The following is a 57,671-nucleotide window of genomic DNA, read 5'->3' on the forward strand; positions in this document are numbered from 1 at the left end:
CTGCTAATTGGAACGAGGCTTTGCCTTTGGGCAATGGGCACCTGGGTGCAATGGTGTTCGGCGGGGTGGCGGAAGAACGGTTGCAACTAAACGAAAGCACCATATGGGCAGGTGGGCCCAACAATACGGTTGATTCTTTAGCGGCGAAATACATCACCCAGGTACGCACTTTATTGAAAGAAAAGAAATACAAAGAAGCACAGCAACTGGCTAATCAGCATCTGGGGCCGAAAGGCAATAGCGGGATGCCTTACCAGATAGCGGGTAACCTGAAAATTGCTTTTCCGGGACAGGATGAGGTAAGCGACTACTACCGCGATCTGGATATCAGTAATGCGACAGCAACTGTAAGCTATTCTTCTGGCGGAGTCAATTACAAGCGAGAATACTTTACATCCTTCACCAATAACGTACTGATGGTACGGCTTTCAGCCGATAAGCCCGGCAAAATATCGTGTCGTATCAGTCTCGAAAGCCCCTTGAAGCAGTCGCTCAAAGTCAGTAAAAATCAGATTGAGCTTTCCGGGAAAGGCAGCGATCATGAAAATCAGCATGGACAGGTGAAGTTCAGCGTGATCAGTCGGGTGAAAAATACCGGCGGTAACCTGAGTGCAGATTCTACAGGTATCCGGATCAGCGATGCGGACACCGCTGTTTTGTATCTGGCGATTGGGAGCAACTTTGTAAATTATAAAGACCTTTCTGCCGATGGACAAAAACGTGCCATCGCTTCCCTTGATGCTGCGGAAAAGCAAAACTTCAGTCAATTGCAAGCAATGCATAAGGGTTTTTATAAACGCTTTTTCGACCGGGTTTCGCTTCAACTTGGCGATACAAAATCAACTGAACTACCTACAGATGCCCGGATAAAAAACTTCCAGAACGGTGATGACCCGCAGCTTGCTGAATTGTATTTCCAGTTTGGCAGGTACCTGCTCATTAGCTCCTCACAACCGGGTTCGCAACCGGCAAACTTACAAGGCATATGGAACGGCGATCTGAAAGGTGCCTGGGATAGCAAATACACCGTGAACATCAACACGGAAATGAACTACTGGCCCAGCGAGGTAACACAACTTACCGAACTTGGAACGCCATTATTTCAAATGATAAAAGATCTATCGGTTACTGGGCGCGAGTCAGCTACTAAAATGTACGGGGCCAGAGGGTGGATGCTGCATCATAATACAGACATCTGGCGGATTACCGGCATTGTTGATGGCGCTTTCTGGGGATTATGGCCTACAGCAAATGCCTGGCTTTGCCAGCACTTATGGGAGCATTACCTGTTTACCGGCAACGAGAAGTTTTTAAGAGATTATTATCCGCTAATGAGAGACGCTGCCCGATACTTTACTGATGTGTTGCAGGAAGAGCCGGATCATCATTGGTTAGTGGTATCGCCTTCGGTATCGCCGGAGCATGAATATCAGAACACCGGCGGGGAAGCGGTTTCGGTAACTGCCGGGGCGACGATGGATAACCAGTTGGTTTTCGGCCTGTTCTCCTCAGTAATTGAGGCTGCTAAAGTTTTACATACAGACCAGGCGTTTGCCGATACATTGATCAAATTCCGTTCAAGGCTGCCGCCCATGCAAATCGGTAGATATGGGCAGTTGCAGGAATGGCTGGAGGACTGGGATTCCACCACTGATCACCACCGCCACGTTTCGCACCTATATGGCTTGTTCCCTGCTAATCAAATCTCGCCATTCGCGCAGCCAGAGTTATTTGCAGCGGCTAAGCAGTCACTCATCTACCGCGGTGATGTTTCTACAGGGTGGTCAATGGCCTGGAAAATTAATTTATGGGCGCGTCTGCTGGATGGTGAACATGCTTATAAGCTGATCAAAGATCAGATCAGCCCCGCGGAAAATAATCCAATGAAAGCAGGTGGGACGTATCCCAACATGTTTGATGCCCATCCGCCCTTTCAGATCGATGGTAATTTTGGTTGTACATCCGGTATTTCAGAAATGCTGCTGCAAAGCCATGACGGTGATATTTACCTGCTTCCGGCGCTACCCGCAGCCTGGGGGAAAGCAGGAAGCGTAAGCGGGTTAATGGCACGTGGTGGCTTCAGGATAAATATGAAGTGGCAGAACCAAAAGATCACCCAGCTTCAGGTCTATTCTACCCTGGGCGGTAATTGTCGTCTGCGCGTTAATCAAAAACTATTTAGTAAGCTGGTTAAAACGGCAAAAGACGAAAATGCCAACCCATTTTATAAAGTCGCTGCCGTTCCGCGTGCGCTAAACCATACCCAGCAATCGGTTTCAACATTACACCTTCCCGAAACCTGGTTATATGACCTTTCTACTCAAAAAGGAAAGCTTTACACTGTAATTCCCTGACCAGTAAAAGTTACTTTCTGTAACGAACTATTTATTAAATGTACTTTAAACATTTAATAAATAGTTTTTATATTGTATCAGTATAAACCTGCGGAACTAACTGCTGCTCCAATCCGTATTCTTTTGTGCCTGGTCGCAGAGGGGGTTAGGGAATTTCCTTTTGGGGTATATCACAATGTTTCTTTTAAGTTTATATTTGTAATAACCAATTTAACGGTCGGTTTTAGTCCTTGCTTTCCATCTGATTAAACTATAGAAGCGGGAAAAAATGCCGAGCTGCGCCTAATGTATTTTTAATGTTTAATAATAGCCGTCCTTACAGATATATCTACCTAACAGCGTTGTTGCTAATGCTGTCGAACATTATGTTGGGGCAGCATATCAATTTTACCACGCTAACTACAAAAAGCGGCCTGTCATCCAATACCATTAACGGGATATTGAAAGATAGATACGGTTTAATGTGGTTTGCCACGGCAGACGGGCTTAACCGTTATGACGGCAGTACGTTCACGGTTTACCGGCATCATGAGAATGACCCATCGAGCTTCCCCGCTAATGAGATTATGTGCCTGTTCGAGGACAAGGAGGGGCGTCTTTGGATCGGCAGTGCAGAAGGGGCGTTAATTCTGTATGATCGCCTTCACGATAAATTTAAGGCCTTTACCGGCTGCGGTTTCGGTAAAAGTGTAAAAAGTGAAACGATAAGAGCAATCGCAGAAGATCATCGGGGCAGGTTATGGGTTTCCAGTTATACAGGCCTTTGGGTGATCGATTTTAAGGCGAACAAAACCTCTTTGTTTACCTTAAACTCTATCTATCCTAATTCAGAAACGTTTGTAACTGCGCTTTCGCTTTATGAGGATAGTAAGCAAACCATGTGGGTGGGGACGTCTGCAGGTTTACTGCGTTACGATGAGAAAAGAAATCAGTTTGAGCGGTACCTTCATGACGAACGCAACCCTTCGTCCCTCTCTTCGAATGTTATTAAAGCAATTAAACAAGACCCTTCGGGTACGCTTTGGCTGGGTACAACAAACGGGTTAAATCAGTTAAATAAAGATGGCAGGTCTTTTTCGCGAGTTGCCCTTTCTTCCGAAAAATCAGTCGCGACCGGGAATATCATTTATTCACTTGCTGCAGATGGTAACGAACTATGGATAGGAACAGAAGATGGGCTGGCTATTTTAAATACGCGCACACTAAAGTCTACCCTTATTTCTCCGCAACAACGGGAAATGTTTAGCATTTCAGATAAATCCATCCGGAGTATTTTTATTGATAAAAAAGGAATTTATTGGTTAGGGACGTACCAGGGAGGGGTGGACAAATTCGACAAGAACCTGACGTTGTTTAATCACAAGGTATCTAACCCTTTTGATGCCCAGGGCTTACAATCGCCCATGGTTACCTCATTTGCACAATACGACGGAAAAAACGTTTTTGTAGGTACGGATAATGGTGGCGTACAACTGTTCAACACTGCAAGTGGTTTATTTAGGTCTTTTACTATCCGGCCTGCTAATAGTTCAAGCGACCGCATTTCGGTATTGGCATTAAAATACGCGCGGGATGGAAAGCTTTGGATAGGTACCTATCGGCAGGGCGTGTTTATTCTTGATCCGCGTACCGGCAACTACCAGCAGGTTGTTGCGGGTGAAGGGAAGAACCACATTTCGCAAAATGACATATTTTGTATCGAAGAAGACCCCGCGGGGAGAATCTGGATTGGTACTAATGGCGGTGGTATTGATATTTATGACCCTGTAAAAAAAGGGTTCGCCAACTACGAGAATATATTTGTTAGTGCCAGAAAATTAGGGTTGAATAACTTTATCCGTGCTATTGCAGTTGGCAATAATAACGAGATGTGGGTGGGCACCAGCGGTGCCGGTGTTACCGTTTTTAATCTCACGACGGGTAAGGTTACCCAGTATAATGAGTGGAACAGTAAGCTAAACAGCAACGTGGTAAATTGTATTTTGCGCGATACCAAAGGGCAGATGTGGTTAGGCACCGCCGCAGGGGCAGCCGTTTTCAGCCCGGATAAAAAGCATGTTTCTACTTATTCAGAAAAAGACGGACTGACGAATAACGTAGTGCATAAGATTTTGGAGGATAACCAAGGTCTGTTCTGGATGACTACCAACGCGGGCATCAGTAATTTTAATCCCGCGACAAAAAAATTCAATACTTTTTCTCGTCAAAACGGGGTGCAGGATAGTCCGTTCAATACAGGCTCGGGCATCAGGACTGCTGACGGGCACCTGTTTTTTGGTGGTAACGACGGATTTAATTATTTCGACCCTGCCGACCTGCGCAGTGTAAAGGACGTGCCGCCGGTGATGTTTACAGAATTGCGCGTAGCGAACAATAAGGTTTATGCAGGCGAAAACAGCCCTATCAGTAAGCAGATCAGCCTGGCAAAAGAAATAAAACTGGCCTACGGGCAAAACTTTTCTATTAGCTATGTGGCGGTTAATTATACCAATGCACACCAGGATCAATATGCGTACATGCTGAAAGGGTTTGACCGCGACTGGAATAACGTGGGAAAAGCAACAACTGCGTATTATACCAATATAGACCCCGGTACCTATACCTTTATGGTACGCGCAAGTAACAGCGCAGGGGTTTGGAGCCAGACCCCTACCGAGGTAACGGTGAGAATTCTACCGCCCTGGTGGCGAACAATTTATGCTTACCTGGCTTACTTCGCATTTGGTCTTGCTTTGTTGTTATATATCCGGCACCGGGGTATCAAAAAAATTAAACAGGAACTGGCGCTTGAGGAAGAGAAACGCGAGGCCAACCGCATGCACGAACTGGACATGGCTAAAATCAACTTCCTGACAAATCTGAGCCATGAATTCCGTACGCCAATCTCGCTGATAATGGCGCCTGCCGATAAGCTACTGGCCATGCAAACAGATAAATCGGTTTCGCGCGAGGTAACCATGATCAACAGGAATGCCAGGCGATTGCTCAACCTGGTGAACCAACTGCTGGATTTCAGGAAAATGGAGGAACACGAACTTCGGCTGAATTTAAGTGAGGGCGATGTAGTTGAGTTTATTAGAGAAGCTGTTAATTCTTTCCAGGATTTATCCGAAAGAAAGAAGATCGCGCTGAAGTTCAGTAGCGAAATTAATGGCTATTTTGCCAATTTTGATCATGATAAAATAGAGCGTATTATCTTCAACTTATTGTCGAACGCGTTTAAGTTTACGCCTTCAGAAGGCAGTATAGCTGTTCAACTGTCGGCTGCCAAAACTACAGATGATCGGGATGCGCTAAAAGTAATCATATCAGATACCGGGATTGGTATACCGGCAGATCAGCAGCAGCATATTTTCAAACGGTTTTACCAGCACGATACTTCTGAGGTGATCCTAAATCAGGGAACGGGTATCGGGTTGTCTATCACAAAAGAGTTTGTTGAATTGCAGGGTGGCACTATTGCTTTAGAAAGCGAACCGGGCAAGGGAACAACTTTTACACTTGTTTTTCCATTCGAGAATATTGCAGCGACTGCGCCTGGCATTAATGAACCTGCTGAAGCGGTAGGTGAGAAGCAAACTGAATCCATCGATGCAGGAGATTTGAACCCGGTAGCAGCCCAGGAACAAGAGTCTGTTTTGCTGGTGGAAGATAACGACGATTTCAGGTTTTATTTGAAGGAAAGCCTGAAAGGGCAGTATCGCATTTACGAGGCCTCAAACGGGAAAGAAGGTTGGCAGAAAGCATTATCCTGCCATCCGGACCTGATTGTTACCGATATCAGTATGCCGCACATGAATGGTATTGATCTGTGCCGCAAGTTGAAAAGCGATAAGCGTACCAGCTTTATCCCGGTGATTGTGCTCACGGCGCTTACCGGCGAACAGGATCAGTTAAGAGGGTTGGAAACCGGGGCGAGCGATTATTTGAACAAGCCGTTCAACTTCAGTGTGTTGAGCGCGAAAGTAGCGAACCTGATCAAGATCAACAGGAATTTAAGGACGACGTTTTCTAAACAGATCCAGATCATTCAGCCCGAAGTGCAGATTGATTCCCCGGATGAAAAGCTATTGAGCAAGGTGGCGCAGTTTGTAGATGAGAAGCTGAACGATCCGGAATTTTCGATCGAGGAGTTGAGTAAATACCTGGCGATGAGTCGCAGTTCGCTGTATAACAAGATATTTGAACTTACCGGGTTAGCACCTGTAGAATATGTGCGCTCTATCAAATTGCAAAAGGCCGCTGTTTTACTGGCTAAGAGCCAGTACACCATCCGTGAGATTGCGTTTATGACAGGTTTCGGTACGCCGGGCTATTTCTCAAAACTGTTTAAGGCAAAATATAACATGTCGCCTTCTGAATACTTAAACTCCAAAAGGAATGGCGCAAAGGCGAAGACTGAAGTGATTGACGATTGATTTTATTGGGTGAGTAGATGAATATTAACCTGTGGGCAGTTTTCTCTTAGGATCAAATGTTTTCTAATTGATGCTTCAGGTAGGGCACCGCATCAAGGTTATTTTATTCCGCTGTTGGGTAAAAAACAAGCGGCGACTCGCTCGCCGCTTGACACCAATTAAATCTAAGAATAAAACCCATCTTGAGATGGCAGATCAAGGCTGATCTGATTTGAGAGAATATTAACTTTATTGTAAAACTTACTTTTGTTTTCTGGCGATGGCATTTTTAGCAGCGATGACGATGTGCTTGCTGTCGAGGCCATACTTGGTCATGAGCTGCTCAGGGGTACCGGACTCGCCGAAAGAATCATTCACGGCGATGTACTCCTGCGGTGCAGGATAATGTTTGGCCAGTACCTGCGCTACGCTGTCACCCAGGCCGCCGAGGCGGTTATGCTCTTCAGCCGTGACCACACAACCCGTTTTACGTACCGAAGCTAAAATGGCTTCCTCGTCCAAAGGTTTGATGGTGTGGATGTTGATAATCTCGGCATCGATGCCTTCTTCGGCTAACTGTTCCCCCGCTAAAATGGCTTCCCAAACCAGGTGCCCGGTTGCAAAAATGGATACAGCTTTCCCTTCATTGACCATCCAAGCCTTGCCGATCTCGAACTTCTGATCAGGATCGGTAAAGATGGGTACAACCGGACGGCCGAACCGCAGGTATACCGGGCCATGATGCTTGGCAATAGCAATGGTAGCAGCTTTGGTCTGGTTGTAATCACAAGGATTAATAACGGTCATGCCCGGCAGCATCTTCATCATGCCCAGGTCTTCCAGGATCTGGTGGGTCGCACCATCCTCGCCCAGGGTTAAACCCGCGTGCGAAGCGCAGATCTTCACGTTCTTGTCCGAATATGCGATGGACTGACGGATCTGGTCATAAACGCGCCCGGTAGAGAAGTTGGCAAAGGTACCGGTAAAAGGGATCTTACCGCCGATGGTTAACCCGGCAGCAATACCCATCATGTTGGCTTCGGCAATACCGACCTGGAAGAAACGCTCAGGGAAGGCATTGATAAAGTCCTGCATTTTAAGCGAGCCTACCAGGTCGGCACAAAGGGCCACCACCTGGTCGTTTTGCTTACCCGCTTCGAGTAAGCCCGCCCCAAAACCGGAACGGGTATCTTTTTTATCTGTGTAAGTGTATTTTTTCATTATTCAGTTTTCAGGTTCGGGTATTCAGTTGCGTGTTAAGGGTGTGCACATACTGTCATTGATCTCCTTCCACCCGCTCCCCGCACCTCGCTACTCGTAACTATCTTGTTTCTTAGCCTCTTTTTAAATCCTCCTCGGTAGGGAGAACTTTAGATTGAGTTTTATTTGTTGTGTTAAGTCTTGACTCTTAGCCCCTTCTTAAATCCTCCCCGGTAGGGAGGACTTTAAAAGGCTTTATGGTTAATGTCTTGACTCTTGATTCTTGTTTCTTGGCTCTGCCGAAGGCCGTTAATAATCTCCCAGTGTTTCTTCCAGTTGCGCTAAAGCCTGTGCTAACTGCGCATCGTTCGGTGCAACACCATGCCATTTGTGGCTGCCCATCATAAAGTCGACGCCATAGCCCATTTCGGTATGCATCAGGATCACGACAGGTTTACCCTGGCCGGTACGGCTTTTCGCTTCTGTAAGAGTAGCCAGTAAAGCTTCCATAACATTGCCTTGGGTTTCCAGTACATCCCAGCCGAAAGCTGCCCACTTGGCATGCAGGTCGCCTAAAGATAACACCTTACTGGTCGGCCCGTCAATCTGCTGGCCGTTGTAATCTACGGTAGCAATTAAGTTGTCTACTTTGTTGTGTGCGGCAAACATCATGGCTTCCCAGATCTGGCCTTCCTGTAATTCGCCGTCGCCATGCAGGGTATACACTAAAGCGTCGTCCCCGTTCAGCTTTTTAGCTAAAGCGGCGCCGATACCTACAGATAAACCCTGGCCCAAAGAACCCGAAGCGATGCGTACACCTGGTAAGCCTTCGTGGGTAGTCGGGTGGCCCTGTAGCCTGGAATTCAGCTTACGGAAAGTACCCAGCTCTGCTTTATCGAAATAACCGGAATGGGCTAAAACGGAATAGAAAACCGGGGAGATGTGCCCGTTGGACAGGAAGAAGAGATCCTGGCCTTTGCCGTCCATATCAAAAGGGACAGGCTGGTGCTTCATCACAGAAAAATAAAGGGCAACCAGGAAATCGGTACAACCGAGTGAACCACCCGGGTGACCGGACTGGCAGCCGTGCACCATGCGTACAATGTCGCGCCTCACCTGCGAGGATACGCGCTTTAATTCAGTAATATCGTTCGTCATTAATTATAAAAGTCAATATTTAAACTTTAGCCGCTTGTTCTGCCTTGGCATGGTCTGCCAGGAATTGCGCTAAGCCATTGTCTGTTAACGGGTGCTTCAGCAGGGCAGTAATGGCACTCAGCGGACCGGTGATTACATCTGCACCCACTTTTGCGCAATTTACAATGTGCATGGCGTGGCGAACAGAAGCAGCCAGAATCTGGGTTTCGTAACCATAGTTGTCATAGATCAGACGGATGTCTTCGATCAGTTGCATCCCGTCGGTAGAAACATCATCCAGACGGCCGATGAAAGGAGATACATAAGTTGCACCTGCTTTAGCCGCTAGCAAAGCCTGCCCAGCAGAGAATACCAGTGTACAGTTGGTACGTATACCCTGATCGGTAAAGTAACGGATAGCTTTTACACCGTCTTTAATCATCGGTACTTTTACCACAATCTTTTCGTGCAGTTTGGCTAAAGCTTCGCCTTCGGCAACCATTTCGTCAAAAGTGGTCGAGATTACTTCAGCGCTTACATCGCCATCCACAATTTCGCAAATGGCCTTATAATGGTTGATCACGTTATCATGACCAGAGATACCTTCTTTAGCCATCAAAGATGGGTTAGTGGTTACCCCGTCAAGAATACCTAAATCGTATGCTTCTTTGATCTGTGCCAGGTTAGCTGTATCAATAAAAAATTTCATATCTGCTTATCATGCTTTCGCCCAAATGGGGCAGTCGGCCGGTTTAATTTTAGTTACAGCAGTAAAGTTGTAAAATAAAATTGAAATATCAACAATCGATTGCATATAAAAAATCATTTTTGATTTTTTATAGATTTCGAGACTGTTCTCATTAGATTCACTGTTGCTTATTAATCTATTGTTTTACTTGATATTATATGGTGTATAGTTGGCTATCATGATTTCTTAATAAATGAAATCGGTTGCATAATTAAAACGCTTTTGAAGAAAAGTATTTGCTTTTCTTTGAATAAAAAATGCGAGGTGTTAATTTTGAATTAACAGAAACCGGTCATGAAAAAGAAAGTTCTCCTGATAGAAGATAACCAGGATATAAGGGAAAGTGCAGCCGAACTGTTAGCGCTTTGTGGCTTCGAGGTATTTGTTGCAGAAAGCGGTGAAGAAGGCTTGTTACTTATCCGGAACCAACCTGACGTGGTGATATCTGATGTGGTGATGCAAAACATGAGCGGCTATGAAGTATTTAACCGATTGCAAGCCGATGAAAGCACCCGTAACATCCCTTTTATTTTCACAACCGCGCTTTCTGAAAAGAAAGATCAGCTGAAAGCTTTTGAATTGGGTGTGCAAAATTATCTGATTAAACCCTATGACGAGCGGGAGCTTTTAAGCTGTATAAAAAAATGTCTTCAGATCGAATAGCCGGTATGCAATTCTTGCCCCGTGTTTGATAAATCTCCGTATTTGCTATGTTTCAGATCATTTTTTTAATGCCTGAAACACGACAGTTTTGTACTTTATTACTGTAGGCTTGCAGTAATAATAAGGTATAATAAGCATGTCTGTAAGTTTTTTTGAAACGCTAACTGCCCAGATCCGGAAAAACCTGTCTGTACTTTGTGTAGTTTCTTTCGGGGCGGTTATCGCTGCGGGGATGGTTTCGCTTTATTATTTCCATGCGCAAGACCGTAAAGAACTGGCTGTAGAAAGTATGCATATATTGCTGAACAAAGCCACTGTTGCCGAACAGCATTTGAGCGAAGCTTTCATATCCAGGTCACTCTATAGCGACCAGAATAAAACCGTTTTTAATCGCCTGGCGCTTGCCGGGGTAGACAAGGCGCTATTGGTTCTGGATACGTTGGAACAAACAAAAAGTACGGGCACGTACCCAACCATTCAATCTACGCTAAAGTTACTGAGGGCATTACAGGCAGCCTGGCAGCCAACAGGAACCGCTGAAAATAGTTTGAGCGTTGCTGATCAGCAAAAGGCGATGAGGCAAATATTGTTTAATCTGGAAAGTGTGCGCCAGCGCGAAAGCAAAATGCTGCAAACCTTAACCGGCGATAACCAGCGCTTACGCCGGCGTACAGAAACGGTGATCATTTCGGGTACGGTTTTGATCCTGATCATGACCACGCTGCTTATTCTTTTTTCTATTGCAGAATATCGTAACAGAAGGAAAGTTCAGGAAAAAGAGGCCGAACTGGATCTGTTGAAAGAGAACTTTATTACGCTGGCTTCGCACGAGTTCAGAACACCGTTGAGCGCTATTCAGCTGTCGGCATCTCTTCTGGCAAAGTACGCTGTTAAAAGCGAGATGCAGCAGGTGGATAAGCACGCCGCCAAAATAAGGGAGAATGTTTATCACCTGAAGTGTATGCTGGAAGACTTCCTTTCGGTAGAGCAATTGCACAAAGGTGATATACAGCCCGTATTAGAATGGTTTGATGTAGACTTGCTGGCCGAGGAAATTTTCAGGGAGAGCAGGGGCTTGTTTCAGCAGGGGCAGGAATTTTCTTATGCCTGTAATACCCGCGGATTGCAGGCTTTTTTAGATAGAAGGCTGCTTAAGGCAACAGTTATTACTTTATTATCAAATGCAGCGAAATATTCTGGCGAACATACTGCAATTACACTGCATATCCAGGTAAGCGGAAACATGCTCGAACTGGTGGTGAAAGATAACGGCAAAGGGATTTCCGGCGAACAGCAGCGCAAGTTGTTCGATCCCTTTTATCGCGTTCAGCAAAATGGAAATATCCCCGGCACGGGGCTGGGTTTGTACGTAGCCCGCAAATATGTAGAACTGATGAATGGTCGCCTTGGTGTGTTCAGTATTCCTAACCGGGAAACCTCTTTTCGTATTGTATTTCCATCCGCTGCTGGTTATGCAAGTGCAGAAGGGGGCTTGGATATAGCGGTATCCATATAAAGGTTGTCACCCATCTCTCTCAAAGGTAATATATCTTCCCAGCCAGTTAATGATTCCAAGTTTTGAAGATATTTTCTAAAATATAGAAAATGCTTTTTTATAAGGTGTTGATTTTCAGTGGTTATTTGTTTTGGCATAAGCTTGGTAAAGCCGTTTGTCAATCTAAAGACAATAACCAATGGCACCACTTATCCTTTATAATTCAGAACTAAATTTCCGTTCTTCGGGTAATCATAACCCTGGGAGCGCAATTGGCGAAAGTCTCTTTAAGAGATACGCTTCAAGGATGAACATCATCCGGTTTTGTGCGATGCTGTCAATTGTTTGGGGGCACAGCCTTTACGGCTGGGAGAAAGGGGTTTTCAGCGATGCGCAGTTCAGGCTAATGCAGCCCCTGATGCTGGAAGCGGGAAGATTAGGCACCATATGCTTTTTCATTATTTCCGGGTTCTTTGTGCACGATAAAGTGCTGGACGGAAGCATTGCGGTTTATTTAAAAAACACGTTTCATAAGCAATTGCTGCCTTGGCTGGCCTGCCTGTCGTTATTTGTTTCGATTGAAACCTTCCATCAGCCCTACCATGGGGTTTCAGATACCATGAAACTGATTTGTACTCTTTACAAAGCTTATGTATTTCACGCGGCATTCTGGTTTATACCCGTTTCAATTATTTCTTCGCTTATATTGTTATTACTAAGAAGATGGGTGTTCAAGATGCATTTTGGGGGGATACTGCTTCTTGTTTCACTGTTTTATGCCGTGAACCTGTATTTCGGCTGGATATCAGCTAACCACACCAAAGCGTTTGCCGGTTATATCTTTTATATGTGGCTGGGGCTACAGTTGCGCTCCCGGCTGGTTACGTTTCATAACTATATCTCGCGCCTGTCAGATCGCACCGTTTTAATACTATTGGTAAGCGCCTTTTTGTTAGCCTGTTTAGAAGGCAGGTTATTGACAAGCGTTGGTTCTGAAGATCCATACGCTTCGCTGCGCGTTACCAATGGTTTTGCCTCGGTTATCTTTTTTACAGCCTTATTAAAGTCGTCACATTTTCGTTTTATCAGCCATCTTAATCCAAGGAAATACATTTACGGGGTTTACCTTATTCATTGCATTATTATTACCGAAATGATGCCGCTGATGAGCGGTGTCGCTTCTGCAACACATGTATCCAGTCATCTGGCTTTGTACATCGTACTGCAAGTCTTGTTCTTTTCGCTGGCAATGGCAATATCCTACGTTTCTGTATGCTTATTTTACCATTTTAAAGTAGTGTTCAGAGGAACAGAAGTGTGCAGCGAAAAAATGATTCTTGCCACAAATTAATTCATATTAAATTCGTAAATATGTATGACGTAACTTAATAACGTTATTGGCGTAAAAACGTCAAACCCCTGATTAATTATTCCTAAGATGCTGATTTTCATTGTAGAGGACGACCCTTGGTTCGGTGAGTTGCTTAAACATCACATCTCGCTGAACCCGGATTATGAGGTGTGCCTTTTTTCTACAGCAAAAGAATGCCTGGAGAAAATGTACTTGCAGCCCATGCTGGTCAGCATTGACCTGAACCTGCCAGATAGTACCGGATCGCAACTCTACAGAAAGATCAGGAAGGCAGACGGGAACGTGCCCGTTGTGGTGATCAGCGCGCAGGAAAGTGTCAGCGAAGCCGTGGCTCTTTTAAAAAGTGGAGTTTACGATTATATCCTGAAGGATGAAAATACCCGTGATCTGTTCTGGAATACGATAAACCGGTATCGCGAAACGCTTGCTTTAAAAGAAGAGGTGAGGGTGCTGGAAGATCAATTAATCTCTAAATACGATTTCTCCAAAATCATTAAAGGGAATAGCAAGACCATGCAGCCCGTGTTTGCGCTAATGGAGAAAGCCGCAAGAACCAACATTAATGTGCTGATCTCCGGAGAAACCGGAACCGGAAAAGAACTGGTGGCAAAGGCCATTCATGCTAACAGCTCGCGAAGGAAAAAACCTTTTGTTGCCGTAAATATGGCCGCCATACCGACCGAACTGGTGGAAAGTGAGCTGTTTGGTTATGAAAAAGGTGCTTTTACCGGTGCAATGCAGCGTAAAATCGGGAAGTTTGAAGAAGCAAACGGCGGCACCCTGTTCCTGGATGAAATCGGCGAGCTTAATATTTCTGTACAAAGCAAATTGTTGCGCGCCCTGCAGGAACGCGAGATCACGCGCATTGGCGGCTCCGGGAAAATTCCTGTTGATATTCGGTTGATCACGGCGACGAACCGCGAATTAGCAGACGAAGTAAAGAATGGTACTTTTAGGGAAGATCTTTACTATCGGATATTTGGGTTACCCATCGAACTACCGCCCTTACGGCATAGGGAAGGTGATATTTTATTTCTGGCCGGCTATTTTCTACGCGAATTTGTCAAGGCCAATAATGTGGGCGATGTTTCATTGACGCGAGATGCTGAAGAGAAGCTAATACAATATACTTATCCCGGCAATGTACGCGAGTTGCGTAGTATTATAGAACTGGCAGCGGTGCTATGCGAGAAGAACCACATTTCGCCGGGTGATATTCGCTTTAAGCCCGTAACTTCAAAAGGGATGCCCGTTGCCGGGGAAAAGTCATTACGCGATCATACCCTGGAAATTATTAACTACTATCTGTCTACCTATCAGCATAATATTCCTTTGGTGGCTGAAAAGCTAAAAATAGGAAAATCAACCATTTATAAAATTCTAAAGGAAGGTAAGGCATATGCGGACTGCGAAGGATAAGGAATGTGTAAATGCAGATAAGGCTGAATTACTCAAAAGCAAGCGCGCTCAGTTAGAGCAGCTTCGTCTGGAAATTGCGCAATTGGAAGCTTCCGAGGAAGGGGTTCCTGGCAGCCACGATGAGCATACCGCCAAAGGCACGGATACTAACCTGGAGGCTACAGCACTCCGATTATTCACCACGATTGCCAGCTTACAGGAAGGTGTTTTGATGGAGGATGAGCATAGGAAAATCATCCTGACTAACCAGGCCTTTTGCGATATGTTTCAAATATCCGCACCACCCGAGGCCCTGGCGGGTGCCGATTGCAGCGCTTCTGCTGAACAATTTAAACATATGCTGGTAGATGAGGAGGGGTTTGTTACTGCTATTGAAAGCGCTTTGGCAGGCCGGCAATTGGTAACTGCAGAAATTATTGCTTTTAAGGATGGAAGGACATACCAGCGCGATTTTATCCCCGTGATCAGCAATGGGAAGTACATGGGGCATTTGTGGAAATATAAGGATATTACCAAGCGACAGAATGCCGAACTGGCCCTGAAGCGCCGGGAAGAAAAGTACCGCGGGATTATAGAAAACATGAACCTTGGCTTGTTAGAGGTTGATCTGGAAGAGCGCATTACGTACGCCAATGAAAGCTTTTGCCGTATGACCAGTTTCAGTCCAGAGGAGTTGGTTGGTCGCATTGCATCAGAGGTGATGCTGAAGGAGGACCATATCCCGGTTATGGCAGAAAAAAACGCTTTACGAAAACAAGGTGTTTCTGATAGCTATGAAATTGCTTTTACCGATAGGTATGGGCAACAAAAGTGGTTCCTGATTAGTGGCGCACCTTTGTATAATGATCAGCGTGAATTGATTGGTTCTATCGGGATACATCTGGAGATTACCAATCAGAAACAGCTGGAAGCAGATTTACGAGAGGCAAAAGCCCATGCAGAAGAATCATCCAGGGCGAAGGAGATCTTTTTGGCTAACATGAGCCATGAGATCCGCACACCGATGAATGCCATTTTAGGCATGAGCGGTCTGCTGGCTAAAACAAGATTATCTAAAGATCAGGCTAAGTATTTAAAAGCCATTAGTTCTTCAGCAGAGAACCTGCTGGTGATTATTAACGATATCCTGGACCACTCGAAGATCGAAGCCGGTAAACTGGATATCGAGCATATTGGTTTCAGACCTGCAGACGTATTCGATCAACTGACAAGAACGTTCCAGTTCCGCGCCGAAGAAAAAGGCTTACAACTGAAAGTAAATATCGCAGAAGCTATACCGGAAATACTGATCGGTGACCCGTATCGCCTCAATCAGGTGCTCATCAACCTAATGAGTAATGCCATTAAGTTTACAGACTATGGAAGTGTAAAAATTTACTGCGATTTTGATACCGGGGGTATCGCTTCTAAAAGTATCCGCTTTACCGTAAAAGATACTGGTATAGGTATTGAAGAGAGTTACCAGGATAAGATATTCGAAGCATTTAGCCAGGAAGATACTTCTGTTACCCGGAAGTTTGGCGGTACCGGTTTGGGGCTAAGTATCTCTAAAAGACTGGTTGAACTGATGGGCGGTGAGCTAAGCGTAACCAGCGCAAAAGATAAAGGCACCATTGTTTCCTTTGCGTTGGAACTGCCCGAAGGCGCTCCGTCTGATTTGCCGGTACAGCGGACAGAGAACGGAGTCAATACTGGGCTGATCAATAAAAAGATCTTATTGGTTGAGGATAATCCCTTTAACCGTTTGCTCGCTGTGACGCTGCTAAACCAATATGGCATTAAGGTTACCGAAGCTTACAATGGCAAAGAAGCCATTGCTTGCCTGCTTGAGGATAGTTTCGACCTGGTCTTGATGGATATGCAAATGCCGGAAATGAACGGTTTGGAAGCAACCGCAGCTATCCGCAACAGCCTGGGATTATCAGTTCCCATTATTGCTTTAACGGCCAGCGCAACCAAAGGCGAAGCCGAGAAATGTTTAAGAGTGGGGATGAACGATTACTTGTCTAAACCTTTTACCGAAAGCGAACTGATCAATGTGATTGGCAGATGGCTGCATGTAACTACAGAGGTGCCGCCCCTGCTATCCGAGAGAAGCCCGACGAAGGAGGCAGGAATAGACTTTGCCAAGTTGGAAGCCTTTGCCAGGACAGACCGGGCTTTTAGTATCAAAATGCTAAGCTTGTTCCTGGAACAGAATAGCATCGTGATAAAAAAACTAGCGCACCTAAATCCTTCGGCTGAACTGGAGCAGATAAAGTATGCCTTGCATAAATTAAAACCAAGCCTACAGTTATTAATTGGGAAGGATTTTGTAGACGGGCAAATTAATCCGGTTTTGCGTTCAGCAAGGGTTGAATACGAAGAAATAAAACTAATAAGGGAAGGCTTGGAACGGGTTAACGCAGCAGCCGAAGCCGAGCTAAGAAAGCTGACGATATCGGTTTAGCTTAACTGTGCTAATAGTGCGCTTTCCTACGCTAAGTGATTGATTGACGAGTATAGACGCCAGTAACAGGATTGCCGTTAACTGATGAAGCGCCGCGTAATAGATCAATTGCCCGGAAGGGCTGTTAAGTAGCGTAAGCACTCCCAACGCCACTTGTATCGTCACTAAAGCAAGTGGCAGCGCGTGTATTAGGGCCGTTTTTTTATCTCCTCCGGATTTTCTTTGTGTGAAAAAGGATATCAACACCAGGATGGCGATCAGATAAGCCAAGCCGCGATGAACAAATTGTATCACGAAGGGATTAAGCGGTTTTGTCTGGCTGGCTTGTGTCATGGCCTCCCAGGGAATCCATTGCCCGTTGATAGCTGGCCAGGTTGGTGCATATAAAGCCGCGTGAGAACCTGACATCAACGCCCCGAAAACCAGTTGCACGAATAGTAAAATAAGCAGTAAACTATTCAGATTTTGTGTTCGCAAAGACCTGGTACCTGCACCACTGCGCAAATTAAACCGCCGGGTAGTAATCACCACCAGATAACTGAACAACAGCATAGCGCTGATGAAGTGAACCGCAAGCGCAACAGGGTTTACCGTTGTCGCGGTATCGTTTAATCCGGTTTTTACCATCACCCATCCAATTAATCCCTGTAATGCTCCTAACAGGAACAGGATAAAAAGATTAATACCCAACCGACGGTTGATCCACCCCCTTACCACAAACAGCAAAAAGGGAAGGGCAAAAACAAGGGCAATCAGCCGTGCCCATTCGCGGTGCAGCCATTCCCAAAGAAATATGTGTTTGTAGTCTGTAAGCGTGAACTGGTAATTGATCTTCTTAAACTGCGCAATCTGCTGATATTGGTGGAAGCTGTTTTGCCAGCTTTGTTCGTTCAGTGGAGGCAACGCGCCTAAAAGCGGTTTCCACTCGGTGATGGACAAGCCAGAGCCGGTTAAACGGGTAATGCCGCCAAGTACAATTTGTATCGCCAGCATGGCAGCACCTGCGATTAGCCAGGTATTCACCGCGCGTCGCCCTTTTTCGCTATTGCTCCTGTACCTTCTTTTGATCATTACGGGGGCAAAGCTTTTAAAAAATCCCCCTGATAAAAATGAGTGCAGTCACTTTTGCGATGATTAATTAAAAGCCACCAGCAGGAAAAGTTTCTGTTGCCAGAAGGGCAGGATAAAAACAAGAACGTCCGGAAAGGCAACCCTTCCGGACGTTGTTACGAGTGAATAATCTTGTTAATGTTTATCTGCTTTCCGATAGTCGGGTTTAGCACGTTCCGGATCGAAATGTAAACCCGGGGTTAGCCAAAATAACAGTATAATACGGGAATAACGAAAGGTAAGCGGCGAAAACAGGAAAGCAGGGATCAGCGTAACCGCAATGTATACCCATGGGTTCCAGCTATGGCTTAAAATGTAGGTAGCCACCGCAAAAGTAACCATGATGGCTACGTTCATGGCATAGCTTACAAACATAGCCACATAAAAGTAACCTGGCTCCACCTCGAAGTGAAAGCCGCAATGCGGGCAGTTCTCATTCATTTTTTGCCCGAAAAGCTGCATCGGGCCGGTTGCAAACATGTTGCCTGTGCGACATTTCGGGCATTTACCGTGCAGGGCAGCCTTAAACCCCGAATGAATATATGGTGCGCCGTTATCCTGATTTTCTTTCATGCTGTTGGTATCAATAGTTAACGTTTTCATTTTGTATGTGATTTAATTTCGTTTCTGAATTCTTCAGGTGTTACGCCTTCCAGCTTCTTAAAAAACTTGGTGAAGTAAGAGTTGTCCTGGAAATTAAGCTCGCCTGCTATTTCCGTTACAGAAAGGTTGAAGTTTACCAGCAGGCGTTTGGCTTCTAATACTACCCGTTTCCGTATCACTTCACCGGCAGAAATTCCCAGCAGGTCGTTACAAAGCGCATTTAAATGATTAGGTGTAATGTAAAGCATGGCAGCATACTCTTTAGGCATGCGCAACGCCTTGTAGTTTTGGTCTATTAGTTTCTGGAAGTTTTTGAGCAGCGTGTAATTGTATGATGGAACGGTGGCAGCCGGTGCTGGCAAACTTGTGCGGCTGATGGTAATAAAAAGTTCGAGTAAAAGCAGGCGTACCATATCTGCAGAAAGCGGGTTGCCATGCTCGCTTTCATTAATTAACTGCTCGAAAATAGCAATGGCCTTTTGCTGCACATCGCCTGCGAGGTTGATCACCTGGTAATCAATGTTGCCGCTGAAAAAAGGGAACTGCTCCAGGTAATCAGCATTTTGCAGGAAAGACTGAAAGAAAGCCGGGGAAAAGTTAACGACGTAGCCATCTGTCTTACCTTCAAAGCTCCAGCTATGTACCTGCCCGGGAATCATAAAGTAGATCTGGTGCGGTGTAACCGGGAAATTTTTGAAATCTATAGCGTGATGTCCGCTGCCTTCGGTAAATAGTACCAGGTGATAGAAGTTATGGCGGTGGGGTAAGTGCAAATTTTTATGCACCTGCAGGTACGCCCCAAATCGGCTGATCAGTATATCTTCCTGCGTATACTTAGAAAGTGTACCTATGTCGTAAACTGGGAAGATTTCTTTCATAATGAAACAAAGATACAGGGAACATAATGACGGTAATGGTGTGTTTTGTGGAATTTGTGGTACTTATTACCGATAAGTAAAGTTTACCATTAACTTTCCATGAAGTTGCAATAATTATTTCCCTTCTTATCTCCGTAAACTTATACTGGGGTATAATCACCACACTTTAGTGGGGAAAGTATTCCTCATGCTTATTCGTATAAACTCCTTTATTTGTAGAAATTCCTAAGCTTTAAGTACTTTCAATTGTTGGTTTGAAGTTTGCGTATGGGGTATCATCGAGATACCAAACTTTATGAAAAAATTTACTCTTCTTTGTGCTGCAGCTGCGTTAACCTTTTTTTCGGCATGTAAAAAAGATAGTGCTTCCAGCTCTGCAAATCCGGGTTCGTCATCGGCAACTAAAATTGCACCGGACGGATTTAACTTCAGCACCACCAAAAACGTTAATCTTAACCTTACCTTGCAAACCAATAACGGCGCTGCCCTTGCTGGTGTAGTGGTAAGCGTTTACACACCTGGTAACACCAACCCTCAGGACGCCATATTTAAAGGTGTTACAGATAAATCCGGAAAGTTGACCGCTACGTTATCAGTGCCTTCTTATCTTGATAAAGTGGTGATTGATCCGGCTTATATCGGCGTACTTAGAAATGCTACCGCTGCTATCAATAATAATGCGGTTACCGCTACCATCGGTGGGGCAAACGGTTACAGCGGCGATATTATTCCAGACGCAGTTAATAACAACCCAAGTGCAACCACAACCAGCAGGATCAGTATTAACGGCGCCAATAGCCTGGAAATTGGTTATCCAACAGGATACACTGCTTCAAATGCATTTCAAAGCCCAACTAATCTTGGCCGCCCGGCTTACTTGGAGCCAACAGGCGACGTAATTGAGCAATCCCTGCTTTCTTACGTGAATGCCTCTCTTCCAGAGCAAGTGGCTGTACCAGATAAGCATCCTGAATATCTGAGCGGAAATGCCGTACATACCATTAATGTTACTGCCAAATCTGATGTCTGGATTACTTTCGTAGCCGAAGGTGCAGGTTACCAGAATACGCTTGCTTATTATACTTATAAAACCAATAACCCGCCGACACAAGTGGGTGGCGGAACTTCAGCAAACGGCATTGATAAGATCACTTACATCTTCCCGAATGCTTCTGCTTCAGGTTCTGGCGGTGGTTTGAAATCTGGTGATAAAGTAAAACTGGGCACATTCGATGCCGGTACATCTATCGGTTTCGTGCTGATCCAAAACGCGTGGACAGGTAGTGGTGTAAATGCAAATGCGCAGAAGTTTTATACTCAGGACGAATTCAACCCCGAAAATACTGCTGCTTTGCGCAAACATACCGTATTGTTGTATGACGATGTTCACAAGCTATACCTGTTAGGTTTCGAAGACCTGAACAGGCAAAACGGAAACTCTGATAACGATTTCAACGATCTGGTAATTTACGCTACTTCAAACCCGGTTACCGCAATTTCTAATAACGGTGTTGCTCCGATTGATAAAGGCGGCGATTCAGACGGTGATGGTGTGCAGGATGCACAGGATGCTTTCCCTAACGACCCTACCAAAGCTTATATCAGCTATTATCCAAGCGCTAATACTTATTCCACTCTTGCCTTCGAAGATAACTGGCCTAAAAAAGGCGATTACGACATGAACGACCTTGTAGTGAACTACCGTTATACTTTCTACAAAAATGCATCAAATGCAGTTGTTGAAATGCAGGGCGAGTTTAATGCAGTAGCTTCAGGTGCTTCTTTCCACAATGGCTTCGGCGTACAGTTACCGGTGTCAGCTTCTTCTGTAACATCTGTTACCGGCCAGCAAGCTATCAGTAATTACATCACATTTGCATCAAATGGTGTAGAGGCCGGTCAGAGCAAAGCGGTAATCATTCCGTTTGATAACCACGAGGCGGTTATTAAAAATCCCGACGGCGCTTATTTCATCAATACGTTAACTACCAAACCAAAAGTAACCGGCACTACGGCTACCGTGAATATTAAATTTAACACGCCGGTAACCCTGGATGTTACCGCATTCAATCCGTTCCTGATCAGCGATCTTCGCCGTGGTTACGAAATCCACTTACCTGGATTTACGCCTACAGATAAGGCAAATACTGCACTTTTTGGAACCGACGACGATAATTCAAAACCGGGTTCAGGCCGTTATTATTTAAGCGGCGACAACTGGCCATGGGCAATGAGTTTCAATACCCAATTCAATTACCCGATAGAACAGGTGAACCTGAAAGACGCTTATCCGCACTTCCTTGACTGGGCAAGCTCTGGCGGTAGCTTATTTACAGATTGGTACACTAATACAGGTGCCGGGTACAGGGTAAATTCAAATATCTATAGTAAATAATTTTCATAGAACAAATGCTTCAGCCGGGCTGCCTCAAAAGGGTAGCCCTTTTATTTTATATTATTTTGTATTTGTGAGAAAATATTATATATTAGGTTTATAATAACTAAACCGTAAAACTTATTACAATGGAAAGGAATTATTTCAGAGGATTATCAATTAAACACCTCGTATTTTTTATCGCCTTTATGTCGGTTACGCTCTATAGTTTTACAGGTAGTAGCGATAAAAGTAAAAGGCATCTTAAAACTAGTTCATCCAGGAAGGTTTCACTTACAGCGTTGAATGTCCAATATGCTTGTTTAACTGCTGCTCAAGTCCAGTCATTTGGCTGTAGACCTACAGGTGTTGACCAGGCAAGCCTAACTGTAAGATCTGATGGTAGTTGGGATTTTTCAGCACATTACTGTTGTAATATCAGCCCTAAGACTTGTTCTCATTCAGGTACTGGCAGGTCTACCGGACCGGGCAGTCTGAAACATGCCGAGTGGTCTATTAACAGTCAAGGGTGCCTTGCGTTAACTGTTCAACAGACGTATTAGACCTATTTGTTTTTATTCATAGTATTCTATATTTCTTAATATTCCCTTTTGAAGGCCATTGAAGCTGGCTTTTAAAAGGGGATATTATCAGTAAGGTTCTATCCTATCGTCTCAATCAATTTTCGATGATCCTTAATAGTAACATAAAAACAATCTGTGCAAACACACCGTTTATGGTTACAGCTTTGATTCAAAAGCGTAATTGTTTATAAACATAAAGTTGCTTGTATATTTACCGGCCGGAGAATTGATGGCAACGCGCCGCAATTCTGCCCTGTCAGGAATTTTTAAATCATCGTCGGTGAATAATTATCGTATTGCTATTATCGGTTTAGGCTATGTGGGGCTGCCGCTTGCGGTGGAGTTTGCAAAAAAATATCGTGTTACCGGGTTTGATATTGATAACGCACGTATTGCGGGTCTACAGCAATTAGAGGATAAAACACGCGAGGTGCCGTCGGAAGTGTTAAGTAGCGTACTGGACCGTCAGGGTGATTTCGGTTTGCAGTTTTCTTCAGAACTAGCGTCAATTAAAGATTGTAATATCTACATCGTTACGGTACCTACGCCCATCAATAAATTTAAAGCGCCTAATTTAGGGCCACTGCTCCGGGCATCAGAAATGATCGGCGAAATATTAAAACCGGGTGATATCGTCATTTACGAATCGACGGTATACCCTGGCTGTACAGAGGAAGATTGTGTGCCGGTATTGGAAAAGAAGTCGGGGTTGAAATTCAACCAGGATTTTTTCTGCGGTTATTCGCCGGAAAGGATCAACCCTGGCGATAAAATAAATACGCTTACTAAAATAAAAAAGGTAACCTCTGGCTCTACCCCTGCCGTGGCTGATACTGTTGATGCGTTATACGCCAGTATTATCACTGCCGGAACCCACCGTGCGCCGAGCATCAAGGTGGCAGAAGCTTCAAAGGCCATTGAAAATGCACAGCGTGATATAAACATTTCCTTCGTAAATGAGCTTGCCCTGATCTTTGATAAGATAGGCATTGATACTACCGATGTAATAGAAGCTGCGAGTACTAAATGGAACTTCCTGAAATATAAACCGGGGCTTGTTGGCGGGCATTGTATCGGTGTCGATCCTTATTACCTGGCCCATAAAGCCGAAGCATTAGGCTATCATCCGCAGGTGATCTTATCAGGCCGCCGGGTGAATGATACCATGGGCATGTTTGTAGCTAGTAAGGTTGTTAAGCTGATGATCAGTAACGGCGGTTCGGTTAAGGGGGCCAATGCGCTGATCTTAGGGGTTACGTTTAAAGAGAACTGCCCAGACATCCGTAATTCAAAGGTGATTGATATTTATAACGAGCTAATGCAGTTTGGTTTGCTGGTAGATGTTTATGACCCATATGCCGACCCGGGTGAGGTAAAAGAAGAATACGGTATAGCGCTAGTTCAACAACTGAATAAGCAGTATGATGCTATCGTACTGGCGGTTTGTCACCGCGACTTCGTCGATTTGGATTACCAGGCGTTGAAGAAAGATGCAAATGCGGTGATTTTTGATACAAAGTCCTGTCTGGACAGGGCGTTAGTAAACGGCCGCTTATAACTTTAAATATCTTCAAACAAAACCTGTGTTTCCTCAGTTAAAAAATCAACTTTGATGATCGGCAGGGCCATGTGCCAGTTGATTATTAATAGTGCGAAATCCTTTCAATTAAAGGTTAAATTAAAAGGATCCGACGATTTTTTAGTGGTATATTTGTTGTTTTTCGACACATAATGTCTGATTATAACCTGTTTTTATCTGATCAACAATTACTGGACGTACTGGCGGTCACTAATCATCCTACCGCTATTCACATCGGCGAAGACGCTTTAATCCAGGTAGCAAATGATGCTATGCTCCGAGTTTGGGGCAAAGATAAAAGCGTGATAGGTAAGTCGCTCGGCGATGCCCTTCCCGAATTGAAAGGCCAGCCATTTTTAGATATGTTTAAGAAGGTATGGCATGAAGGCATAACCATCTCGGGAACAGATACCGCTGCCGATTTGGTTGTAGACGGTAGATTGCAAACCTTTTATTTCGATTTTGAATATCGTGCTATAAAAGATACCAACGGTAAAACATTTGCCATTCTTCATCAGGCTACAGATATTACTGAAAGGATTTTAAGCAAGCAGCGCGAGCAAAACCTGATTGAGCAGCTTACTGCGACAAATGAAGAGATCTCTAGTAATAATGAGGAATTAGCGGCTATAAATGAAGAGCTTTTCGCGACTACCGAAGAATTGACCATTTCTAATGACCGGCTCAGGAGCATGCATGATACCCTCCTGTCAAGCGAAAGCCGTTTCCGTCAATTGGTAGACCAGGCGCCAATCGCGATCTGCGTTATCCGTGCCTATGATCTCCGGGTCGAAATCGTTAATGACAATTACGTAAAACTGGTAGGCAAGCACCGTACTGACCTTGAACAAAGAAACATCTGGGAAGTAGTGCCCGAGGCGGAAGCTGCTTTTGCGCCTGTTATGAACGGCGTAATAGAAACGGGTATACCCTTTGTGGCTAACGAAGCAGAGGTGGTTTTGGTACGAGATGGCTTGCCGGAAAAAGTTTATCTGAATTTTGTTTACGAACCGCTTAAAGATGCAGATGGTACTGTTAGTGCGGTTTTGGTAGTTGCAGTTGAAGTAACCGAACTGGTAGCATCGCGGCAGCGGATAGAGGACGCCGAAGAGCGCGTGCGGCTGGCAACCGAGGCTGCAGAGATTGGCACGTTTGAGCTGAATGTGGCTAATCGGGATCTGATTACCTCATCACGATTTAACAAGATTTTTGGGTACAATACCAGTGTAACGAGCCATATGGTAGACCGTTCCATTTATCCCGAAGACCGCGAATTAAGACATGCTGCGCACGAAAAGGCAATGATTTCGGGTTCGCTTTTTTATGAAGCGCGGATCATATTACCTGACGAAACTATGCGATGGATGCGTGCTACGGGTAAGGTGTTTTTTGATAGAGCGCATAAGCCAGTACGCATGTTAGGTACCGTACAGGACATCACCGATTTTAAGCAACTACAGCAGCAGAAAGACGACTTTATCAGCATTGCCAGCCACGAGCTGAAAACCCCGATCACTAGTTTAAAAGCTTCCCTGCAACTGCTGGATAAAATGAAGGAAAATCCTTCTAAAGAATTTATGCCGCGATTAATAGCGCAGGCCAGGAAAAGTATCCAGCGGGTAAGTGCTTTGGTAGAAGACCTGCTTAACGTAAGCCGTTTGCAACAAACCGAGATACAGTTAAATAAAACAGGGTTTGTTTTAGCAGATCTGGTACGCAACTGTTGCGAAACATTACTGTACCACGAGGGGCAGGCGCTAAAGCTTACCGGCGACCTTGATCTGCTGATCAATGCAGACGAACACCGCATAGAGCAAGTGATCATCAACCTGGTTAATAATGCCATCAAATATGCCCCGGGTACCGATCAGCTTTTAATTGATATTACACGCGAACAAGATTTTGTAAAGGTTGCTGTAACTGATAAAGGTCCCGGCGTTCCGGCAGACCGTATCGCGCATTTGTTCGACAGGTATTATCGTGTGGAAGGGCAAGGCTACAATTCATCAGGGTTAGGTCTGGGCCTTTATATCAGTTCAGAGATCATCAAACATCACGGCGGGCAGATAGGCGTTGAAAGCGAATTGGGTGCAGGCGCTACATTTTATTTTACTTTGCCGCTTTAATAAAGCTTAGCTAATCATAAACTTTTTACTCCTCAATCATAGTTTGTTATAACGGGTAAGCAACATTCTCGCTTGTTGCCGGATAGTCTGTTATAACTTTTAGATCGATAATCTCGTATATTGCTGTTTATTATAAACGCGTCCCGCATAAAAAATGATAAAGCTCAACTTCAGGCAGCAGGTGCTCATCGGCTTCGCCATCTCTATCATACTTGTTTTTGTTGTAGGTATTTTTTCTTACAATGATATTAACCAATTACAGGAAGATAACAACTGGGTAGACCACAGCTACCAGATGATAGAAACATCAGACCAGTTATTACAGAACCTGGTAGATGCAGAAACCGGTACCCGCGGATTTGTAGCCAGCGGAAGCGAGTTGTTTTTACAGCCCTTTGATGCAGCGCTTCCCCAGATTACCCTTAACCTGGATAAGCTGAAAAAGCTGATAGCAAATGATGCCGATCAGCAGAAGATCATTGTCAGGCTTGCTGCAGCGGTGCAGGCGCAGGAAGGCATTCTGAGGAAAAATATCGCTGCGCGGAAAAACTATGGTTTGCAGTATATCCTACAGCAGGATATCTTATCGTCCGGTAAGGTAAATATGGATAACATCCGCTTGCTGGTGAAGTCCCTGCGCGACAGCGAGTACCGGCTGTTGAATGAGCGCAAAGTCAAAACTGCGCAAAGCACCAGTACTACCATTGTTACTATTGTTTCTGGCAGTGTAATCTTCCTGGTCATCATATTGTTGCTTTTTGTGTATATCCAGCGCACATTTAATCAGCAGAAAGAAACAGAAGCCGTTATTACCAGTACCAACCAGGAATTACAGGAGGTGCTGGCAGAGAACGAGCAAAAGAACTGGCTGCTTACGGGCACGGCCAGGCTTAACGACCAGATGCAGGGCCAGCAATCTGAACGCGAGCTAAGCGACCATGTTTTGCAGGAAATTTGTACTTACAGCAGCGCACGCTCGGGTACGCTTTACCTGTACAACCAGCAGGCAGAGGTACTGGAACTATTTGCCCAGTATGCTTTCCATGATCTGGATGTACTTAAAAACAAGATCAGGTTGGGCGAAGGCTGGATAGGCCAGGTGGCAAAAAATAGAAAGTCGGCACTAGTAAAAGCAGAGCTGAATAATAAGCACCTTATACAAACCGGTTCATCTGCACATACTTTGTCGCAGGTTTATATGGTGCCTTTCTTTTATGACAAGGTTTTAAAAGGTGTGATTGAACTGGCCTTTGAGCAGGAGCCCGCTGATTCTATAAAAAACTATATCGAAAGAGTAAGCAGCGATGTGGGAATTGCCGTAAACACCGCCCAGGCACGTACCATTATGCAGGACCTGTTTGCCGAAACACAGCAGCAGGCAGAAGAACTGGAAGCGCAGCAGGAGGAAATGCGCGTGACCAATGAGGAATTGTTGAGCAAGACCGAAATGTTGCAGGCTTCTGAAGAAGAGCTTCGGGTACAGCAGGACGAATTGCGGGCAATTAATGCCGAACTGGAAGAAAAGGCAAGTTTGCTGGAAGAAAAAAATCAGGCTATTGAGCAAGCCCGTTTAGCGATAGACGAGAAGGTGAAAGAACTGGAAGCATCAGGCAGGTATAAGTCTGAATTTTTGGCCAATATGAGCCATGAATTACGTACCCCGCTTAACAGCATTCTGGTACTGGCCCGTATACTGAAAGAAAATAAAGCCGGTAACCTGTCTGAAGACCAAACGAAGTATGCGCGGGTAATCTTCAACGCCGGGAATGACCTGTTGACACTGATCAATGATATCCTCGACCTGTCAAAAATCGAGTCAGGTAAGCTGGAGATGCTGAATGAAAGTGTACGAGTAGCAGAAATTGCCGAGAGTATGGAGTCGCTTTTTGCTGAATTAGCGGCACATAAAAAGATCAGTTTTGTTACCAACTGGCAGCAGGCGCCGGCATTTATGGTTACCGATAAGGTAAGGGTAGAACAGGTAATTAAAAACTTGCTATCCAACGCCTTTAAGTTTACCAGCGAAGGCGGTTCCATTGTGCTCGATATCCGTGCAGATGCCACCGGCGATAAAATCAGTTTTAGTGTAAAAGATACCGGTATTGGTATCCCGTACGAAAAACAGAAGATTATTTTTGAAGCCTTTCAGCAAGCGGATGGTTCTACCAATCGTAAATATGGTGGTACCGGCTTAGGGCTTTCTATTAGCCGCGAACTGGCTGCATTGTTGGGTGGCCAGCTTTCATTAGTGAGCGAACCAGGCGTCGGCAGCGAGTTTACGCTTACTTTGCCAGTTACCGCTGCTGACGTGGTAGCAGTAAGCCCCCCTGTAAAAGAACCGGAACCTGTGCGGCCTGTTACCCATAACGCCACGCCGTTACCTAAAATTGTACCTGTAAATACCGAAGCGCGCATCGTAATTGTAGAAGACGATGTAAATTTTGCAGGGGTATTAAAAACCTATGCCGAGGAGCACGGCTATACCGCAACGCTGGTGCATGATGGTCTTTCGGCCGTAGATATGATCATCAGGGAAGAACCCGATGCCGTGATATTAGATATTATGCTGCCCGGTAAGGATGGCTGGCAGATCCTGAAAGAATTGAAACATCACCCGGCTACTGCGCATATCCCGGTGCACTTAATGTCCGGAGCAGAAGCTTCCATTAATAAAGTTCAGAACGAAGGAGCGATCAGCTTCCTGAAAAAGCCTATCGATATAGAACAGCTCGATCATTTATTCGAAGATCTTTTTGGCTATACCGAGGGCGGCAAACAGGTGCTGCTGGTAGAAGATCACCAGGACCAAAGCGAAGCGTTGAAAAAGCTGTTGGAAGATCAGCAGATCACCGTCGATCAGGCGTTTACCGGCGAAAAGGCTTTCGATCTGTTGCAGAACGGAAACTATCAGTGCGTGATACTGGATCTTAACCTGCCAGATGTTTCCGGCCTGGATCTGCTGGACCGCATTAAAGCGATAGATCGTTTCCACGAACTCCCGGTGATTATCAACACGGCTATGGAACTGGATAAAGAACAGGTGAACAGGTTGATGAGCTATACGCATGCGATGGTGATCAAAACTGCAAAATCTGCCGACCGGCTGATTGACGAAGTAAACCTTTTCCTGCATAAAGTAAGCGCAGAAGCAACGCAGCCCGGCAATGGCGGGGTTAAAGCTCCGTCGAAAAGTCCCACAAAAACAGATTTACTGAAAGGGAAGAAAGTGCTGCTGGTAGATGACGACATGCGCAATATTTTTGCTTTGAGCAGTGCGCTGCAATCATATGATCTGGAGGTTGAAATAGCGAATGATGGGGAAGAAGCATTGGAAAAGCTGGATAATATTATTGGTGTAGATCTGGTGCTGATGGATATCATGATGCCTAAAATGGATGGTTATGAGGCCATGCGCGAGATCAGGAAGCAAAGCAGGTTTAAAAAGCTGCCCGTTATTGCTTTAACAGCGAAGGCGATGAAGGATGATAAGGAAAAATGTATAGCGGCGGGTGCTAATGACTACATTACCAAGCCGGTAGATGTGGACAGGTTAATTGCCATGATGCAATTGTGGTTAAGTAAGTAGCAATGCCTAATTCGAGATTTGTAGTAACGGCAGAAGAAATGACAGAGCTGGTGGCGCTGGTAAACAAGCTCTACGATTTCGATTTCTCGCAATATTCTAAAGCCTCTTTCAAAAGAAGGCTGGTAAGGCTAATGGAATTAAAGCGCCTTACCTTTTACGATCTGAAACACGAACTGGTTAACTCGCCGGCGTTTTTCCAGGAGTTTTTAGACGAAATTACCGTGAACGTTACCGAAATGTTCCGTGATCCGGCATTTTACAAATCGCTATTGACGCAGGTATTGCCTTACCTTAATTCGTTTAACAGGGTAAATATCTGGAGTGCGGGGTGCTCTACCGGCGAAGAGTTATACTCGATCTCTATTTTATTGAAAGAAGCCGGGTTGAAAAATAAAACGCTGCTGTATGGTACGGATATTAACACCTCTGTAATTAAAACGGCCAAGAAGGGGATATACCAGTTATCTAAAGTTAAAAGCTATGCGGCCAATTACCAGGCAACCGGCCTGCCCGGCTCCATTACCCAGCATTTTACTATGATGTATGATGCCGCCATTATACAGGCCGAACTGAAACAGTACACTACTTTTTCTGTTCACAACCTGCTTTCAGATGGGGTATTCAACCAGTTTCACCTCATCAGTTGCCGTAACGTTTTTATTTATTTTGAGCCGGCTTTGCAGGAAAAAATACTGGGACTGTTTTACGAAAGCCTGGTGCCTTTTGGTTTTTTGTGTTTAGGCAGCCGCGAAACTTTGCGGTCTGACTATTTTCGGAAAAAGTTCCGGGTGATTGATCAGCAGCAGAACATTTACCAGAAGATTACACAATAAGGTTTTATAATCGGCGGCGATCGCAGAATTATTTTATTTTTGAGAAAAAATATTGTTTATAAAAACTATTCATCAGATAATTACGTAAACGAAAACGTAACTTGTAGTGATCATAGATTTCGTGTTGTTCCTATCAGTACCGGTTGCTTTTTGATACCCCGTCTTATTCAGATCCCTCTTTTAGCATGACCCCCGTAAATATCCTTATTGTAGATGATCGACCGGAAAACATCATCACGCTCGAAGCACTGCTGAAGCGCGATGATATTCGTATTTTCTCTACAACATCGCCTAATGATGCCTTGAAATTAGCCTGGGAAAACTCAATTTCCATTGCTTTGGTAGATGTGCAGATGCCCGAAATGGATGGTTTTGAGTTGGTGGAGATGCTAAAATCAAACCCGCGGACAAAGGATATCCTGGTAATCTTTGTAACGGCTATTTCCAAAGAGGCTAAATATGCAGTTAAAGGGCTGAACGCCGGTGCTGTAGATTATTTGTATAAACCGCTCGATCCGTATATCACCTCTGCTAAAGTAGATGCCTTTATCCAGTTGGCACGTAGCCAGGCCGAGATCAGGCAAAAGAACGAGGAGCTGGAGAACTTTGCCCTGGTGGTAAAAAATTGTGCCGATATTATTTGTACCATTGACGCCGCTTCGCTTAGGATCAGCAATATTAACCCCGCGATAGAGAAGATACTTGGTTATAAAATGCACGAGGTGCTGGATAAAAGCATTATCGACCTGGTGATTGAAGAGGAGCAGGGCAATCTGCGGACACGCCTGGGTGAGATCATCCGTGAGCGGAGCACTTTTTCTTCGTTCGAATTCCAGTTTCAAACGTTTGATAAAAATACCAAATGGATGGAATGTCGGGCTTCGTACCGGGGGAAGAACATCTTTATTAACATCAGTGATATCTCGCCGCAGAAAAGCTACATGGAGCAGCTGATCAAGTCTAAAGAGGCTGCAGAAACTGCCCGGAAGATCAAAGAAAATTTCCTGGCTAATATGAGCCACGAATTGCGTACGCCCATCAGCGGAATTATCGGGCTGACCAAGATTTTGCGCGATACCCCGGTGAACGAGCAGCAACATGGCTTGCTGGATCTGTTAGAAGTGTCTTCGCAATCGCTTTTGGGTGTGATTAATGATATCCTGGATATTTCTAAAATTGAAGCCGGTAAGTTCACCATTGTACGCTCGCCTAATAACGTTGCTGAAATATGTAAAGCCGTTTGCGACTTGTTAAAGTTTAAGGCAGATGAAAAAAATATCGAACTATTGACGGACATAGACCCGGATATTCCGGAAAGCCTGATGGTAGATTCTTTAAGGCTGAACCAGATATTGATGAACCTGCTGAGTAATGCCATCAAATTTACGGAGCGTGGTTACGTAAAGTTATCTGTTAAAGCATTGCAGCATTTCGATACAAAGTGCAAGCTGGAATTTAGTGTAGAAGATACGGGCATAGGCATACCCGAAAACAGGTTATCGAAAATATTTGACTCTTTTGAACAGGCCGAAGACGATACCTCTGTAAAATATGGCGGTACCGGTTTAGGGCTGGCTATTGTGAAGAAGCTGATTGAACTAAAAGGCGGCGAACTAAGTGCGAATAGTCAGTTTGGTGTGGGTAGTGTGTTTAAATTTACCAATTGGTTTGCCCTCGCCACCCCGGAAGAGACAAAAGTAAAAACCCCGAAAGGCGTAAAAGAGCTTAATGCTTTTAAAGATGTAAAGGTACTGGTGGCAGAAGATAACCTGGTGAACCAATTTATGATCACCAAGATATTGAAAGACTGGCAGGCCCAGGTAGAAGTGGTGAATAACGGCAAGAAAGTACTGGAGAAACTGACTGAAACCGATTACGATATTGTGCTGATGGATACGCACATGCCCGAAATGGACGGTATAGAGGCGGCGAAGACCATCCGGATAAATTTTGATGAGCCCAAACGGAGTATCCCTATCATATCGCTTTCTGCCGCTATTGCCGAACACGAACAGGAATTTGCCGTAGGCTCCGGCATGAACGAGGTGCTTTCAAAACCTTTTCATCCGCATGAACTTCACGCTAAAATGAGCAAGCTGCTGAAGATAAAATAAAATCAGCAGCTTGGTTAGCTATTAACCCAACATGGCCTTTTTCTGCTGCTGGTATTCTGATGGGGTAATACCAAACTGTTTCAGGAAGTTGCGGCCCAGGTGCGATTGCGAACTATAGCCTACCATGGTAGCTACTTCATAGATCTTGTAATCGCCCTCTTCTAATAAGTTTGCTGCCACTTTTAACCGGGTAATGTTAATCAACTCATTGATGGTTAGGTTTGATATCCCTTTTACCTTCCGGTAAAGCGTAGGCTTGCTCATGTTCATCAGGCTGGCGATCTGTTCCACATCAAGATCGGGGTTCTCAATGTTCTTAAAGATTACGGCATTCAGCTTATCCAGGAAGTTTTCGTCAGACTTGGAATAGGCCATGCTTTTCATGTGCACCAGCGGCGAACTGGCGTAATGGTCTTTTATCTTATTGCGGTTGATCAGCAAGTTGGCTATCTGCACCTGTAAATGTTCTGGCGAGAACGGCTTTTCGATATAGGCATCGGCGCCCACCTCTAAACCTTCTATTTTACTTTGCAGGGTATTTTTCGCCGTCAGCATAATCAGCGGGATATGCGAATAATTAAAGTCTGTTTTAATTGCCTTGCAAAGCTGGTAGCCATCCGTTCCTGGCATCATAATATCACTGATGATCAATTGAATATGTTCTGTCTCCAGGAAATCTGACGCTTCTTTCGCGCTCAGCGCTTTCAGCACGGTATACTTTTCGCTCAAATCCTGCGCAATAAAATCAAGTATATCCGGATTATCATCCACAACTAAGATCACTGGTTTCATAGAATCGGTGTTTTCGTATTTAATGTCATCAATAGGTTTATAATTTCCAACGGGGCTGTAAAGGTCGAACTCCTTGTCCTGGTGAATAGGCAACGTCAGTGTAAAAGTATTAAAATCATCAGTGGTTTTGCTTAAAACCAATACGCCTTTGTGCAATTCTGCCAGCGACCGCGAAAGGGGTAAGCCAATACCGGTACCCACCTGTTTCTCGGTTTCCTTCATTCTAAAAAATGGTTCGAAAATGCGTTCGCGCATTTCATAAGGGATCAGGTAGCCATTGTTCCTCACCTCAATGGTAAAGGTATGGTCGTCTATATCATGCTCCAGTAAGCGTATTTCAACAGCAGAACTACTGTATTTAATTGCATTATTTACCAGGTTGCTCAATATCTTTCTCATGGCTTCCAGGTCTACGTAGGCAAATACGGTTTGTGCAGAAAGCAACAGGTTATAAGAAAGGTTCTTCTGTTCGGCGATGGGTTTAAATTGCAGGAAGGTATCGGCCAGTAATTCGGTGATGTTCACCTTCACAAAATTCAGGCTGAAGCCACTGGTCTCAGTCTTTCGGAAGTCGAGCAGCTGATCTGTCAGCTCAATCAGCCGGTTGGTATTCTTCTCCATTATCTTCAGGTTCTGCTCAAGGTCAGGCACGCTTTCTGCCTTTTTCATCACTTTCTCCATCGGCCCTTTAATCAGCGTTAGCGGCGTCCGGATCTCGTGCGCTACGTTGGTAAAGAACTCTATCTTGGCGTTATAGATCTGTTTTTCCTTGTTGTTTTCCAGTTGTTCTATTATCCGCTGGTTTTTCTGTTTGGTATTTCTATGGTAAGCGCGAATAAGGAACAAAATGATGGCAAGAATGGTAGCTGCATAAATGATATACGCCAGTTTACTTTGCCAAATCGGTGGAAGAATATTGATCTGAAGCCGGGTTTCTTTAGGATTCCAGGTGCCATCAGGATTTGCCGCTTTTACTATAAACGTGTAATTGCCGGGAGGTAGTTCGGTAAAATAAGCCTTACGGTTTGTCTTCAAATAGGTCCACTTATAGTCCAGCCCGTCCATGCGGTATTTATACTGCGTCATTTCGGGCGCTGTAAAACTTAGCTTGGCAAAGTCTATGCTGAACGAAGACTGGTTGTATTTTAAAGTAATGGCTTTGGTGAAGATGACGGATTGCTTAATAACCGGATTGGGTTGATTAACGGAAATCTCCTTGTCGTGCACCTGGAAGCCGGTAATGTAAACCGGCGCCGGGAAATTATTCTCACCAAACAAACCGGGGTTGAAACTGATTAATCCCTTTACACAACCAAAGTACAGCGTGCCGTCGCTGTCTTTAAAAGACGAGTTATAGTTAAATTGGTCACTCAGCAAGCCATTGGCCCTGGTGAAAATCTTGATCCTGGTGCCCGCTTTGGTAAGGTTGACCAATCCACGCGAGGTACTCACCCAAAGGGCATGGTTATTATCTTCTACCGTACGGAAGACGTAATTGCTGGGCAAGCCGTTCTCATTATCGAAAAACCTGTACCGGCCTGTGGCGGGGTTGTACAGCCATAAGCCATAACCTTCGGTAGCAAACCAAAGCTGGTGGCTGCTGTCTTCAAAAATGTTGTTAACGGTAGAGCGTTCCAATACATCTTTAATCGGGTAGTGGTAGTTTAGTGGTTGTGCCTTGTTAGTCGCCAGGTTAAGCTTATAAATCCCGCGCCGGAGGGTTCCCACCCAGATGTTCCCTGCGTGATCTTCAATTATGGAATAGATGAACGAGTTTTGAAGATCTTCGATCAGTGTAAAACTGTCCGTCGCCGGATCAAACCGGTACAAGCCCACCGTAGAACCCACTAAGATAACCCCGGCGCGTGTTTTACAAAAGCAGACGATGAAGTTGCTTTTCAGTTGCTTGGGCCCCGGTCCCGAGGTGAAATGTTTAATTAGTTTGCCGGTCGGGATGTCGATAATATCCATCCCCCGCTCAAAAGTCCCTACATACAGATACCTGCCGTTACAGAGCAGCCCGTGAATGTTGGTGTTGGAAACCTTGTTCTCTGCCACAGGGTGAAAATGGGTCCAGGTGGTTTTATCGGCACTTAGCTTGTTCAGCCCGTTATCTTCCGTACCGAACCAGAAGTTACCATATTGGTCTTTACAGATCTCGCGTACCACGTTGCCGTTCAGCGCGGCATTATCCATACCGGGGTAATATTTACGGAAGGTAGTGTACTGTTTTGGGTAATAGTTTAAACCGCCAAAATAAGTACCTGCCCATACGCCGCCCTCACGGTCTCTAAAAAGGCAGTAAACCGCGTTATCTGAAATGGAATAGGGGTCGTTATAGCGCTTTTTAAGGTTGATGAACGTATTTTTTTGCCGGTCGTAAATGTAAATACCCGATTCGGTGGCTATCCAGTAAGTGTTATTGTTGTATTTTAAAATTTCCCGCACGAAGATGGCCGTATGGTTATCGTTGGTGGTTAATGCATCGAAATAAGTGCCTTTACGCGTGTTGAAGAGTTTCAGTCCCTGACTGCGGGTTCCCACAAATAGAGTGCTATCATCAGCAAAGAAGATCTTTTCAATATAATTCGACGATACCGGTTTCGAGTTTTTAAACACGTCGTAAGCCGTAAAGCTGGAATCGGCAGGGTTATATTTTTCGATGGTACCCGTGGTGCTCGAAGCCCATATTTCATTATACCGGTTAATGGCTACAAAATCTGCTTCGAAATGCTGTTTATCGCGCAGATTGATCACCTTGTGCGTTTTGTCGTTATAGATATAAATAGCTCCGCCGATAACTATCCACATGTTGCCCTTTCGGTCTTGGGTGATACAAGCGATGCCTTCGGTTTCGAAAGGCTTTACGGCACAGAAATTCTCTGTTTGTGGGTTATACTTGTACAAACCGGCATCTGTACCCACCCAAATGATGTTGTTGTTATCCTGGTATAGTGCATGTACCAGGTCATTCCCCAGGCTTTTGGGATCTTTCCTGTTATGCCTGAAAACTTTAAAGCTGTAGCCGTCGAATCGGTTCAACCCGTCCCTGGTGCCTGCCCACAGAAAGCCCTGCCTGTCCTGTATGCAGGAAAAAACCGTGTTGTTAGACATCCCGTTGTCTACCTGGTAATGCTTAAAATAGTAGGGGTGCGCCTGAACTGCCAATGTTAACAGCACGGCAAGCAACAATACCATAGGTATTATTCTTCTCATTCGGGGCTAATTTAGGCAGATGGTTTCTTAGAAGTTAAAATTGAGACTTTTTGTCGAATTAATGATACGATTTGGTTAATACCTGCTAAATAAAATCAATTTTCTTTACACCCATAGTATGGCAGTGTTAATGCCGCATTTGCCGTCAGCTAATTAACCAATTAACAATTCATACTTATGGGAAAAATTTTACTTCTTCTGCAAGGCGGGGATCCCGCCTCGCGCCGGCCTGGGCACAACAGGTACTTAAAGAAAGCCCTGATGATGTTACCTCTGTTTATTTACCTTTTTGCCGCGCCATCTGCAAGGGCGCAAAGCAGGGTAACAGGTACCATAGTGGATACCACCGGCGATGTGCTGATTGGTGTTGCCGTTAGGGTAAAGGGTACGCAGATTGGCTCTACCACCGATGTTAAGGGTAACTTTACCATCACCGTGCCTAACAGTAACGCCGTACTAACCGTTTCTTACGTGGGTTACATTACCCAGGAGGTGCCGGTTAACGGTCAAACTACCTTGCGTATCCGCATGCATTCTGCGAATTCTGCCCTGCAAGAGGTGGTGGTAACCGGTTACGGTACGCAAAAAAAGCAGTCGATCACCGGCTCAATTGCCAGTGTTACTAGCAAAGACATCGAACGCGTACATGGTGGTTCAACCGTTAGTACTACGCTGGCCGGCAAAATACCGGGCGTAACTTTCCGTATGCCCGAAGGCAGGCCGGGCGCTGCAGCCAGCGTACAGATCCGGAATATGGGGCCGGCACTGTTTGTGGTAGACGGGGTACAGATGGACGAGGGTCAGTTTAATAACATTGCCCCAAATGATATCGAAAGTATATCGGTGCTGAAAGATGCTTCGGCGGCTATTTATGGTGTGCGCGCTGCAAACGGCGTAATTGTAGTAACTACCAAAAAGGGCTCGGGCGAAAGCCGCATTAATGTTGACGGTAACCTGGGTTTCCAAAACTGGTTCAGGTTCCCCAACGTGCTGACCAATTCTTATGACTATATGCGTTACCTGGCCGAAGCGCAGATCAACAGCAACGGCTCTACCAATATTACCCAAGCCGACCTGGATAAATACCGTGCAGGTACAGACCCCGGTTATCAGAGCTTCAACTGGCGGGATTATGTAATGAACAGTAACAAGAACGCGCCTTTGAACCAGATCAACGTTAACTTTACGGGCGGTTCAGATAAGGTAAATTACTACGTATCTGCCACAAATCTTTACCAGACCTCACAGATTGGTAAAGAATATATGTTCGGTAGAAGTAATATCCAGTCGAACATCTCTGCGAAGGTAGCCAGTGGGTTGCGTGTAAGCGCGAATATTAACGGGCGTATTGAAAGCCGCGAGAACCCCGGCGTACCCGGAACAGACGATTACTGGCTGGCCCGTTTTGCGGTATTGAGAAATACCCCGCTTGAACGGCCTTATGCTAATGACAATCCGAATTACCTGAATGATATCGGCCACAACGAAACCAATTATGCATTCCTGAATGAAAAACTTTCTGGTAAATACCGTAGCGACTGGCGTGTATTGCAAACCACCTTCAATGCCGATTATACTATCCCTGGTATTAAAGGGTTAACTGCACGGGCTTTATACTCCTACTACATTGCTGATGAGGTACTGAACAACCAGGAGTATACGTATAATGCCTATACTTACCGCCCTGCTACCAACACCTACGATATTACAGGCGGTAGTACCAACCCATGGCGCGAACGCGAACAACGTAAAGAGTTTAACAAGACTTTCCAGGCGCAGTTGAATTATAACAATACGTTCGGCAAGCATACGGTAGGTGCGTCAATCGTTTCAGAACGGATAGAACTACAGCACCAGAGAAACTGGGTACATGCTACACCAATTTCAAACAGCCTGCCGCTAATCTATTTCCCTACCGTTGATACTTATGACGATAGCGATACCAAAGAAGCACGTATCGGTTACATCGCCCGCATCAATTATAACTACAACAACAAATATTACCTTGAATTTTCGGGCAGAAGGGATGCCTCTTATCTCTTTGCACCAGACAGGCGTGTAGGTTACTTCCCCGGTGCTTCTGCCGGATGGCGCATCACCCAGGAAGATTTCATGAAAAAACTGCTGGGTGACCACAGTATCCTGAACGACCTGAAATTCCGCGGATCATACGGCATCCTGGGTGACGACCGCAACCCTTACGACCCGAATCAATCTATCGTAGCGGCTTACTCTTATTTACCGGGCTACAACTACAACCAGGGTACTGTTATCCTGGATGGTAATGCCATTACTTCATCGCGCGATAAAGGTATCATCGTAAACCGCATTTCGTGGTTGAAAAGCCGCATGATGAACATCGGCGCCGACTTCACCATGTTCAATAATAAACTGACCGGTACCGCCGAATACTTTTACCGCAAACGGACCGGTTTGCCTGCCGCCAAGAACGACGTAATCATCCCGCTCGAGTTAGGGTATGACCTGCCGCAGGAAAACCTGAACAGCGACGCACAGTACGGTGGTGAGTTTGCGCTGAACTGGGCCAGTAAGGTAGGCGATTTCAGCTATAACATTGGTGGTAACGTCTCTTATTCGCGCCTGAAAACGTTGAGCTTTTATAACCCGACGTTCTTTAACTCGTGGGACCGGTATCGCAACTCCGGCGTGAACAGGTTGGCAAATATTAACTGGGGTTACGAGGTGATCGGTCAGTTCACATCTCAGGAACAGATCAACAACTACAAAGTAAACATTGATGGCAAAGGCAATAGAACTTTACTGCCCGGCGATTTGATCTATAAAGACCAGAACGGTGACAATAAGATTGACCAGTATGATGAACGCCCGAACGGTTATGCCTTTGGTAAACAACCAAATATCAACTTTGGCTTTACGTTAGGTGCTGCTTATAAAGGTTTTGATTTTCATGCCGATTTCTCTGGTGGTGCTGGCTACAGCTACAACCAGAACTGGGAAATGAGGTGGCCATTCCAGAACGGCGGTAACCTGAACACCATTTTCGAAGACAGTTGGAGACGCGCTAACCCTTACGATGTAAACAGTACCTGGATTCCTGGTAAATATCCTGCCCGGCGTAATAATCCGGGTAATGGCTTCAGCAGCTATGGTAACAACTCTACCTTCTGGGTGCATAATGCTAAATATTTAAGGGCCAGGACAATTGAGCTGGGCTATTCTTTATCCAACCATGTGTTAAGCAAGGTTAAAATAAAAAGGGCCAGGGTTTATGCGAACGTATACAACCTGTTCTCGCTGGATAACCTGAAAGAGTATGGCCTTGACCCGGAAATATGGGACGACAATGGTTTGCAGTTTCCGCAGAGCAGGGTATATAATGTGGGTATTAATCTAACCTTCTAATCATTACAGCTAATTCTATGAACAAGATATTTAAAATTACAATGGCTGCCGTTTTGTTAACAGCGGCTTCATGTAAAAAAGATAGCTCATTTTTAGATGTACCTCCTACACAGGTGCTCACCAATGACGTTGTTTTTTCAGACCCTGCCCTGGCTTTGTCGGTGCTGGCAAACCTGTACGACCGCCAGGTTGATTTTTCGAACTTTGATGATGGCTGGAGAAGTTTTGCCGATTTCAGCGAATCATTCCCTTCAGAAAACGGCAGCTACTACATTGTGCAAAGGAACGGTTGGGACTATGCGGAATGGAACATTTGGGATTACGGCTATATCCGCGATCTGAACCTGTTTATCCAGCGTTTAAATGCTTCCAACGGTTTGGCCGCGAGTGATAAAACCCGTTTTATTGCAGAAGCCCGGTTCCTTCGTGCCAATTACTATTTCGAAATGGTAAAAAGGATGGGCGGCGTACCGTTGATTACTGAACCATTGGAGTACGACTACTCAGGAAATGTAACCAACCTGCAAAAGCCCCGCGCCAAAGAATCAGATATCTATGATTTCGTAATCAGCGAGGCCGAAGCGATAAAAGGTCAGCTGCCGGTAAATGCGAATGAAAAATCAAGGGCGAGCGCGGGCGCAGCTTTGGCAATGGAAGCAAGAGCTGCGGTATACGCGGGTTCTATCGCTAAATATGGAGCCACAACACCGCAAGTGTCGCTACCAGGTAACGAAGTGGGTATCCCGGCAAGTATGGCCAATGGTTATTACACCAAGGCACTAACGGCGGCACAAGCTATTATCAATGGTAGCGCGGGTTCTTACGCACTATATAAAGTACTGCCCGATTTGTCTGACAATTTCGCGGCGATCTTCCTTGACAAAAGCAGCGTTAACCAGGAGACCATCTTTATTGAAGATTATAAGGTAAACAGTGGTCGCGTACATAGTTTCACGGTGAACGACCAGCCGTTTTCAATTTCTGACGAAGGTTATGATGCCGGGCGGTTAAACCCATCGCTGAACCTGGTGGAATCTTTCGAAAAGCTGGATAACACCTTTGCACCGCTGCCTACAAAAGATGCTTCGGGCAACCCTATCTTCTACAACAATCAGCTGGATATTTTTGCCGGTCGCGATGCCCGCCTTGCAGGTACAGTGCTGTTGCCTAACGCTTTGTTTAAAGGTAAACGGACAGATATTTTTGCCGGTTATCTATTAGCAGATAACAGTATTTTGAGCAGCAACGAGGCCGGGAGCCTTAAACCACTGCCAGGCACTACTACGCCCGTACAGGTAGTTGGTAAAGACGGCATTGTGAACGGATTAGAACTAAGATCGCAAACCGGGTTCTACATTCGCAAATATCTCGATCCGCAGGAAGGCTCTGGCAGAAGGGGCCGCCGTAGTGATGTGCCCCTGGTACGTTACCGCTATGCCGAAGTTTTACTGAATGCGGCTGAAGCTGCTTTTGAACTTGGGCAGGCACCTTTAGCGGCCACTTATATGAACCAGGTACGTTCTCGCGCAGGCTTAACTACGCCGCTGGCCGCAGGTGATATTACATTCGACCGTATTGTGCACGAGCGCCGGGTAGAGCTGGCTTTTGAAGGCCACATTTTATTTGATATGAAGCGTTGGAGACTGGCCCACATTGTTTGGGATGGTAACCCGATGAGCGTAACAGACCTGGTTTCTAACATCGGCTCTGCTAAAAAGAGAAATACCCAGCCCTGGGGCTTGTGGCCTTACAAATACTACAACCCGGCAAGCCCTAATAACGGCAAATGGTTGTTCAGAGAAACACTGCCAGGGCCGGTTACAGGCGCTAACAGGTTCCAGTTTGGTAACTACTATTCTATGATTACAGGCGATATCACCGCGGCTAATCCGAAAATTGTTAAACAACCTAATCAGTAGTTATTACTAATTGTTAAAAACATGAAAAAGCTATTCTATTTACTCATATTTACTACTGTTATTGCGGCAAGTTCTTGTAAAAAAGATAATTACAAGGCTCCGGGTTCTACGCTAAAAGGGCGGTTGGTTTATAAAGGCGACCCGATCGGGGTTGAGTATAACCAGGTTCCGTTTGAATTGTACCAGTCAGGCTTTGGTAAAGTAGGCCCGATAGGCGCAAGCTTCGATCAGGACGGTAATTACTCTGCGTTGCTGTTTGATGGCAATTATCGCTTCACCATCCCAGCAGGTCAGGGGCCGTTTATGTGGAAAGAGCGTGCTACGGGCGGCCGCGACACCATTGCCATTACGGTAAACGGCGACCAGACGATGAATATTGAAGTAACACCTTACTACATGATTAGAAGCCCGCAAATGGCGGCTTCCGGCGGCAAAGTAAATGCTACCTTTAATATTGAAAAGGTGGTGACTGATGCCAACGCGAAGGGTATAGAACGCGTGAACCTGTATATCAATAAAACACAGTTTGTTTCCGGTGCAGATAATATAGCCTCGGCAGAAATGGCGGGTTCATCAATCACATCCATGAATAATTTATCCATGAGTGTAACCATACCGACCATCAGTCCTACGCAAAATTATGTCTTTGCGCGGATAGGTATTAAAATAGCCGGGGTAGAGGATATGATCTTCTCGCCGGTTCAAAAGATTCAATTTTAATCATAGAAGGCCTTGTGCCTGCTATTTGTTTGATACATAAACAGCTACTAATTCTAATGATCTTCCCTGCAATTACCTGTACTAACACATTTCTTAAAAGAAGTATTGCCGTTTTCCTGTTGTCCGTTGCTGCACTTTCAACACAGGCGCAAACTAAACCATGGAGTATAGTAAAAGGAAAACTTACCACACCATGGACAGCAAAGGTTAACCCGCAAATGCCATTGCCAGAATATCCCCGGCCGCAAATGGTGCGGGGCAACTGGCAAAACCTTAACGGCCTTTGGAACTACGCTATCACCGCCGTGAAGGATAAGCAGCCTGCAAAATTTGCGGGTAAAATATTGGTGCCTTACCCGGTAGAATCGTCACTCTCGGGCGTGGGCAGAACGGTAGACAAAGACAGCACTTTATGGTACAGCAACACCATCAGTATTAATAGTGCTTTACGCGGTAAAACGGTGCTGCTACACTTCGGTGCGGTTGACTGGCAGACCGAAGTTTTTGTAAACGGTAAAAGCGTGGGTATCCACGAAGGCGGGTATGATCCTTTTACGTTCGATATCACACCCTACCTGGTAAGTGGCGCCAAACAGGATATTAAGATCCGGGTGTGGGACCCGACGGACGATGGCCCGCAGCCACGCGGCAAGCAGGTGAAAAAGCCGGAAGGTATCTGGTATACGCAGGTTACGGGTATCTGGCAAACAGTTTGGCTGGAAGGCGTTCCGCAGAGTTATATAAAATCGACTAAACAAACCCCGGATGTTGAGAATCAAACCTTAACTATTTCCGGTGAAGCCGTAAACGCGCAAAAAGGGGATAAGCTGCGTGTAATAGCGATGGATGGTAGCGAAAAGATTGCCGAAAAAGAAATTGCTGCTAATGACACCGCAAAGCTGAAGATTAAAAACGCCAAGTTGTGGTCGCCCGAAAACCCATACTTGTACAATCTTCAGATAGCGCTTGTCAGGAATAACAAAGTGTTGGACGAGGTGAAAAGCTACTTCGCCATGCGCAAAATCTCTATTGGGCCGGATGCTAACGGTATCCAGCGTATGATGCTGAATAACCAATTTGTGTTTCAATTTGGTCCGCTGGATCAGGGCTGGTGGCCGGACGGATTGTATACACCGCCAACCTATGAAGCTATGCAGTACGATGTGGATCAACTAAAGGCGATGGGTTTCAACATGATCCGTAAACACGTAAAGGTAGAGCCTGCCCGTTTTTATGCCTATTGCGATAAAACCGGTATGCTGCTATGGCAGGATATGCCGAGCGGCGATTTAGGCAACAACTGGGAAAACCGCCCGGGCGTGTATCAGCGCGCCACCGATAAAAACCGTACGGCGGCTTCAGAATTGTATTACCGCAAAGAATGGAACGCCATTATTGATGCCTTGTATAATTTCCCTTCCATTGTGGTATGGACACCTTTTAACGAAGCCTGGGGCCAATTCAAAACAGAGGAAATTACAAAGTGGACGATGCAGAAAGATCCGTCCCGCCTGGTGAATAGCGCGAGCGGTGGCAATTACTACAGCGTAGGGCATATGATCGATCTGCATAACTACCCGGATCCGGCGATGCCTCGGGCAGAAATATTCGGGAAAACGCGGGCCTTAGTACTGGGCGAATTTGGTGGCTTGGGTCTGGGACTAGAAGGTCACACCTGGCAGGATCGTCATCAATGGGGTTACCAGAACTTTAAAGATGCCGATGCTGTATTTAAAAAGTATTCGTCGTTTATCGAACCACTGAAAACTATGATTCGCCTGGGACTGTCTGCGGCAGTCTATACCCAAACCACTGATGTGGAGGGCGAGGTGAACGGCTTTATGACTTATGACCGGAAGGTGATTAAAATGCCTGTCGAGAAACTTCATAGTGTGAATACGCAGTTGTACGATACCAGCTTAGTTAAATAATGCAGTTCAGAAATTTAAAAGTTACGGTGCTTCCTATGCTTGGTTTGCTATTAAGTACTACGCAGGTTAAAGCACAGGAAGCCATTGAAGCAGCAGTTGTAAAAACGGTAGATAATTCGGGCAAGAACGCTTTTTATGTGAACAACCGCGCGCCGCTGCAAAACCAGTACTTTACCAAGCTGCCCGTAGGTAGTATTAAGGTAAATGGCTGGTTACGTAAAGCGCTGGAACTTCAGCGCGACGGCCTTACGGGTAACCTGGGCGAAATCAGTATCTGGCTTTCAAAAACGAATAATGCCTGGCTGAATAAAGAAGGTAAAGGCGAATACGGCTGGGAGGAATTACCTTATTGGCTGAAAGGTTACGGCGACATAGCCTATATGCTGAATGATCCGAAGATGCTGGCGGAAACAAAGTTCTGGATCAACGCGGTTCTGAATAACCAACGCGATAACGGTGATTTTGGCCCGGCGGTAGAACATAACGGCAACCGCGATTTATGGACAAACATGCCCATGCTTTGGTGCCTGCAATCTTACTACGAATATTCGAAAGATCCGCGGGTGCTGCCGTTCATGAGCCGTTACTTCAAATTTGAACTGAATCTGCCCGACAATAAGTTCCTGGAAGATTATTGGGAGAACAGCCGTGGTGGCGATAATATGCTCAGTGTTTACTGGTTGTATAACCGTACCGGTGAAAAATGGTTATTGGATTTGGCCGAAAAGATCGACCGAAATACTGCAAACTGGCGGCAGGCAAGTAATCTACCCAACTGGCATAACGTAAATATTGCGCAGTGTTTCCGAGAACCGGCAACTTATTATCTGCAAACTCATAACGCGTCTGATCTTTCTGCAACCTATAACGATTTTAAGCTCGTCCGAAATATTTACGGGCAGGTACCAGGCGGTATGTTCGGCGCAGATGAGAATGCCCGGAAGGGTTATGGCGACCCGCGGCAGGCAATAGAAACCTGCGGAATGGTAGAGCAAATGACCTCAGATCAGCTTCTGATGAGTAGTACAGGTGATACCTTCTGGGCAGACAACTGCGAAGATGTAGCCTTTAATATGTTCTCCGCAGCCTTTATGCCCGATTATCGTGCCTTACGTTACCTTACCGCTCCTAATATGGTGATCAGTGATAGTAAAAACCATAGTCCGGGTATTGCCAATGAGGGGCCGTTTTTAATGATGAACCCGTTCAGCAGCCGCTGCTGCCAGCATAACCATTCGGCTGGTTGGGTTTATTACGGCGAGAACAGCTGGATGGCTACACCGGATAACGGCATCGCCGCGCAGCTATATACCGAAAACAAAGTGCATGCAAAGGTGGGTAAAGGCTCAATAGTGGATATTACCGAAACTACGCATTATCCTTTTGACGACCGGATAAACTTTACCATTAACACAAAAGCAGCTGTAAACTTTCCTTTATACCTGCGCGTGCCGGATTGGTGTGCTAACGCTGCGGTTACTGTAAATGGTAAAGCAGTAAGGGTAGAGGCTACCGGGGGTAGCTATATCAGGTTGACCAATCAATGGAAAAACGGCGACGTAGTAAGTCTGCGGTTGCCCATGCGTTTAAAAGTGCGCACCTGGGAACGCAATAAGAATAGTGTAAGCATCAGCTATGGACCGCTCACTTATTCTTTAAAGATTAATGAAAAGTATGTGGAGAAAGACAGTAAAGCTACTGCGATTGGCGATTCGCGCTGGCAGGCCGGTGCTGACCCGACGAAGTGGCCTTCTTTTGAAATATACCCTGCTTCAGACTGGAATTACGGTTTAGCTATAGATAGTATCGCTCCGGAAAAATCCATCCGTATCGTAAAAAAGCAGTGGCCGGCCAATAATAATCCCTTTACTAATCAAACCGCTCCGATTGAACTGATTGTGAAAGGACGAAAGATCGATGACTGGAAGGTAGACCAATACGGATTATGCGGCCTATTGCCACAAAGCCCGGTGAGCACCACAGCACCATTAACCCAATTAACGCTGGTGCCCATGGGGGGCGCCCGGTTACGCATATCGGCGTTTCCGCAAGTGAAATAGAATCAGAAATACATTTAACTATATATGAAAATTAACAAGCTAACGGCGGTTCTTTTTTTTGCAATTCAGTCCGTAATCGTACATGCACAAAGCACACACGCGCCATCTTATCCATTAATTACCCATAATACTTACTTCAGTATATGGTCTAACACAGATACGCTCACTTCGTCTACCACCACACACTGGACAGGCGCCGAGCAGTCTTTAACCGGTATGCTGAATGTTGATGGGCAGGTGTATCGCTTTTTAGGAAAAGAGCCAAACGTTTACAAAGGCATTGCCGAAGCATCTGACGAGAAATCCTACCAGTGTAAATATACAGAGGAAATGCCCGCAGGTAACTGGTCAGAAGCTGCTTATGATGACGGTAGCTGGAAAACAGGGACAGGGCCATTCGGCGATGATAAGATTCACTATCCAACCGTTTTCCTGAAAGATATCTGGCTGAGAAGGGAGTTCACGGTCGAGAATACCGATTTTAATCAACTGTTTTTGAAGCTGCTTTTTGATGATAATATCGAAGTATTTATTAACGGCACTAAAGTTTATGATCACGGCTTGTTGAACGGTGGTTATCATTACATCCCGCTCGAAGAACAGTTTAAAGAGGTTTTGAAGAAAGGCAAGAACGTGCTGGCGGTACATTGCGTCAATACCGGCGGGGCATCTTCTTTAGATGTCGGCCTGGTAGACCTGTTGAAAGTGCGTGTTGGAAATAAAGTAGCCGTTGCCGAGCAAAAAAGTGTATTGGTAAAACCTACGCAAACGGTATATGAATTATCCTGTGGGAACAAGGTGGATATTGAAGTAACCTTTACTTCGCCGCTATTAATGAACGATCTGAAATTGTTGAACCGCCCGGTATCTTACATTTCTTATAAAGTGAAATCGGCAGACGGAAGAAACCACCAGGTAAAGCTGTACTTCGGGGCTTCTACCAATGTGGCCGTTGATCGCAGCAACCAGGAAGTAACAACACAAAAGATCACTTCTAACCAACTTACCGCGCTTAAAGTTGGAACGGTAGAACAACCTATTCTGAAAAAGAAAGGTGACGACGTGCGGATAGACTGGGGCTATTTCTACGTAGCTGCACCTATTGCCGAAAAAGCATCGCAATACGTAAGTACACAAAGCGAAGCCACGCCTTCATTCATCGAAGGTAAAACTACTTCGACAGAAACCAAGGGAAAGCAATTAGTGCTGAATACCATTATTCCATTCGGTACGGTAGGTAAAACGGCCGTGGAAAAATTTGTGATGCTCGGATATGATCCATTGTACGGAGTTCAGTTTTTCAAGGATAATTTAAAGCCACTATGGAAAACCTATCCTGGTGCCACCATGGAGAAAAACCTGGTAACGGCATCTACCGAATATAAAAGCATACTTAATAAGTGCCAGGCATTTGATAAACAGTTATACGACGACGCGAAAAGCGCCGGCGGAAAAAACTACGCAGACCTTTGTGCCATTGCTTACAGGCAGGCCATTGCAGCGCATGAAATAGTTAAAAGTCCGAAAGCAGGCTTGCTGTTTATGTCAAAAGAAAACTTCAGTAACGGCTCAATCAATACGGTAGATATTACCTATCCTTCTGCACCAATGTTCCTGCTGTACAGCCCCGAACTGTTAAAAGGCATGATGAACGGGATCTTCTACTATAGCGAAAGCGGTAAGTGGCCGAAGAAGTTTGCAGCGCACGATTTGGGTACTTATCCGTTAGCTAACGGGCAAACCTATGGCGAAGATATGCCGGTTGAGGAATCGGGTAACATGCTGATCCTTACCGCCGCAATTTCCAAAGCAGAAGGCAGCGCCAATTATGCTTTAAAGCATTGGAAAACATTAACGGATTGGGTAGAGTATTTGAGCACGGCGGGTTTTGATCCGGCGAACCAATTATGTACGGATGATTTTGCAGGGCACCTGGCGCGTAACGTAAACTTGTCTGCCAAGGCGATTGTAGGTATTGCCGCTTACGCAGATTTAGCTGGTAAACTGGGCAAAAAGGACGTTGCTGCAAAATACCGTAAAATAGCTGAAGGCATGGTAACCAAGTGGATGCAAATGGCTGACGCAGGCGACCATTATTCGCTGGTGTTTGAAAAACCCGACACCTGGAGCCAGAAGTATAATTTGGTTTGGGATAAGGTGCTGAACTTTGGCCTGTTCCCAAAAGAGGTTTACAACAAAGAAATTAAGTATTATTTGGGCAAGCAGAAAGCTTATGGCTTACCATTGGATAGCCGCAGAACGTATACTAAATCAGACTGGATTTTATGGACGGCTACACTGGCTTCTGGTAAGGATGCGTTTGATGAAATTGTTGACCCGGTGCATAAGTATGCGTTTGAAACAACGTCACGCGTGCCGATCAGCGATTGGCATGAAACCACCAATGGTAAAATGGTGGGCTTTCAGGCGCGGAGCGTTGTCGGTGGATATTTTATGAAATTATTAGATAAAAAGTTTCAACTTAAATAAATTTTACTTAATTTTCGTATTAATTAAACAACCTAAAATTTACTCACAACAAAAAGCCTTTCAGTTTGAAATTGAAAGGCTTTTTTATTTGGCTTAGCCGTTAGTAAATTATTGCAGTGGTTTAAGGTAATTGCTATACCGGTGTTTTATAGAGTAGTGATCTAAATGAAGTAAATTTTAACTTATAGTTATTATCGGCATGATTTTTAAAGTTATCACCATAACTAAACTATATATGTTATGAGATCACTATTGTATATCGTCGCAGTTATCCTGATAATCGGATGGGCTGTAGGTGTGTTTGCTTATTCAGCAACCGGATTAATTCACGCGTTATTGGTAATTGCTATTATTGCCTTTATTTTAGGACTGATCAACAGAAGTTCAGTAACGGTGTAACGACAAATATTTTTACAATTAAAAACTAAAAGACACGGGCAAACAATCCGTGTTTTTTAGTTTCTTACGACCCTGCACTAAAGCTTATTACGGTATAATTAAAGTAGTATAAGTATTATCATAAGTTTCTTTTGCTCAAGTACCAGGCAATCAGCTCGGCTTTAGAGTTGATCTTTAATTTTTTATAGATGTTCTTCAAATGCTGGTTTATAGTGAAGTAGGTTACGTTCAATTTATCGGCTGCAGTTTTATTGGCTACTCCTTCGCTCAGTAACCGTATCAATTCCAGTTCTCTTTTGGTTAGTTCGGTATTAGCATCGGCATGTTGTTGCTGGTTAAATTGCAGAACATGTGGTATAGTGGTAGGGGATAATGGCACCCCTCCGTCATCTATCTTCAAAATAGACTCTGTAATATAGGTCATACTACTGGTTTTCAGCAGGTAACCTGTTGCACCGTTTTCCATTGCTTTCCGGGTTAAGCGGGCATCCTCCATACTCGAAAGAATAACAATTTTACTTTTCGGGAAGCGGTTTTTAAGTACTTTGATACTATCGATACCCGAGCCGGATTGTAAATTAACGTCAAGCAGAATAATATCTGGCTGAGCGCTTGTAACCGCGAGTGCATCTTTAATATCGTTTACAGAAAAAACAACCGAAAATTGCTTAGTGATCCTGAAATATTTAGCGTAAGTATCTCTTAAAATATGATCGTCTTCAATTAAACCGATTTCCTTCATTCCAGGTTTTTTAGTGTGATTAGGGCGTGTGAAGATTGTTGTATTAAGTTATTTTTTTACCCTCTTTTTAAACTTAAGGGCAACGAGTATTAAAAAAAAGTAAAGTTAACAGATACCACGCTTCAATAGCAAATATGTTTATTTAACCAATATATAAATATTACTTAAATAAGTAACATTATCACAAAAACATAATAAACAGCTCACCTTCAACGGTTTTGTTTAGCGTACTGCTTAACTTTTGTTTTGCTTGGGATGGGGACCGAAAATACCGCAATTGGCATGACCGAACTTTTGTTTTATAGGGCCGTTTATTACTCATTTAAGTAATTGTTTGCCTTACAGCTTTTTAACAGCTTTGTTTACAAAATAAGGTGAGAAGGTATTTAAAAAAGCTGATCGGCCTTTACGATCAATTTCCTTTACAGATACGGATCTATCATACTTTCTGTTGTTTAACCATTCTGGCAGTAGCGCTCATTATACCTTTTAAGTATTATGTAGGCCTGCACGCAACGGCCCTGCTTGCAACATTGCTTGTAATTTTTCTTGGTTTTGCTTTATGGTTATCCCGCGTTAAGAAACGGCATAAATTAAGCATTACATGCACCGCACTGTTTGTTAACCTGCTTTTTTGCGCAAATTATTTTTTCAACGGGGGGGTAGTTAGCAGTGAAATTCTGATCATCGCTTTCTCTTACTTCGCTATTTTAACTATTACCTCACCTGCAGAAGTTAACCTCTGGACGCTGGCAAACGTGTTATGCTTTCTGTTTCCGATGACTATAGAATATTTCTATCCATCTGTAATCATCGGAACTTATGCATCCAGTGGCGGTCTTTTTTTAGATATGATCTGCACTTATCTGATCGTTATCGGGTTGATGCGGGTAATCGTGCCATTTATCATAAACAATTACAACTTTGCGAAGATGTCTGCAGAGATCAGGGCGATAAACCTGGGGCAGATCAATGAAGAGAAGAATAAACTGATCTCGATGATATCACATGATATCCGAACGCCGTTGTCTAACGTTCAAACGTACCTGGAGCTAATGATGGATAAGGATTTTAACGAAGCAGAAAGTGAAGCTATCCGCGAGGGGCTGCTGAACTCCACACGGCAGACACTGGAAATGCTTGATAACATCCTGCTATTATCCAAAAATCAATTAGTAGGGCATAGCGTAGCTTTTGATGTGATTAATCTTCATCAGCTTTTTGAAAGCCAGCGTCAGCTGTTTCAAAATATTGCGGAGGCCAAAGCTATCACGCTTGAGTATCTGATCGAACCATTGGATGTGATTGGTAACAGCGAGATGCTACATTTGGTAATCCGCAATTTGATAAGTAATGCCGTGAAATTCACCTCGCCTGGCGGCCATGTAGTTGTCTCATGCTATAGCAATGCGGGTAATTGCATCATAGAGGTAAAAGATAGCGGTATTGGCGTACCTGTTGAGTTAGACGATAGTATTTTTGAATTGAGCGCAGCACCTACTTATGGCACCCTAAATGAAAAAGGCGCCGGATTAGGATTGGTGCTCTGTAAAGAATACATCGAAAAACAGAAGGGAAAGATCTGGTATCAAAATAATCCTGTCAGCGGGACCAGTTTTTTTATCCAAATTCCGTTGAATCAAGCACTGAACTAAAAAATAAGATGGTTTAGCCATTGGCACTCCCTAGTACCAATGGCTGAAAAAATTAGATTGTAATCAGTGCTTTGATCACTTTATTAGCCGGATCGAGTAGTTTAGAAAACTCACCCGGAACCATTTCGAAGCCGACGTTATGCGTAATAAATTTACGCGGATTTATTTCTCCGGACTTCATCAAGCTGATCACCTTTGCAAAGTCTTCTTTTGTTGCATTACGGCTGCTCATCAATGTGCTTTCGCGCTTATGGAATTCGGGGTGACTTACGATCAGGTCGCCCTTTTGAAGACCTACCAGCACATATCTGCCGCCATGTGCAAGGTAGTAAAAAGCACTGTTGATGGCTTTCTGGTTGCCCGTAGCATCAATAATTACAGTCGGCATATCTCCATTAGTGATTTCGTGTAACCGCGCAATTACATCATCCTTCAGTGTATTTAACGTCGCTGTAACCTTGAAGTTTTCGTTACAGAAGGCCAGGCGTTCATCATTTACGTCAGCGGCAATAACGTTGGCCCCCATGCCCGAAGCCATTTCGATCATAGTTAATCCTATAGGCCCGACACCCATAATCAGCACAAATTCTCCGGCTTGCAAAGCTGCCCGCTTGATCCCGTGTGCACCGATGGCGAAAGGCTCTACCAATGCAAGTTCGTCCAGGCTTAAGCCCTCACTCTTCAGCAGGTACTGTTGTGGTATTTGTACATATTCGGCCATACCGCCATCTATGTGTACACCAAATACTTTGATGTTGGCGCAGCAGTTAGGTTTGTCTGCCCTGCATGCTACGCAATGGCCGCAATTGAAATAAGGGATAAAGGTTACCAGTTCGCCTTTTTCAAAGCCCGCAACATCACCTGTATCCACTATCTCTCCGGAAAGCTCATGCCCCAGAACTCTTGGGTATGAAAAGAAGGGCTGCGTGCCTTCAAAGGCGTGAAGGTCGGTCCCGCAAACACCAATGCGTTTGATTTTTATTAACACATTACCCGGTTGCAGTTCGGGCGCCTGCGTCTCCTGCAGCTTTAGTGTACCCGGTGTTTCGCAAATTATTGTTCTCATTTAAGCTTGAATATCTTATCCATCAATAGCCACTTTTCACCCTCTTTTGCCCAAGGTAAGGCCTGCTGGAATTTCCACATCAATTGTTCCCACTCTTGCACTTTCAGATTTGAAGCGTCTGTTTCCGCTTTCTGTTCGAAAGAGAAGCCGTCGTTCGCGTCAATGATCATAAACAAGCGGTTACCCGTGCGATAAATTTCCATGTCTTCAATACCAGATTGCTTTATGCTTTCCAGGATTTCAGGCCATACGTTTCTATGAAATGCATCATATTCCTCAATTAAACCAGGATCATCTACCAGGTCGAGGGCGAGGCAATATCTTTTCATTATTCTTTAATGTCATTTAAACCGTAAAAACGAACTGCTGTACCACCCCAGAAGTCTTCGGCCTGGGTGCTGCTCAGGTTCGCGGTGTAGGTCTTTACCAAATCTAACATACGGTCGTATCCACCTGCTACTTCACAAACAGGCCAGTCGGATCCGTACATCAGCCGTTCAGTTCCGAATGCTTCAAAAACCACATCCAGGTATGGCGTAAAATCTGATGCTTTCCAGTTCGCCCAATCTGCTTCAGTTACCATACCGGATACCTTGCAATAAACATTAGGGCTTTGTGCAATCGTCTTCATCTCATCAGTCCAAGGGGTAAGCTGCCCTTTTTTAATTAATGGTTTGGCCAGATGGTCGATCACAAATTTCTGATCAGGCAGGCTGTCTACCAGTTCTATTACATATTTTAATTGATCTGGTAAAACCAGCAGATCATAGGTATATCCATTTACGTGAAGTGCATGCAGTCCGCGAACAAATTCTGGTTTTAACATCAGCGCGCGGTCTTTTTCGCCTTGCAGTACATGCCGGAAACCTTTCAGCTTAGTATAAGGCTTAAATTCTGCCAACTGTTGTTCGATATTTTCGTGGCATAGATCAACCCAGCCCACAATACCTTTGATAAAAGGGTTGGCTTCGGCATTCTTTAACTGAAACCAATTCTCTTCAATGGATTGGTCTGACTGTACTACCACACAACCGTCAATATCATGACGTTTTAAAATCTGTTCCAGTTGTGCCGGAAGGTAGTCTTTTTGCAGAACAGACATATCATCCGTAATCCAGGTATCGCGTTTGGGATCATACAACCAGAAGTGCTGATGTGCGTCTATCTTCAACATGGTTTTATAAATAGGCGTAATTAGGATCAATTAACTTTTTAGCCTTCAGATCTTCCCAGAAACCGGCATGAATAGTTTTCTCTGGGTATTCAAGGTTCACTTTGATCTTATCCGGGTTGGTGGTACTTAGGGCAATGCTTTCTGTACCTGGAGCACTTAACGCAAAACGGACACACGCGGCAATGGGTTCAATATTGTGTTCTCTGCATGCCTCGTAAAAGCGTTCCCGCCATTCCAGTAAGGCTCTGCCCTTTGGGTCTGCCGCATCTACCGGTTTATAGTTGTAGAACTCGCCCCCTAACAGAAAGCCGCCGTTAAAAACAGCAGAGTTTATAATGGTTACGTTCTTATCTTCCAGTTCCTGCATAAAAGCAAGCAGGTCTGCAGGGTGGCTGTGCAAAGTCATGCTGTTGGCAATCATCACCCAGTCAAGATCAATATCCCGGCTGATGGTTTGTATGCTGTGCCAGTCTTTAGCACCAATACCCACAGCCTTCACTTTGCCTTGAGCTTTTAGTTCGAACAGGGCTCGGTAGGCATCTAAGATATCCTGGTAGCGTTTCTTTTTATCATTTTCATTGGTTGCGGCGGCAAGATATTCGTCCGGGTCATGCACAGAAACCAATTGTGTTTCATAACCTCCCAACAGTTCTACGCCCTGCTCATAACATTCTATAATACCTTCGTAACTGATTTTTTGTACGGCATCATGTTGCAGCCCAACCCACACACCAGGTTCAAAAGTTGGTTCGGGCGTGGTAAGCGGTGTGCGAACCCAACCCAGCTTATTGCTGATAATCACCTCATCCGGTTTAATCCCCAGGGAACGTAAGCCGTTACCCAGACTTTCCAGTGCAAGACCTGCACCGTATTTGCCGGCCGAATCAAACACAACGGGCTTAGGCGAGTAGGTAAAGATGTTTTTGATGATGGTATTTTTAGTTTCCTGAGACTGCGCTTTGTATAAATTACCTAAGCCGCTGGTGCCAAAAATTACCGGAGGTAGATCTGTCATTGGGTTTTATAATTTGGTGTTAAATCATGCTAAACCTACATAAGCCAACGCTTTCATCCAAAAAAAAGTGCATTTAAGCCAAATGATAAAGTATCACTTTAAGAGGAATGTGCTTGTTTAAAACATGATGCGCAATAATAAATGTTATTTGAACATTTTTTTATTTTTTGTTGCATTTTATACGTTTGTACATAAATTTACTCGTCAGAAATAACCAATTAATCCTTGCAGCCTTCCGGGGCTTTCGCTAATTATAAAATGGCGATAAATGCGCTATTTAAAGGATAATCAACGCAGTTCAGAATGAATAATAAAGCTTTTTTAGTAATAATACTTTCTTTTTTATTTTGCTTAAACGTTAAAGGGCAGTTTTTACCCCGTTTGCAGATATCCGCCAATCATCGGTATTTCACTGTTGGGGGGAAGCCTTTTTTCTGGCTGGGCGATACCGGATGGCTATTGTTTTCCAAACTGAACAGGGAAGAGGCAGCGCAGTATCTGGATACCCGAAGCAAACAGGGATTTAATGTGATACAGGTGATGGTAGTGCATAGTATTAAAGAGGTGAATGCCTATGGCGATTCTGCTCTTAATGCGCAGAACATTACCAGCCCGAAAGTTACCCCAGGCAATACCTTTGGTAAAGCAGGAGAGTATGACTATTGGGATCACGTGGATTATATTGTACGGGAGGCAGCAAAAAGAGGATTATATGTAGCGATGGTTCCGGTGTGGGGATCTGTAGTGAAAGAAGCTAAAATTAATGCCGAACAGGGGAAACGATATGCCGCATTTTTAGCAAAGCGTTATAAAGATTATACGAATATCATTTGGATGAATGGTGGGGATATTGCCGGTAACATTGCTAATGCAACCTGGAATGCGATTGGAAATGAATTGAGAGCGGAAAATCCAAAGGCGCTGATTACCTATCACCCTCGTGGGCGAACGCAGTCATCTAAATGGTTTCACCATCAGCAATGGTTGGATTTTAACTGTTTTCAGTCTGGTCACCGAACTTATGCCCAGGACACCTCTAAAAACGATTTGCACTATGGCGAGGATAACTGGAAGTATGTGAACGTGGACTATAATCTGAAACCCATTAAGCCTACCATTGACGCCGAGCCATCCTACGAACGTATTCCTTATGGACTGCATGATACGACACTACCTAAATGGACAGATGCAGATGTGCGTAGGTATGGCTACTGGTCGGTATTTGCAGGTGCATGTGGTTATACATATGGTAACAACGATGTAATGCAGATGCATAAGCCAACAGATAAGGGTAGTGCTTATGGTTCTACAGAATACTGGTATAATTCGATTAATGACCCTGGCGCTTTGCAAATGAAATATCTTAAAAAGTTAATGCTTTCAAGGCCGTATTATCAGCGTATACCAGATCAGTCGCTAATAGTTGGGGCTAAGGGAGAAAAATATAATTGTCTGCTGGCGACACGAGGCCGCAGTTATGCCTTCGTATACACCTACACAGGTAGAAATCTTCTAGTAAACCCGTCTAAGCTTACAGGAACCAGGATTAAAGCTTCCTGGTACGATCCACGTACTGGGGACTTGAAAACCATCGGTACTTATAAAAAGAGTAGTCAGCTAAGCTTTGACCCACCTGGGGATCCAAAGGACGGCAATGACTGGGTGCTCGTATTAGATTCGATTTAAGTCAACCCTTTACTCAATGGTTGGTATTGTCGCAAACAGCCAGTGATTATGTCGCTTTTTTAGTCTTTTGCCTGCGTAAGTTGCGTTAGCTTTGTATTCTAACCAAAGCAAGAAAGATTATGCAACCAATTATTCCATTTTTATGGTACAATACAAATGCAGAAGAGGCAGTCGCATTTTACCAAAGTATATTTGAGCAAAGCCGGATACTATCTGTTAAACGGAATGGTAAAGGCGCACCCGGACCTGAAGGCGCAGTTATGCTGATCAGTTTTGAACTGAACGGGCAACAGTTTATTGCTTTGAACGGTGGCCCGCATTTTACTTTTAATGAAGCAGTTTCATTTGTGGTTTCGTGCAAAACCCAGCGGGAGATCGATCATTATTGGGAAAGATTAACT

General features: G+C 44.7%; 35 protein-coding genes (2 of these 35 cut by a window edge). 23 read left to right on the forward strand and 12 right to left on the reverse strand.

What is annotated here, in order from left to right:
- Nucleotides 1–2,354 carry the 3' portion of a glycoside hydrolase family 95 protein gene (locus MUY27_RS02765; protein ID WP_245128443.1) on the forward strand. 100 nt of this gene lie to the left of the window's left edge, so 2,354 of the gene's 2,454 nt are visible here — the last part of the coding sequence; its start codon lies beyond the left edge, outside the window; the stop codon is at nt 2,352–2,354.
- Nucleotides 2,355–2,704: 350 nt separating this feature from the next.
- The gene (locus MUY27_RS02770; protein WP_245128444.1) at nt 2,705–6,772 is read left to right on the forward strand and encodes a hybrid sensor histidine kinase/response regulator transcription factor; all 4,068 of its coding nucleotides are present in this window, start codon (nt 2,705–2,707) and stop codon (nt 6,770–6,772) included.
- Nucleotides 6,773–7,012: 240 nt separating this feature from the next.
- Here MUY27_RS02770 and MUY27_RS02775 read toward each other — a convergent pair whose 3' ends face one another.
- From MUY27_RS02775 to fsa, 3 genes are all read right to left on the reverse strand, one after another.
- Complete coding sequence (locus MUY27_RS02775; RefSeq protein WP_245128445.1) at nt 7,013–7,972, reverse strand: transketolase family protein; 960 nt, start codon at nt 7,970–7,972, stop codon at nt 7,013–7,015.
- Nucleotides 7,973–8,260: 288 nt separating this feature from the next.
- Nucleotides 8,261–9,109, reverse strand: coding sequence for a transketolase (locus tag MUY27_RS02780; RefSeq protein WP_245128446.1), 849 nt, complete (start codon nt 9,107–9,109; stop codon nt 8,261–8,263).
- A gap of 19 nt (nt 9,110–9,128) precedes the next feature.
- Nucleotides 9,129–9,797, reverse strand: coding sequence for a fructose-6-phosphate aldolase (fsa, locus tag MUY27_RS02785; protein WP_245128447.1), 669 nt, complete (start codon nt 9,795–9,797; stop codon nt 9,129–9,131).
- A gap of 333 nt (nt 9,798–10,130) precedes the next feature.
- Between fsa and MUY27_RS02790 the strand changes: the two genes are divergently transcribed.
- The 5 genes from MUY27_RS02790 to MUY27_RS02810 all read left to right on the forward strand — a co-directional run bounded on the left by MUY27_RS02790 (nt 10,131) and on the right by MUY27_RS02810 (nt 17,234).
- A complete protein-coding gene (locus MUY27_RS02790) occupies nt 10,131–10,499 on the forward strand; it encodes a response regulator (RefSeq protein WP_245128448.1) in 369 nt (122 codons plus the stop codon).
- Nucleotides 10,500–10,635: 136 nt separating this feature from the next.
- Nucleotides 10,636–12,015: a sensor histidine kinase gene (locus tag MUY27_RS02795; protein ID WP_245128449.1), complete on the forward strand. Its 1,380-nt coding sequence runs from the start codon at nt 10,636–10,638 to the stop codon at nt 12,013–12,015.
- Nucleotides 12,016–12,193: 178 nt separating this feature from the next.
- Nucleotides 12,194–13,345 carry an acyltransferase family protein gene (locus MUY27_RS02800; RefSeq protein WP_245128450.1) on the forward strand — a complete coding sequence of 384 codons (1,152 nt, stop codon included), beginning with the start codon at nt 12,194–12,196 and terminating at the stop codon, nt 13,343–13,345.
- A gap of 87 nt (nt 13,346–13,432) precedes the next feature.
- The gene (locus MUY27_RS02805; RefSeq protein WP_245128451.1) at nt 13,433–14,785 is read left to right on the forward strand and encodes a sigma-54-dependent transcriptional regulator; all 1,353 of its coding nucleotides are present in this window, start codon (nt 13,433–13,435) and stop codon (nt 14,783–14,785) included.
- Nucleotides 14,766–17,234, forward strand: a complete 2,469-nt coding sequence (locus tag MUY27_RS02810; protein ID WP_245128452.1) for a PAS domain-containing hybrid sensor histidine kinase/response regulator — start codon at nt 14,766–14,768, stop codon at nt 17,232–17,234. The genes MUY27_RS02805 and MUY27_RS02810 overlap by 20 nt, the downstream gene beginning before the upstream one ends.
- Here the strand turns inward: MUY27_RS02810 and MUY27_RS02815 are convergent.
- The 3 genes from MUY27_RS02815 to MUY27_RS02825 all read right to left on the reverse strand — a co-directional run bounded on the left by MUY27_RS02815 (nt 17,208) and on the right by MUY27_RS02825 (nt 19,825).
- Nucleotides 17,208–18,305, reverse strand: coding sequence for a COX15/CtaA family protein (locus MUY27_RS02815; RefSeq protein WP_245128453.1), 1,098 nt, complete (start codon nt 18,303–18,305; stop codon nt 17,208–17,210). The genes MUY27_RS02810 and MUY27_RS02815 overlap by 27 nt on opposite strands.
- A 174-nt stretch (nt 18,306–18,479) precedes the next feature.
- Nucleotides 18,480–18,947: a DUF983 domain-containing protein gene (locus MUY27_RS02820; RefSeq protein ID WP_245128454.1), complete on the reverse strand. Its 468-nt coding sequence runs from the start codon at nt 18,945–18,947 to the stop codon at nt 18,480–18,482.
- The gene (locus MUY27_RS02825; protein ID WP_245128455.1) at nt 18,944–19,825 is read right to left on the reverse strand and encodes an AraC family transcriptional regulator; all 882 of its coding nucleotides are present in this window, start codon (nt 19,823–19,825) and stop codon (nt 18,944–18,946) included. The genes MUY27_RS02820 and MUY27_RS02825 overlap by 4 nt, the downstream gene beginning before the upstream one ends.
- A 295-nt stretch (nt 19,826–20,120) precedes the next feature.
- Here MUY27_RS02825 and MUY27_RS02830 point away from each other — a divergent pair, with 295 nt between their 5' ends.
- From MUY27_RS02830 to MUY27_RS02855, 6 genes are all read left to right on the forward strand, one after another.
- The gene (locus MUY27_RS02830; RefSeq protein ID WP_245128456.1) at nt 20,121–22,220 is read left to right on the forward strand and encodes an LruC domain-containing protein; all 2,100 of its coding nucleotides are present in this window, start codon (nt 20,121–20,123) and stop codon (nt 22,218–22,220) included.
- A gap of 792 nt (nt 22,221–23,012) precedes the next feature.
- On the forward strand, nt 23,013–24,341 hold the full coding sequence (locus tag MUY27_RS02835) for a nucleotide sugar dehydrogenase (RefSeq protein WP_245128457.1): 1,329 nt from the start codon (nt 23,013–23,015) through the stop codon (nt 24,339–24,341).
- A gap of 173 nt (nt 24,342–24,514) precedes the next feature.
- Nucleotides 24,515–26,488: an ATP-binding protein gene (locus MUY27_RS02840; RefSeq protein ID WP_245128458.1), complete on the forward strand. Its 1,974-nt coding sequence runs from the start codon at nt 24,515–24,517 to the stop codon at nt 26,486–26,488.
- Nucleotides 26,489–26,642: 154 nt separating this feature from the next.
- Nucleotides 26,643–30,074, forward strand: coding sequence for a response regulator (locus tag MUY27_RS02845; RefSeq protein ID WP_245128459.1), 3,432 nt, complete (start codon nt 26,643–26,645; stop codon nt 30,072–30,074).
- A gap of 2 nt (nt 30,075–30,076) precedes the next feature.
- Nucleotides 30,077–30,907 carry a CheR family methyltransferase gene (locus MUY27_RS02850; protein ID WP_245128460.1) on the forward strand — a complete coding sequence of 277 codons (831 nt, stop codon included), beginning with the start codon at nt 30,077–30,079 and terminating at the stop codon, nt 30,905–30,907.
- Between the two features lie 185 nt (nt 30,908–31,092).
- Nucleotides 31,093–33,021, forward strand: coding sequence for a hybrid sensor histidine kinase/response regulator (locus tag MUY27_RS02855; protein ID WP_245128461.1), 1,929 nt, complete (start codon nt 31,093–31,095; stop codon nt 33,019–33,021).
- Between the two features lie 21 nt (nt 33,022–33,042).
- Here MUY27_RS02855 and MUY27_RS02860 read toward each other — a convergent pair whose 3' ends face one another.
- On the reverse strand, nt 33,043–37,029 hold the full coding sequence (locus tag MUY27_RS02860) for a hybrid sensor histidine kinase/response regulator transcription factor (protein WP_245128462.1): 3,987 nt from the start codon (nt 37,027–37,029) through the stop codon (nt 33,043–33,045).
- A gap of 261 nt (nt 37,030–37,290) precedes the next feature.
- On the opposite strand from MUY27_RS02860, the gene MUY27_RS02865 reads away from it, so the two are divergent.
- The 7 genes from MUY27_RS02865 (at nt 37,291) to MUY27_RS02895 (ending at nt 49,932) form a co-directional block, all read left to right on the forward strand.
- Nucleotides 37,291–40,413: a SusC/RagA family TonB-linked outer membrane protein gene (locus MUY27_RS02865; RefSeq protein WP_245128463.1), complete on the forward strand. Its 3,123-nt coding sequence runs from the start codon at nt 37,291–37,293 to the stop codon at nt 40,411–40,413.
- Nucleotides 40,414–40,430: 17 nt separating this feature from the next.
- The gene (locus MUY27_RS02870; RefSeq protein ID WP_245128464.1) at nt 40,431–42,332 is read left to right on the forward strand and encodes a RagB/SusD family nutrient uptake outer membrane protein; all 1,902 of its coding nucleotides are present in this window, start codon (nt 40,431–40,433) and stop codon (nt 42,330–42,332) included.
- Nucleotides 42,333–42,353: 21 nt separating this feature from the next.
- On the forward strand, nt 42,354–43,052 hold the full coding sequence (locus tag MUY27_RS02875; protein ID WP_245128465.1) for a DUF3823 domain-containing protein: 699 nt from the start codon (nt 42,354–42,356) through the stop codon (nt 43,050–43,052).
- A gap of 56 nt (nt 43,053–43,108) precedes the next feature.
- The gene (locus MUY27_RS02880) at nt 43,109–44,983 is read left to right on the forward strand and encodes a glycoside hydrolase family 2 protein (protein WP_245128466.1); all 1,875 of its coding nucleotides are present in this window, start codon (nt 43,109–43,111) and stop codon (nt 44,981–44,983) included.
- The gene (locus MUY27_RS02885) at nt 44,983–47,043 is read left to right on the forward strand and encodes a beta-L-arabinofuranosidase domain-containing protein (protein WP_245128467.1); all 2,061 of its coding nucleotides are present in this window, start codon (nt 44,983–44,985) and stop codon (nt 47,041–47,043) included. Before MUY27_RS02880 ends, MUY27_RS02885 begins: the two co-directional genes overlap by 1 nt.
- A 24-nt stretch (nt 47,044–47,067) precedes the next feature.
- Nucleotides 47,068–49,533 (forward strand): glutaminase family protein, encoded by a 2,466-nt coding sequence (locus MUY27_RS02890; protein WP_245128468.1) that lies wholly within the window; start codon nt 47,068–47,070, stop codon nt 49,531–49,533.
- Nucleotides 49,534–49,773: 240 nt separating this feature from the next.
- A complete protein-coding gene (locus MUY27_RS02895; RefSeq protein WP_245128469.1) occupies nt 49,774–49,932 on the forward strand; it encodes a lmo0937 family membrane protein in 159 nt (52 codons plus the stop codon).
- 118 nt (nt 49,933–50,050) lie between these two features.
- Here the strand turns inward: MUY27_RS02895 and MUY27_RS02900 are convergent, their stop codons facing one another.
- Complete coding sequence (locus MUY27_RS02900) at nt 50,051–50,674, reverse strand: response regulator (protein WP_245128470.1); 624 nt, start codon at nt 50,672–50,674, stop codon at nt 50,051–50,053.
- 374 nt (nt 50,675–51,048) lie between these two features.
- On the opposite strand from MUY27_RS02900, the gene MUY27_RS20655 reads away from it, so the two are divergent.
- On the forward strand, nt 51,049–52,329 hold the full coding sequence (locus MUY27_RS20655; RefSeq protein ID WP_245128471.1) for a sensor histidine kinase: 1,281 nt from the start codon (nt 51,049–51,051) through the stop codon (nt 52,327–52,329).
- Nucleotides 52,330–52,381: 52 nt separating this feature from the next.
- Here MUY27_RS20655 and MUY27_RS02910 read toward each other — a convergent pair whose 3' ends face one another.
- The 4 genes from MUY27_RS02910 to MUY27_RS02925 are packed head-to-tail and all read right to left on the reverse strand — an operon-like array spanning nt 52,382 to nt 55,584.
- A complete protein-coding gene (locus MUY27_RS02910) occupies nt 52,382–53,395 on the reverse strand; it encodes a zinc-binding alcohol dehydrogenase family protein (protein WP_245128472.1) in 1,014 nt (337 codons plus the stop codon).
- A complete protein-coding gene (locus MUY27_RS02915) occupies nt 53,392–53,724 on the reverse strand; it encodes an L-rhamnose mutarotase (RefSeq protein ID WP_245128473.1) in 333 nt (110 codons plus the stop codon). The genes MUY27_RS02910 and MUY27_RS02915 overlap by 4 nt, the downstream gene beginning before the upstream one ends.
- Nucleotides 53,724–54,569: an amidohydrolase family protein gene (locus tag MUY27_RS02920; protein ID WP_245128474.1), complete on the reverse strand. Its 846-nt coding sequence runs from the start codon at nt 54,567–54,569 to the stop codon at nt 53,724–53,726. Before MUY27_RS02920 ends, MUY27_RS02915 begins: the two co-directional genes overlap by 1 nt.
- Before the next feature lie 4 nt (nt 54,570–54,573).
- Nucleotides 54,574–55,584, reverse strand: coding sequence for an aldo/keto reductase (locus MUY27_RS02925; protein ID WP_245128475.1), 1,011 nt, complete (start codon nt 55,582–55,584; stop codon nt 54,574–54,576).
- A 303-nt stretch (nt 55,585–55,887) separates the two neighbouring features.
- On the opposite strand from MUY27_RS02925, the gene MUY27_RS02930 reads away from it, so the two are divergent.
- Together MUY27_RS02930 and MUY27_RS02935 are read left to right on the forward strand one after the other, a co-directional pair.
- Nucleotides 55,888–57,270 (forward strand): glycoside hydrolase family 140 protein, encoded by a 1,383-nt coding sequence (locus tag MUY27_RS02930; RefSeq protein ID WP_245128476.1) that lies wholly within the window; start codon nt 55,888–55,890, stop codon nt 57,268–57,270.
- A gap of 119 nt (nt 57,271–57,389) precedes the next feature.
- A protein-coding gene (locus MUY27_RS02935) for a VOC family protein (protein WP_245128477.1) crosses the window boundary here: on the forward strand, nt 57,390–57,671 show its 5' portion. The gene runs 171 nt beyond the window's last position; only the first 282 of its 453 coding nucleotides appear in the window; its start codon is at nt 57,390–57,392; its stop codon lies off the right edge, out of view.

The sequence above is a fragment of the Mucilaginibacter straminoryzae genome (genome assembly GCF_022953055.1).
GTDB lineage: Bacteria > Bacteroidota > Bacteroidia > Sphingobacteriales > Sphingobacteriaceae > Mucilaginibacter > Mucilaginibacter straminoryzae.

What these genes read in the sequence shown, in the direction of transcription:
- MUY27_RS02770 (WP_245128444.1), top strand. Translation starts at nt 2,705, where the DNA reads ATGCTGTCGAACATTATGTTGGGGCAGCATATCAATTTTACCACGCTA.
- MUY27_RS02775 (WP_245128445.1), bottom strand. Translation starts at nt 7,972, where the DNA reads ATGAAAAAATACACTTACACAGATAAAAAAGATACCCGTTCCGGTTTT.
- MUY27_RS02780 (WP_245128446.1), bottom strand. Translation starts at nt 9,109, where the DNA reads ATGACGAACGATATTACTGAATTAAAGCGCGTATCCTCGCAGGTGAGG.
- fsa (WP_245128447.1), bottom strand. Translation starts at nt 9,797, where the DNA reads ATGAAATTTTTTATTGATACAGCTAACCTGGCACAGATCAAAGAAGCA.
- MUY27_RS02790 (WP_245128448.1), top strand. Translation starts at nt 10,131, where the DNA reads ATGAAAAAGAAAGTTCTCCTGATAGAAGATAACCAGGATATAAGGGAA.
- MUY27_RS02795 (WP_245128449.1), top strand. Translation starts at nt 10,636, where the DNA reads ATGTCTGTAAGTTTTTTTGAAACGCTAACTGCCCAGATCCGGAAAAAC.
- MUY27_RS02800 (WP_245128450.1), top strand. Translation starts at nt 12,194, where the DNA reads ATGGCACCACTTATCCTTTATAATTCAGAACTAAATTTCCGTTCTTCG.
- MUY27_RS02805 (WP_245128451.1), top strand. Translation starts at nt 13,433, where the DNA reads ATGCTGATTTTCATTGTAGAGGACGACCCTTGGTTCGGTGAGTTGCTT.
- MUY27_RS02810 (WP_245128452.1), top strand. Translation starts at nt 14,766, where the DNA reads ATGCGGACTGCGAAGGATAAGGAATGTGTAAATGCAGATAAGGCTGAA.
- MUY27_RS02815 (WP_245128453.1), bottom strand. Translation starts at nt 18,305, where the DNA reads ATGATCAAAAGAAGGTACAGGAGCAATAGCGAAAAAGGGCGACGCGCG.
- MUY27_RS02820 (WP_245128454.1), bottom strand. Translation starts at nt 18,947, where the DNA reads ATGAAAACGTTAACTATTGATACCAACAGCATGAAAGAAAATCAGGAT.
- MUY27_RS02825 (WP_245128455.1), bottom strand. Translation starts at nt 19,825, where the DNA reads ATGAAAGAAATCTTCCCAGTTTACGACATAGGTACACTTTCTAAGTAT.
- MUY27_RS02830 (WP_245128456.1), top strand. Translation starts at nt 20,121, where the DNA reads ATGAAAAAATTTACTCTTCTTTGTGCTGCAGCTGCGTTAACCTTTTTT.
- MUY27_RS02835 (WP_245128457.1), top strand. Translation starts at nt 23,013, where the DNA reads ATGGCAACGCGCCGCAATTCTGCCCTGTCAGGAATTTTTAAATCATCG.
- MUY27_RS02840 (WP_245128458.1), top strand. Translation starts at nt 24,515, where the DNA reads ATGTCTGATTATAACCTGTTTTTATCTGATCAACAATTACTGGACGTA.
- MUY27_RS02845 (WP_245128459.1), top strand. Translation starts at nt 26,643, where the DNA reads ATGATAAAGCTCAACTTCAGGCAGCAGGTGCTCATCGGCTTCGCCATC.
- MUY27_RS02850 (WP_245128460.1), top strand. Translation starts at nt 30,077, where the DNA reads ATGCCTAATTCGAGATTTGTAGTAACGGCAGAAGAAATGACAGAGCTG.
- MUY27_RS02855 (WP_245128461.1), top strand. Translation starts at nt 31,093, where the DNA reads ATGACCCCCGTAAATATCCTTATTGTAGATGATCGACCGGAAAACATC.
- MUY27_RS02860 (WP_245128462.1), bottom strand. Translation starts at nt 37,029, where the DNA reads ATGAGAAGAATAATACCTATGGTATTGTTGCTTGCCGTGCTGTTAACA.
- MUY27_RS02865 (WP_245128463.1), top strand. Translation starts at nt 37,291, where the DNA reads ATGATGTTACCTCTGTTTATTTACCTTTTTGCCGCGCCATCTGCAAGG.
- MUY27_RS02870 (WP_245128464.1), top strand. Translation starts at nt 40,431, where the DNA reads ATGAACAAGATATTTAAAATTACAATGGCTGCCGTTTTGTTAACAGCG.
- MUY27_RS02875 (WP_245128465.1), top strand. Translation starts at nt 42,354, where the DNA reads ATGAAAAAGCTATTCTATTTACTCATATTTACTACTGTTATTGCGGCA.
- MUY27_RS02880 (WP_245128466.1), top strand. Translation starts at nt 43,109, where the DNA reads ATGATCTTCCCTGCAATTACCTGTACTAACACATTTCTTAAAAGAAGT.
- MUY27_RS02885 (WP_245128467.1), top strand. Translation starts at nt 44,983, where the DNA reads ATGCAGTTCAGAAATTTAAAAGTTACGGTGCTTCCTATGCTTGGTTTG.
- MUY27_RS02890 (WP_245128468.1), top strand. Translation starts at nt 47,068, where the DNA reads ATGAAAATTAACAAGCTAACGGCGGTTCTTTTTTTTGCAATTCAGTCC.
- MUY27_RS02895 (WP_245128469.1), top strand. Translation starts at nt 49,774, where the DNA reads ATGAGATCACTATTGTATATCGTCGCAGTTATCCTGATAATCGGATGG.
- MUY27_RS02900 (WP_245128470.1), bottom strand. Translation starts at nt 50,674, where the DNA reads ATGAAGGAAATCGGTTTAATTGAAGACGATCATATTTTAAGAGATACT.
- MUY27_RS02910 (WP_245128472.1), bottom strand. Translation starts at nt 53,395, where the DNA reads ATGAGAACAATAATTTGCGAAACACCGGGTACACTAAAGCTGCAGGAG.
- MUY27_RS02915 (WP_245128473.1), bottom strand. Translation starts at nt 53,724, where the DNA reads ATGAAAAGATATTGCCTCGCCCTCGACCTGGTAGATGATCCTGGTTTA.
- MUY27_RS02920 (WP_245128474.1), bottom strand. Translation starts at nt 54,569, where the DNA reads ATGTTGAAGATAGACGCACATCAGCACTTCTGGTTGTATGATCCCAAA.
- MUY27_RS02925 (WP_245128475.1), bottom strand. Translation starts at nt 55,584, where the DNA reads ATGACAGATCTACCTCCGGTAATTTTTGGCACCAGCGGCTTAGGTAAT.
- MUY27_RS02930 (WP_245128476.1), top strand. Translation starts at nt 55,888, where the DNA reads ATGAATAATAAAGCTTTTTTAGTAATAATACTTTCTTTTTTATTTTGC.